53 protein-coding genes and 2 pseudogenes (2 of these 55 running past the window's edge) are annotated in these 56505 nt (G+C 60.3%); 32 read left to right on the forward strand and 23 right to left on the reverse strand.

Annotation, left to right across the window (positions count from 1 at the left end; all coding sequences use genetic code 11):
• The 4 genes in view from ACZ5VE_RS14230 to ACZ5VE_RS14245 are tightly spaced (at most 50 nt apart) and all read left to right on the forward strand, a layout consistent with a single transcriptional unit that may run on beyond the window.
• Positions 1–449 carry the 3' portion of a DedA family protein gene (locus ACZ5VE_RS14230; RefSeq protein WP_464455768.1) on the forward strand. It extends 184 nt beyond the left edge of the window, so 449 of the gene's 633 nt are visible here — the last part of the coding sequence; its start codon lies off the left edge, out of view; the stop codon is at positions 447–449.
• Between the two features lie 11 nt (positions 450–460).
• The gene (locus ACZ5VE_RS14235; protein WP_464455769.1) at positions 461–1354 is read left to right on the forward strand and encodes a DMT family transporter; all 894 of its coding nucleotides are present in this window, start codon (positions 461–463) and stop codon (positions 1352–1354) included.
• 14 nt (positions 1355–1368) lie between these two features.
• Positions 1369–1851: a glutathione peroxidase gene (locus ACZ5VE_RS14240; protein WP_464455770.1), complete on the forward strand. Its 483-nt coding sequence runs from the start codon at positions 1369–1371 to the stop codon at positions 1849–1851.
• Positions 1852–1901: 50 nt separating this feature from the next.
• Complete coding sequence (locus ACZ5VE_RS14245) at positions 1902–2819, forward strand: EamA family transporter (RefSeq protein ID WP_464457510.1); 918 nt, start codon at positions 1902–1904, stop codon at positions 2817–2819.
• 9 nt (positions 2820–2828) lie between these two features.
• Here the strand turns inward: ACZ5VE_RS14245 and glcF are convergent, their stop codons facing one another.
• From glcF to ACZ5VE_RS14260, 3 genes are all read right to left on the reverse strand, one after another.
• The gene (gene glcF / locus ACZ5VE_RS14250; RefSeq protein ID WP_464455771.1) at positions 2829–4070 is read right to left on the reverse strand and encodes a glycolate oxidase subunit GlcF; all 1242 of its coding nucleotides are present in this window, start codon (positions 4068–4070) and stop codon (positions 2829–2831) included.
• Positions 4071–4081: 11 nt separating this feature from the next.
• Positions 4082–5239, reverse strand: coding sequence for a glycolate oxidase subunit GlcE (gene glcE / locus ACZ5VE_RS14255; protein WP_464455772.1), 1158 nt, complete (start codon positions 5237–5239; stop codon positions 4082–4084).
• A gap of 129 nt (positions 5240–5368) precedes the next feature.
• Entirely contained in the window at positions 5369–6304 is a 936-nt protein-coding gene (locus ACZ5VE_RS14260; RefSeq protein WP_464455773.1) for an SMP-30/gluconolactonase/LRE family protein, read from the reverse strand.
• Positions 6305–6595: 291 nt separating this feature from the next.
• Here ACZ5VE_RS14260 and ACZ5VE_RS14265 point away from each other — a divergent pair, with 291 nt between their 5' ends.
• Genes ACZ5VE_RS14265 through ACZ5VE_RS14280 form a run of 4 tightly spaced genes read left to right on the forward strand, consistent with a single transcriptional unit; the run spans position 6596 to position 10827 of the window.
• Positions 6596–7060: a (2Fe-2S)-binding protein gene (locus ACZ5VE_RS14265; RefSeq protein ID WP_464455774.1), complete on the forward strand. Its 465-nt coding sequence runs from the start codon at positions 6596–6598 to the stop codon at positions 7058–7060.
• Positions 7061–7077: 17 nt separating this feature from the next.
• Positions 7078–9219: a xanthine dehydrogenase family protein molybdopterin-binding subunit gene (locus ACZ5VE_RS14270; protein WP_464455775.1), complete on the forward strand. Its 2142-nt coding sequence runs from the start codon at positions 7078–7080 to the stop codon at positions 9217–9219.
• Positions 9220–9235: 16 nt separating this feature from the next.
• Entirely contained in the window at positions 9236–10258 is a 1023-nt protein-coding gene (locus ACZ5VE_RS14275) for an XdhC family protein (protein ID WP_464455776.1), read from the forward strand.
• Positions 10259–10260: 2 nt separating this feature from the next.
• The gene (locus tag ACZ5VE_RS14280) at positions 10261–10827 is read left to right on the forward strand and encodes a nucleotidyltransferase family protein (protein WP_464455777.1); all 567 of its coding nucleotides are present in this window, start codon (positions 10261–10263) and stop codon (positions 10825–10827) included.
• Here the strand turns inward: ACZ5VE_RS14280 and ACZ5VE_RS14285 are convergent.
• From ACZ5VE_RS14285 to istA, 9 genes and pseudogenes are all read right to left on the reverse strand, one after another.
• A complete protein-coding gene (locus tag ACZ5VE_RS14285; RefSeq protein ID WP_464455778.1) occupies positions 10814–12700 on the reverse strand; it encodes a TRAP transporter large permease subunit in 1887 nt (628 codons plus the stop codon). The genes ACZ5VE_RS14280 and ACZ5VE_RS14285 overlap by 14 nt on opposite strands.
• Positions 12701–12744: 44 nt before the next feature.
• Positions 12745–13761 (reverse strand): TRAP transporter substrate-binding protein, encoded by a 1017-nt coding sequence (locus tag ACZ5VE_RS14290; protein ID WP_464455779.1) that lies wholly within the window; start codon positions 13759–13761, stop codon positions 12745–12747.
• 80 nt (positions 13762–13841) lie between these two features.
• On the reverse strand, positions 13842–15431 hold the full coding sequence (locus ACZ5VE_RS14295) for an acyl-CoA synthetase (protein WP_464455780.1): 1590 nt from the start codon (positions 15429–15431) through the stop codon (positions 13842–13844).
• Positions 15428–16597: an acetyl-CoA acetyltransferase gene (locus tag ACZ5VE_RS14300; RefSeq protein ID WP_464455781.1), complete on the reverse strand. Its 1170-nt coding sequence runs from the start codon at positions 16595–16597 to the stop codon at positions 15428–15430. Before ACZ5VE_RS14300 ends, ACZ5VE_RS14295 begins: the two co-directional genes overlap by 4 nt.
• The gene (locus tag ACZ5VE_RS14305) at positions 16594–17433 is read right to left on the reverse strand and encodes an SDR family NAD(P)-dependent oxidoreductase (protein ID WP_464455782.1); all 840 of its coding nucleotides are present in this window, start codon (positions 17431–17433) and stop codon (positions 16594–16596) included. The genes ACZ5VE_RS14300 and ACZ5VE_RS14305 overlap by 4 nt, the downstream gene beginning before the upstream one ends.
• Positions 17434–17459: 26 nt before the next feature.
• Positions 17460–17867, reverse strand: a complete 408-nt coding sequence (locus ACZ5VE_RS14310; protein ID WP_464455783.1) for a PPC domain-containing DNA-binding protein — start codon at positions 17865–17867, stop codon at positions 17460–17462.
• Positions 17864–18457 (reverse strand): PCC domain-containing protein, encoded by a 594-nt coding sequence (locus ACZ5VE_RS14315; RefSeq protein ID WP_464455784.1) that lies wholly within the window; start codon positions 18455–18457, stop codon positions 17864–17866. The genes ACZ5VE_RS14310 and ACZ5VE_RS14315 overlap by 4 nt, the downstream gene beginning before the upstream one ends.
• A 221-nt stretch (positions 18458–18678) precedes the next feature.
• Positions 18679–19503 (reverse strand): IS21-like element helper ATPase IstB, encoded by an 825-nt coding sequence (gene istB, locus ACZ5VE_RS14320; RefSeq protein WP_464455785.1) that lies wholly within the window; start codon positions 19501–19503, stop codon positions 18679–18681.
• Positions 19496–21006, reverse strand: a pseudogene (istA, locus tag ACZ5VE_RS14325) (IS21 family transposase). Before istA ends, istB begins: the two are co-directional and overlap by 8 nt.
• A 388-nt stretch (positions 21007–21394) precedes the next feature.
• On the opposite strand from istA, the gene ACZ5VE_RS14330 reads away from it, so the two are divergent.
• From ACZ5VE_RS14330 to ACZ5VE_RS14355, 6 genes are all read left to right on the forward strand, one after another.
• On the forward strand, positions 21395–22708 hold the full coding sequence (locus tag ACZ5VE_RS14330; protein WP_464455786.1) for a citrate synthase: 1314 nt from the start codon (positions 21395–21397) through the stop codon (positions 22706–22708).
• 90 nt (positions 22709–22798) lie between these two features.
• Positions 22799–23773, forward strand: coding sequence for a tripartite tricarboxylate transporter substrate binding protein (locus ACZ5VE_RS14335; protein ID WP_464455787.1), 975 nt, complete (start codon positions 22799–22801; stop codon positions 23771–23773).
• 14 nt (positions 23774–23787) lie between these two features.
• Positions 23788–25569, forward strand: a complete 1782-nt coding sequence (locus ACZ5VE_RS14340; RefSeq protein ID WP_464455788.1) for a thiamine pyrophosphate-binding protein — start codon at positions 23788–23790, stop codon at positions 25567–25569.
• A 22-nt stretch (positions 25570–25591) separates the two neighbouring features.
• Positions 25592–27064, forward strand: a complete 1473-nt coding sequence (locus tag ACZ5VE_RS14345; RefSeq protein WP_464455789.1) for an aldehyde dehydrogenase family protein — start codon at positions 25592–25594, stop codon at positions 27062–27064.
• Positions 27065–27265: 201 nt separating this feature from the next.
• Complete coding sequence (locus tag ACZ5VE_RS14350; RefSeq protein WP_464455790.1) at positions 27266–27991, forward strand: class II aldolase/adducin family protein; 726 nt, start codon at positions 27266–27268, stop codon at positions 27989–27991.
• A 42-nt stretch (positions 27992–28033) separates the two neighbouring features.
• A complete protein-coding gene (locus tag ACZ5VE_RS14355) occupies positions 28034–29008 on the forward strand; it encodes a Bug family tripartite tricarboxylate transporter substrate binding protein (RefSeq protein ID WP_464455791.1) in 975 nt (324 codons plus the stop codon).
• 237 nt (positions 29009–29245) lie between these two features.
• Here ACZ5VE_RS14355 and ACZ5VE_RS14360 read toward each other — a convergent pair whose 3' ends face one another.
• From ACZ5VE_RS14360 to ACZ5VE_RS14370, 3 genes are read right to left on the reverse strand one after another with little or no spacing between them, the layout of a single operon-like run.
• Positions 29246–29731 carry a bacteriohemerythrin gene (locus ACZ5VE_RS14360; protein ID WP_464455792.1) on the reverse strand — a complete coding sequence of 162 codons (486 nt, stop codon included), beginning with the start codon at positions 29729–29731 and terminating at the stop codon, positions 29246–29248.
• Between the two features lie 8 nt (positions 29732–29739).
• On the reverse strand, positions 29740–30492 hold the full coding sequence (locus tag ACZ5VE_RS14365; protein ID WP_464455793.1) for a sulfite exporter TauE/SafE family protein: 753 nt from the start codon (positions 30490–30492) through the stop codon (positions 29740–29742).
• A complete protein-coding gene (locus tag ACZ5VE_RS14370) occupies positions 30493–31458 on the reverse strand; it encodes a Bug family tripartite tricarboxylate transporter substrate binding protein (protein ID WP_464455794.1) in 966 nt (321 codons plus the stop codon).
• A 113-nt stretch (positions 31459–31571) separates the two neighbouring features.
• Here ACZ5VE_RS14370 and ACZ5VE_RS14375 point away from each other — a divergent pair, with 113 nt between their 5' ends.
• The 3 genes from ACZ5VE_RS14375 to ACZ5VE_RS14385 are packed head-to-tail and all read left to right on the forward strand — an operon-like array spanning position 31572 to position 34263.
• Positions 31572–32537 carry a PDR/VanB family oxidoreductase gene (locus ACZ5VE_RS14375; protein WP_464455795.1) on the forward strand — a complete coding sequence of 322 codons (966 nt, stop codon included), beginning with the start codon at positions 31572–31574 and terminating at the stop codon, positions 32535–32537.
• Entirely contained in the window at positions 32534–33724 is a 1191-nt protein-coding gene (locus ACZ5VE_RS14380) for a Gfo/Idh/MocA family protein (protein WP_464455796.1), read from the forward strand. The genes ACZ5VE_RS14375 and ACZ5VE_RS14380 overlap by 4 nt, the downstream gene beginning before the upstream one ends.
• A gap of 14 nt (positions 33725–33738) precedes the next feature.
• The gene (locus tag ACZ5VE_RS14385; protein ID WP_464455797.1) at positions 33739–34263 is read left to right on the forward strand and encodes a MarR family winged helix-turn-helix transcriptional regulator; all 525 of its coding nucleotides are present in this window, start codon (positions 33739–33741) and stop codon (positions 34261–34263) included.
• Between the two features lie 23 nt (positions 34264–34286).
• Here the strand turns inward: ACZ5VE_RS14385 and ACZ5VE_RS14390 are convergent, their stop codons facing one another.
• The 3 genes and pseudogenes from ACZ5VE_RS14390 to ACZ5VE_RS14400 all read right to left on the reverse strand — a co-directional run bounded on the left by ACZ5VE_RS14390 (position 34287) and on the right by ACZ5VE_RS14400 (position 38099).
• The gene (locus ACZ5VE_RS14390; protein WP_464455798.1) at positions 34287–35276 is read right to left on the reverse strand and encodes an ABC transporter substrate-binding protein; all 990 of its coding nucleotides are present in this window, start codon (positions 35274–35276) and stop codon (positions 34287–34289) included.
• Positions 35277–35280: 4 nt separating this feature from the next.
• Positions 35281–36600 (reverse strand): Rieske 2Fe-2S domain-containing protein, encoded by a 1320-nt coding sequence (locus ACZ5VE_RS14395; protein ID WP_464455799.1) that lies wholly within the window; start codon positions 36598–36600, stop codon positions 35281–35283.
• A gap of 270 nt (positions 36601–36870) precedes the next feature.
• A pseudogene (locus ACZ5VE_RS14400) lies at positions 36871–38099 on the reverse strand (IS3 family transposase).
• Positions 38100–39106: 1007 nt separating this feature from the next.
• Here ACZ5VE_RS14400 and ACZ5VE_RS14405 point away from each other — a divergent pair.
• Positions 39107–39628: a LysR family substrate-binding domain-containing protein gene (locus ACZ5VE_RS14405; RefSeq protein ID WP_464455800.1), complete on the forward strand. Its 522-nt coding sequence runs from the start codon at positions 39107–39109 to the stop codon at positions 39626–39628.
• Positions 39629–39738: 110 nt separating this feature from the next.
• Here ACZ5VE_RS14405 and ACZ5VE_RS14410 read toward each other — a convergent pair whose 3' ends face one another.
• The 3 genes from ACZ5VE_RS14410 to ACZ5VE_RS14420 are packed head-to-tail and all read right to left on the reverse strand — an operon-like array spanning position 39739 to position 42399.
• Positions 39739–41271, reverse strand: a complete 1533-nt coding sequence (locus ACZ5VE_RS14410; protein WP_464455801.1) for an ammonium transporter — start codon at positions 41269–41271, stop codon at positions 39739–39741.
• Between the two features lie 23 nt (positions 41272–41294).
• Positions 41295–41633 (reverse strand): P-II family nitrogen regulator, encoded by a 339-nt coding sequence (gene glnK, locus ACZ5VE_RS14415; RefSeq protein ID WP_100118295.1) that lies wholly within the window; start codon positions 41631–41633, stop codon positions 41295–41297.
• Positions 41634–41661: 28 nt separating this feature from the next.
• Positions 41662–42399 carry a TorF family putative porin gene (locus ACZ5VE_RS14420; RefSeq protein WP_464455802.1) on the reverse strand — a complete coding sequence of 246 codons (738 nt, stop codon included), beginning with the start codon at positions 42397–42399 and terminating at the stop codon, positions 41662–41664.
• Between the two features lie 198 nt (positions 42400–42597).
• Here ACZ5VE_RS14420 and ACZ5VE_RS14425 point away from each other — a divergent pair, with 198 nt between their 5' ends.
• Both ACZ5VE_RS14425 and ACZ5VE_RS14430 read left to right on the forward strand, forming a co-directional pair.
• Positions 42598–44130 carry a YifB family Mg chelatase-like AAA ATPase gene (locus ACZ5VE_RS14425; protein WP_464455803.1) on the forward strand — a complete coding sequence of 511 codons (1533 nt, stop codon included), beginning with the start codon at positions 42598–42600 and terminating at the stop codon, positions 44128–44130.
• 109 nt (positions 44131–44239) lie between these two features.
• Positions 44240–44596, forward strand: a complete 357-nt coding sequence (locus ACZ5VE_RS14430) for a hypothetical protein (protein ID WP_464455804.1) — start codon at positions 44240–44242, stop codon at positions 44594–44596.
• Positions 44597–44662: 66 nt separating this feature from the next.
• Here the strand turns inward: ACZ5VE_RS14430 and ACZ5VE_RS14435 are convergent, their stop codons facing one another.
• Together ACZ5VE_RS14435 and ACZ5VE_RS14440 are read right to left on the reverse strand one after the other, a co-directional pair.
• Positions 44663–45493, reverse strand: coding sequence for an amidohydrolase family protein (locus ACZ5VE_RS14435; protein ID WP_464455805.1), 831 nt, complete (start codon positions 45491–45493; stop codon positions 44663–44665).
• Positions 45490–46524, reverse strand: coding sequence for an aldo/keto reductase (locus ACZ5VE_RS14440; protein WP_464455806.1), 1035 nt, complete (start codon positions 46522–46524; stop codon positions 45490–45492). The genes ACZ5VE_RS14435 and ACZ5VE_RS14440 overlap by 4 nt, the downstream gene beginning before the upstream one ends.
• A 134-nt stretch (positions 46525–46658) precedes the next feature.
• On the opposite strand from ACZ5VE_RS14440, the gene ACZ5VE_RS14445 reads away from it, so the two are divergent.
• From ACZ5VE_RS14445 to senB, 12 genes are all read left to right on the forward strand, one after another.
• Entirely contained in the window at positions 46659–47099 is a 441-nt protein-coding gene (locus ACZ5VE_RS14445; protein WP_464455807.1) for an RbsD/FucU family protein, read from the forward strand.
• A gap of 9 nt (positions 47100–47108) precedes the next feature.
• Positions 47109–47837 carry a GntR family transcriptional regulator gene (locus tag ACZ5VE_RS14450; RefSeq protein ID WP_464455808.1) on the forward strand — a complete coding sequence of 243 codons (729 nt, stop codon included), beginning with the start codon at positions 47109–47111 and terminating at the stop codon, positions 47835–47837.
• Positions 47834–48766, forward strand: coding sequence for a dihydrodipicolinate synthase family protein (locus tag ACZ5VE_RS14455; protein WP_464455809.1), 933 nt, complete (start codon positions 47834–47836; stop codon positions 48764–48766). Before ACZ5VE_RS14450 ends, ACZ5VE_RS14455 begins: the two co-directional genes overlap by 4 nt.
• 45 nt (positions 48767–48811) lie before the next feature.
• Positions 48812–49831 (forward strand): sialic acid TRAP transporter substrate-binding protein SiaP, encoded by a 1020-nt coding sequence (locus ACZ5VE_RS14460; protein WP_464455810.1) that lies wholly within the window; start codon positions 48812–48814, stop codon positions 49829–49831.
• 2 nt (positions 49832–49833) lie between these two features.
• On the forward strand, positions 49834–50313 hold the full coding sequence (locus ACZ5VE_RS14465) for a TRAP transporter small permease (protein ID WP_464455811.1): 480 nt from the start codon (positions 49834–49836) through the stop codon (positions 50311–50313).
• Positions 50310–51617: a TRAP transporter large permease gene (locus tag ACZ5VE_RS14470; protein ID WP_464455812.1), complete on the forward strand. Its 1308-nt coding sequence runs from the start codon at positions 50310–50312 to the stop codon at positions 51615–51617. The genes ACZ5VE_RS14465 and ACZ5VE_RS14470 overlap by 4 nt, the downstream gene beginning before the upstream one ends.
• On the forward strand, positions 51617–52525 hold the full coding sequence (locus ACZ5VE_RS14475) for a ribokinase (RefSeq protein WP_464455813.1): 909 nt from the start codon (positions 51617–51619) through the stop codon (positions 52523–52525). The genes ACZ5VE_RS14470 and ACZ5VE_RS14475 overlap by 1 nt, the downstream gene beginning before the upstream one ends.
• A gap of 35 nt (positions 52526–52560) precedes the next feature.
• Positions 52561–53781, forward strand: a complete 1221-nt coding sequence (locus ACZ5VE_RS14480; protein WP_464455814.1) for an MFS transporter — start codon at positions 52561–52563, stop codon at positions 53779–53781.
• Between the two features lie 146 nt (positions 53782–53927).
• On the forward strand, positions 53928–54872 hold the full coding sequence (locus ACZ5VE_RS14485; RefSeq protein WP_464455815.1) for a sulfurtransferase: 945 nt from the start codon (positions 53928–53930) through the stop codon (positions 54870–54872).
• Between the two features lie 16 nt (positions 54873–54888).
• Positions 54889–55962: a YeeE/YedE thiosulfate transporter family protein gene (locus ACZ5VE_RS14490; RefSeq protein WP_464455816.1), complete on the forward strand. Its 1074-nt coding sequence runs from the start codon at positions 54889–54891 to the stop codon at positions 55960–55962.
• 10 nt (positions 55963–55972) lie between these two features.
• The gene (locus tag ACZ5VE_RS14495; protein WP_464455817.1) at positions 55973–56140 is read left to right on the forward strand and encodes a hypothetical protein; all 168 of its coding nucleotides are present in this window, start codon (positions 55973–55975) and stop codon (positions 56138–56140) included.
• 24 nt (positions 56141–56164) lie between these two features.
• On the forward strand, positions 56165–56505 hold the start of the coding sequence (gene senB, locus ACZ5VE_RS14500) for a selenoneine biosynthesis selenosugar synthase SenB (RefSeq protein WP_464455818.1). 649 nt of this gene lie beyond the right edge of the window; the window shows 341 of its 990 coding nt (coding positions 1–341); its start codon is at positions 56165–56167; the stop codon falls past the right edge of the window.

The following is a 56505-nucleotide window of genomic DNA, read 5'->3' on the forward strand; positions in this document are numbered from 1 at the left end:
GTGTGTTGATTGGCGATGGCCTGATGTTCACCCTGGGCCGCCTGTATGGCCAGCGCATCTCGCAGCTGCCCGGTTTCCGCAAGATCCTGACCCCTGAGCGCTTTGCCAGCGCACAAGACGCTTTCCACAAATACGGCAAATGGGTCATGTTCGTGGCCCGCTTTCTGCCCGGCCTGCGCACCCCGGTGTTCTTTTCGGCCGGCATGAGCCACCGCGTGACGTTCCCCACCTGGTTTTTGATGGACGGCTTTGCCGCCCTGATCAGCGTGCCGATCTGGGTGTACCTGGGTTACTTCGGCGCACAAAACTGGGACTGGATGTTTGGCGTGCTGCGCCAGTTCCAGCATGGCATCTTTGCCTTGCTGGGCCTGGGCGTGGCCTGGCTGGGCTGGCGCTGGTGGCGCAAGCGCAACAGCAATGCCAGCGACACCCCCAGCGATCCGTCCTGATACGCCCGCTCATGGGCCAAACCTCTCCCAAAAGTCTGGCGGTGGCCGGACTCCTGTTCAACGCCTTTGTCTGGGGCGTGTGCTGGTGGCCCTTCAAACAACTCGAAGCCCAAGGTCTGCACCCGTTGTGGGCCACTGCGCTGGTTTACGCCTTTGTGTTTGTGGCCATCGCCTTGTGGCTCTGGCAAACAGGTCGGCTGGTCAGTTGGGGCCAGCACCCCGGTCTGTGGATTTTGCTGCTGGCATCGGGCCTGACCAATGTGGGCTTCAACTGGGCCGTCACGGTGGGCGACGTGGTGCGCGTGGTGCTGCTGTTTTACCTGATGCCCGCCTGGTCGGTGCTGGTGGCCTGGTGGCTGCTGGGTGAAAAACCCAGCCGCATGGCGCTGCTGCGACTGGTGCTGGCCCTCACGGGTTTGTTCATAGTGCTCAAAACCCCCGAGACGCCCTGGCCCGTGCCTGAAAGTCTGGCCGATGTGCTGGCCCTGCTGAGTGGGCTGACCTTTGCCATCACCAACGCCCTGCTGCTCAAGCTGAAAGACACCCCCGGCTCTTCGCGCACGCTGGCCATGTTTGGTGGCGGTGCGGTCATGGCCACATTGGCGGCGTTGGTGGGTCTGGCCACGGGCGTGGTCGCCGTCGGCCAGGCACCGGCCTGGACCTGGTTGCCACTGGTGGCTTTGCTCGGCATCTCATTTTTGTTTGGCAACCTGGCGCTGCAATATGGCGCAGCCCGGCTGGCTGCCCACACCACGGCCCTGGTCATGCTGTCCGAGGTGCTGTTTGCCAGCGTGTCCTCCGTCATACTGGGCGCATCCCAATGGCAAGGCCATACGCTGATCGGCGGTTCGCTGATCTTGCTGGCAGCTTTGCTGTCGGTTGTCGGCCCCGCACAACACAACTGAACTGGAGCCACACCATGAGCCTTTATGACCTTGAAGCCCTGAGCATCGACAACCAGCCCGTGGCGTTGTCGCGTTTCAAGGGCCAGGTGATGCTGATCGTCAACACCGCCAGCGCCTGCGGCTTCACGCCCCAGTTCACCGGACTTGAAAAATTGCACCAAACCTATGGCGACAAAGGCTTGGCCGTGCTCGGCTTTCCATGCAACCAGTTCGCCAGCCAGGACCCGGGCGACGACGCGCAAATTGCCAGCTTTTGCCAGAAGAACTACGGCGTGAGCTTTCAGATGATGAGCAAGGTCAAAGTCAACGGCGAGGGCGCGCACCCGCTGTACCAATGGCTCACGGCCGAGGCTCCCGGCATCCTGGGCAGCAAGGCCATCAAATGGAACTTCACCAAGTTTCTGGTGGGCAAGGATGGGCGCGTGATCAAACGCTACGCGCCACAAGACGCACCGGAGAAAATCGCCAAGGACATTGAGGCGGCGTTGGCAGGCTGAAAGCAGCCGCCCCTCTTTCATTTGTCCACAACATGAACACCACACTGCCCATGCGCCCCAAAGACCTGGCGCTGGCCTTGCTGGTCATCGGGGTGTGGGGTGTCAACTTTGCCGTCATCAAAATCGGCATTGTCGGCGTGCCACCCATGTTGCTGGGCGCGCTGCGTTTCATGCTGGCGGCGTTTCCAGCGCTGCTGTTTTTCAAAGCACCCCGCGTGCCGCTGCGCTGGTATCTGGCTTATGGGTTGACGATTTCGGTGGGGCAATTTGCCTTTTTGTTCAGTGCCATCCATGTGGGCATGCCCTCGGGACTGGCCTCGCTGGTGCTGCAATCGCAATCGTTTTTCACGCTGCTGTTGGCCAGCTGGTGGCTGCACGAACGCTGGCACGCGCACCAGATGGCGGGGCTCTTGCTGGCGCTCGCCGGCCTGGTCCTGATCGGTGTGGCGCATGGTTCCTTGGCATCCGGGGCCAGCTTGCCCTTGTTGGGTTTCGGGCTCACGCTGCTCGCCGCGTTGTCATGGGCTTGCGGCAACATCGTCACGCGGTTGGTCAGCCAATATGGCCCCATGAACCAGTTGGCGTTTGTAGTGTGGGCCAGCCTGGTACCGCCTCTGCCATTTTTGGGTTTGTCGCTGTGGATGGAAGGGCCTGAAGCCATCGCCCAGTCACTCACCCATTTGACGGTGGGCACGCTGGCGGCGGTGGCCTATCTGGCCTGGATGGCAACGCTGCTGGGCTATGGGCTGTGGACGTATCTGATGAGCCGCTATCCCACCAACCGCGTGGCCCCGTTCACGCTGCTGGTGCCGCTGGTAGGCCTGACCACCGGCTGGCTGGTCTTTGGCGAAACGCTGGGGCCACTGCACTGGGCTGGTGGCGCGTTGCTGATGCTGGGCTTGCTGATGAGCGTGTTTGGGCAACCGTTGCTCCAGCCTTTGTTGAACCGCTGGGCAAGCCAACCCTGACACGCTCGATCAGCCCTTGCTGATCGCCTCATCCAGCAACTCCACCCAATGCAGCACCGGCAGGCCGCTGCCACTTTGCAGGTGGGTGATGCAGCCGATGTTGGCGCTGATCACGCCTTGCGGTTCCAGCGCGTTCAGGTGGCCCAGCTTGCGGTCGCGCAGCTGCTTGGACAGCTCGGGGTTGAGCACGCTGTAGGTGCCGGCTGAGCCGCAGCACAGGTGCGACTCGTTGGCGGTGACCTGGATCCGGAAGCCCAGATCGCCCAGATGCTTTTCGACGCCGCCTTTGAGTTGCTGGCCGTGTTGCAGCGTGCAAGGCGGGTGGTAGGCCTGCAGGCCTGCGGCTTGCAGGGCTTCGGGCTTGAGTTTGTTTTTGAGCAAGGGCACCAGCTCGGGCAGCAGCTCGCTCAGGTCTTTCGTCAAGGCACCGATGCGGGCGGCTTTGTCGGCATAGACCGGGTCGTCTTTGAGCACATGGCCATAGTCCTTGACCATGACACCGCAGCCCGAGGCGTTCATCACGATGGCTTCGACTTCGCCCGACTCAACCAGCGGCCACCAGGCGTCGATGTTGGCGCGCATGTGGTCCTTGCCGCCGTCGTGGTCGTTGAGGTGGAACTTGACTGCGCCACAGCAACCGGCTTTGGGAGCGGTCACGGTCTGGATGCCTGCAGCGTCGAGCACGCGGGCGGTGGCGGTGTTGATGTTGGGGCTCATGCTCGGCTGCACACAGCCTGCGAGCATCAACACCTTGCGGGCATGTTGTGCCGTGGGCCAGGCACCCGCGTTTTGCGGCGCGGGCACTTTGGCTTTCAGGCTATCGGGCAGCAGGCCGCGCACCATCTGGCCCATCTTCATGGCAGGCGCAAACAGCGGTGAAGGCAGCCCCTCTTTGAGCGCCCAGCGCACGATTTTTTCTCCAACCGGACGTTCGACTTTGGCATCCACCAGCTTGCGACCAATGTCCACCAAGTGGCCGTATTGCACCCCGCTGGGGCAAGTGCTTTCGCAGTTGCGGCAGGTGAGGCACCGGTCTAGGTGCATCTGGGTTTTGCGGGTTGGCGTCTCGCCTTCCAGCACCTGTTTCATCAGGTAGATGCGGCCACGCGGGCCATCCAGCTCGTCGCCCAGCAGTTGGTAGGTGGGGCAAGTGGCGGTGCAAAAGCCGCAGTGCACGCACTTGCGCAAAATGGCTTCGGCCTCCAGGCCTTCAGGGGTGTTTTGGTATTCGGGGGCGAGGTTGGTTTGCATGAAGATTCGCCTCAGAGTGGATGCATGCGACCGGTGGCAAACACGCCTTTCGGGTCGAACTGCTTTTGCAGTTGCTGCTGGATGCGTTGCTGCACAGCGTCCAGCGGGGTGTTCACCCCGGCGACTTTGTCCACTTCGGCGTGGGCTGTGCTGGCGCGGAACAAGGTGGCGTGGCCACCGAGCGATTGCGCCAGTTCACGCAAGGCCACCGCCGCCGAGGCGGGCGCCCACAGCCAACGCTGCGCACCTTGCCATTCGATGTATTGGGAAGGATGGTTCAAACCAGGCAAATCCAGCACCGGCGCAGTTTGCGGCAACGACAGACGCCACAGGCAGGCGTCGGGGCTGGGCGCATCAAAGAACTGCAGGGTTTGCTCGCCGCTGGCGCGCCAGTCTTGCGCAGCTTCTGCGTTGTCCATGGCTTGCACCTGGGCACCCAAGGCCACCGCATCGGCACTCATCTTGCCAATGGCCGATTGCACGGCCGCCACCGCGCCGCGCAGGCGCACAAACAAATAGTCGGCCACAGGCTGGGCGGTTATGTCACGCACCCAGGCGCTGGCGTTCAGCGGCAGCGGCTGACCGCCCCAGCGGTGCAACAAATCCAGCGCAGGGCCTTGGGCCAGACCCGCGATCATCAAAGTCGCTTCGGCTGGGGCCACAGGCAAAACCTTCAAACTGACTTCGGTGATCAAGCCCAACGTGCCCCAGCTGCCCGCCATCAAACGGCTCACGTCGTAACCGGCCACGTTTTTCATGACCTGGCCACCAAAAGTGAGGTGCTCGCCCAGGCCGTTGATGAAGCGCGCGCCCAAGACATAGTCGCGCACAGCGCCAGCAGTGGCGCGGGCGGGGCCGTTCAGACCTGCGGCCACCATGCCGCCAACGGTGGCACCGGATCCGAAATGCGGCGGCTCAAACGCCAGGCACTGGCCTTGTTCGGCCAGAACAGCTTCCAGCTCGGCCAGCGGCGTGCCACATCGCACCGTGACCACCAGTTCGCTGGGCTCGTAGCTGACAATGCCGGCATAGGCCCGGGTGTCCAGCACGTCGCCCGTGAGGCTTTGCCCCCAAAAGTCTTTGGTCCCACCGCCTCGCAAGCGCAATGTGTGGCTTTGTGCGGCGGCATTGCGCACGGCGTCGATGAGGGAATTGAGTTCAGCTTCCATGGGAAACGATGGTACCTGCTGGCCATTAGGGGCTGCGTGAATTTTTTGAATCAAAGGCTTGCTGGAAATTCGCAGCCTGAGGCAGTCCAAACACCCATCCCGGCTCTGGGGCCGGGATCACGCCCGCCATCAACGGTAAAAATTCACGAGGAGTCCGCCCACATCCACCCGCATCGCAAAAATACAGCCCGATTGCGGGTACAGCGCCAACTCGGCAGCACTGCGACCCTGACGTGAACTGGTGATGAACAGGGTTTTGAGGTCGTCCCCACCCAGGCAGGGCATGGTCGGGCACTGTACGGGCGTCTCGAGCACGGCCAACACCGTGCCAGTGGGTGACAACCGTACCAGGCGTTTGCCTTCGTATTGGGCAGACCAGTAGGCGCCTTCGGCATCGACCGTGGCACCGTCTGGCCGACCACCATAGGCAGCTGCAGCAGGATCACCCCACACCCAGCCCGTGGGCTTGATCGCGAACTGATGAAACAGGCGTTCATTCGACAAAATGCCCGCCGCCGGATCGAAGTCCCAAGCACGCACACGGTGCGAGGCGGTGTCAGACCAATACAGCGTCCGGCCATCCGGTGACCAAGCCAAGCCATTGGCCGTGGTGGCGCCAAAAGCCTCGGCCGTCAGCCCTGCGCCGCGCAGCGCGTACAGAACGCCCAGGGCCTGATCACGCGGCTCGTACATGCTGCCCACCCAGAGCCGACCTTGCGGGTCGCACTTACCGTCGTTGAAGCGCAGCTTGCCCGTGTCATAAGGGGCTGCGGCCAGCAGTTGCAAGGGCCCGCCCCATTCACGCGCCAGATAAATACCATCGCGCAAGGCCATGACCAAGCCCCCACTTTGCACGGGGGCGATACAGCCGGGCTCTTGAGTCAAGGGCCAGTATTCGACAGGCCCTTGGGCTTGCACGCCCTGCACGGCCACACGGCCAATGCGCTGACCGGGAATGTCCACCCAATACAGCCTCTGCTCTTGCGGATGCCAAAAAGGGGACTCACTCAAACCATCGGGCTCGGTGGTGATGGCAGTCCAATGCGGCGCAAGCGTGAGGGTCATAAGTGGGTGGTCTCAACAGTCTCAGAAGTCCGACGATTTTGCATGCACCCAAGCCAAAAAGTTCCCAAGCGCCAACGATGTAACCCAAAAGAACCCTCAGCAGCCTCTGCGCCTTTTGTCGGTATGCAAACGCATTCATAGGAATAGAAACAGACACAAGGTGTCTCATTTTGCAAATATAAGCAGAAAACCACGGGCGATCAGGGTTTGCGTGGGGGACATACCAGACACATTTAAGGGATCGTATAGGCTGTCTATGGTTCATAACAACCGATTCCCGAGGAGACCTTGATGAGCGTGAATTTCCAAGTCAATGGCAAGCCTGCCCAGGCCAACGCCGAAACCGACACCCCGCTGTTGTGGGTGCTGCGCGATGAGCTGGGCATGACCGGCACCAAATTTGGTTGCGGTGCTGCTTTGTGTGGTGCTTGCACGGTCCATGTGAACGGACAGGCTGTGCGCTCTTGCCAAACCCCTTTGAGCACTGTCGCTGGAAAGAAAGTCGCCACCGTCGAAGGCCTGTCCAAGAACAACACCCACCCCTTGCAAGTGGCCTGGATCAAGCACGACGTGCCCCAGTGCGGTTACTGCCAGTCGGGTCAGCTCATGAGCGCGGCCGCCTTGCTGGCCAAAAACAAGAACCCGAGCGACACCGACATCGACAACGCGATGAGCGGCAACATCTGCCGTTGCGGCACTTACCCCCGCATCCGTGCGGCCATCAAAGATGCCGCTGCCACGATGCGCAAAGCCTGATAAGCCGGAGACCTCACATGATCGATACACAAACTTCCCGCCGTTCGTTCCTGAAAGCCGGTGCCGCTGCTTCTGGCGGCTTGTTGATGGCCCTGCACTTGCCCGGCACACTCGGCCAGGCCATGGCCGCTGGCACCGTGAGCACGCCCAACGCCTGGGTGCACATCGCTGACGACAACACCATCACCATCCTGAGCGCGCACTCCGAAATGGGTCAGGGCGTACACACATCCATGCCCATGCTGGTGGCCGAAGAGTTGAATGTGGACCTCAGCCAGATCAAGGTCACCGACGCGCCACCCGGTGCCGCCTATGTGAACGCCTTGCTGGGCGCACAGATCACCGGCGGCTCGACCTCGGTGCGTGGCAGCTGGGAAAAGCTGCGCGTGGCCGGCGCCCAGGTGCGCGAGATGCTGATTTCTGCCGCTGCTGCCGAATGGAACGTGGACCGCAGCCAGCTCAAGGCCGACAAAGGCTTGGTGCATGGTCCCAATGGCAAAACAGCCACATACGGCTCTCTGGCGGCTGCGGCCTCCAAGCTCCCGGTGCCAGAAAAACCACCCATCAAAGACCCGAAAGACTTCCGCCTGGTGGGCAAGCGCACCCAGCGCCTGGACACCCCGGCCAAGACCAACGGCACCGCCGAATTCGGCATCGACGTCAAGCTGCCCGGCATGGTTTACGCCACCGTGCAACAGTGCCCGGTGATTGGTGGCAAGGTCAAGAGCTTTGACGCCACCCAGGCCAAGGGCATGCCCGGCGTGCAGGCCGTGGTCCAGATCAGCGATGGTGTGGCCGTGGTGGCCGACTCGTGGTGGCGTGCCAAGAAAGCCATGGAAACCGTCAAGGTGCAGTGGGACGAAGGTGCGGGTGCGGCATTGAGCGATGCATCCGTCATCGAGGGCACACGCCAGGCCGCCAAGTCCGGCAAAGTCATCGCCATCACCAAGCCCCAAGGCGATGTGGCCGCGGCACTCAAAGGTGCTGCCAAAGTCATCGAAGCCGAATACGTCTCGCCCATGCAGTCGCATTCACCACTGGAGCCGATGAACTTCACGGCGCATGTGCAAGGCGACAAGATCTTGTTGATTGGCCCTACTCAGTTCCAGCAAGGTGCACAAGGCGCTGTGGCCGCTGCACTGAAAGCCAAGCCCGAAGACATCACCCTGAAAACCACCTTCTTGGGCGGTGGCTTCGGTCGCCGACTGGAGCTGGACTTCATCGTGCAAGCAGCCGAAATTTCCAAAGCCGTGGGCAAGCCGGTCAAGCTGCTGTGGACACGCGAAGAAGACATGACGCACGACTACTACCGTCCTGCCGGTGTCAACCAGCTCAAGGCCGGTCTGGACGCCAACGGCATGCCAGTGGCGATGCACTTCAAGGTGGCTTCGCAGTCGGTCACACAACGCGCCTTCGGCCTGCCCAAAGAGACGCTGGACCCTTTCATGGCCGAAGCCGCCGTGACCGGCTACAACATCCCCAACACCCAGCACGACCTGGTGATCCACGACACCGGTGTGCGTGTGGGTTACTGGCGCGCCGTGAGCCACAGCATGAACGCTTTCGCCAACGAGAGCTTCATCGACGAAATGGCCAAGGCGGCAGGACAAGACCCTTATGCCTACCGCATGAAGATGCTGGCGGGCAAACCGCGTTTTGCCAACGTGCTGAAACTCGCCGCCGAAAAAGCCGGTTGGGGCAAGGCATTGCCCAAGGGCCGCGCACGCGGCATCGCCTTGATGGAAGGCTATGACAGCTACCTGGCCGAGGTTGCCGAAGTCAGCCTGAACCAGGATGGCAGCGTGCGCGTGCACAAGGTCACCGTGGCCGCCGACGTGGGCCACATGGTCAACCCCGACACAGTGGAAGCCCAGTTGCAATCCAGCATCGTCTTCGGCGTGGGGGCTGTGCTCAAGCACCAGATCACCATGGCGAATGGCCGCGTGCAAGAGACCAACTACAACAGCTACGAGCCAGTGCGCATGTACGAGTCACCCCAGATCGACATCGTGCTGGTCAAGAGCACCGAAAAGCCGGGTGGCATTGGCGAGCCCGGCACGGCCGTGGCAGCCCCTGCCATTGCCAACGCGGTGGCCGCCTTGACGGGCAAGCGCGTTCGCCGCCTGCCGATCACGGCCAGCGCACTGCGCAGCGCCTGAGCGCGCGGGGCTTCAGATGGAAAGTCTGGATCTTCGTGTCCTGTCCGACGTGCTGGCCTGGAAACAGGCCGGTCACGCCGTGACCCTGGTCACCGTGGTGGAAACCTGGGGCAGTGCCCCCAGGCCACCCGGGGCCTTGTTGGCCGTGCGGGACGATGGCGGCGTCAGCGGCTCGGTCTCGGGTGGCTGCGTGGAAGACGATTTGATTGCACGCATCCGTGCCGGTGAATACGCCGATTTGAAGCACCCCTCCATGGTGGCTTATGGCGTGACCAAAGAAGAAGCCACGCGCTTCGGTTTGCCCTGCGGTGGCACTTTGCGCCTGGTGCAAGAGCCTGTTCTTGACACCGACTGGATAGAGCAGGTTTTGCAACGCACCAGCGCACACCAACTGGTGGCGCGCACGCTGACGCTGCGCGACGGCAGCGTTCAGTTGCGCGATGCCCAACGCAGCGAAGCCTTGTCTTTTGACGGCAGCACGCTGACCACCTTGTTTGGCCCACGCTGGCGGCTGCTGTTGATCGGTGCTGGACAACTGAGTCAATCGGTGGCGCAGATGGCCCAGATGCTCGACTTTGACGTGCTGGTGTGCGAGCCCCGCAAGGAATACACCGCAGGCTGGAGCCTGCCCGGCGTGACACACCTGAGCGGCATGCCCGACGACGAAGTGCTGGCCATTCAGCCCGATGCGCACACCGCCATCGTGGCGCTGACCCACGACCCCAAACTGGACGACATGGCGCTGTTGACCGCGCTCAACTCCAGCGCGTTTTATGTCGGCGCATTGGGTTCTCGGCGCAACCAGCAAGCGCGCAAGCAACGCCTGGCAGAACACTTTGACCTGAACAAGCCAGCACTGGCCCGCTTGCACGGCCCTGTGGGCTTGCGTCTTGAGGCCCAAACGCCCGCAGAAATTGCGGTATCGATCATTGCCGAAATCGTGCAGGTCAAGAACAAGGGCACGTCTGACGCCATGCTCACCTTTTCAGCCGAGGCCAATGCCAACACCGATTGGCGCAGCCCTGTTTGTGCGGTTTGAGTTTGACGAACGCCCCTGTTGTCATTGTTCTGGCCGTCGGTCTGGGCGAGCGCTTTCGCGCGGCCGGCGGCCTGCAGCACAAGCTTGATGCCCCGCTGGGCGAGCAGACCGTGAGGCAACATGTCATGGCTGCTGTGCAAGCATGTGGCCTGCCTTGGCATGTTGTAGAGCCCGAGCACACAGCGCACTTGGATGAACCGGGCATGGGCAGCAGCATTGCCATCGGCGTAGCGGCCACGGCCAACGCCCATGGCTGGCTGATCTTGCCGACAGACCTGCCCTTGGTCCAGGCCGACACACTGCGGTGCATTGCACAAGCCTTGCAGACTCATGCAGTGGTCGTTCCGTTTGTCAAGGGTCAGCGCGGCCACCCGGTCGGCTTTGGTGCCGTCTGCCGTGACGAGCTGCTGGCTTTGTCAGGTGATCAAGGCGCCAAAAGTGTCATCCAGCGCCATGCTGCGCAGGCACTCGAACTGGACGATGTGGGTTGCATTCTCGATGTGGACACGCCAGAGACCTTGGCCGAGGCCGAGCGAATCTGGCGGGCAAGCAGCATCACAAGGCGATAGTCGAGATCGCTGGCACAGCGGCCACCACCACCACGCCCACCAGCAGCGCTATCAGGTAGGGCCAGATTGCGCCCATCACCTCGTCGGGCTTGGCATCGCCAATGCGGCATGCCACATAAAAGCCCACCCCGATGGGCGGCATCATCAGGCCCACGTTCATGGCGCACACGATCACCATCGAATAATGGATGTCATTGATGCCCAGTTTCTTGGCAATCGGGAACATGATGGGGGCCAACAGCAACACGGCGGGCAAGCCCTCCAGCAGGCAACCCAGCACCAGGAATACCAGAATCGTTACCGCCATGAAAGCGGCAGCACCACCGGGCAGCGAGGTCATGAAGATCGACAACTGCTGCACCACACCGCTTTGCGTGATGGTCCAGGCCATGGCCGAGGCCGCGCCCAGAATCAGCAAGATCGCGCCCGACAGCGCAGCAGTCTCCACCAGCATGTCATAGAACTTGCGCAGACCAATGCCGCCGTACATGACCTGGCCAATCACCAGCGCATACAGCACCGCGATGGTCGACACCTCGGTGGCCGTGGCCACACCGCCGCCTACCGCGCTGCGGATCAAGAACGGCAAGACCAACGCAGGTGCCGCGACCAACAGGACACGACCGATCACCTTGAGCGATGGGCGCTGGGCCCCCTCAACATCCTCATGACGCGCCTTCCAGCGGGCCAAGGCCAGCAAAGACAGCAGCAACACCATGGCCACCACAAACCCGCTCTGGAACAAACCGGCAATCGACACACCCGCCACCGAGCCCAGCACGATCAACACAATGCTCGGCGGCACCGTGTCGGCCATGGCTGCGCCCGTGGCCAGCAAGGCCACCATCTCCTTGGGCTTGTTGCCGCGCCGCTTCATCTCAGGAAACAGCGCCGGGGCCACCGTGGCCATGTCCGACACCTTGGAGCCCGAAATACCCGACACGATGAACAGCGAGCCCAGCAGCACGTAGGACATGCCCGCCTTGACGTGGCCGATCAGCGAAGCCAGAAAATCCACAATCGCCTTGCCCATGCCGGTGGCATCGAGCACGCAGCCCAGCAACACGAAGATCGGCACCGACACCAGAATCAGGCTGGACATGCCTTCGTCCATGCGGCCCACCACGATCAACAGCGGCACCTGGGTGGTGAACGCCAGGTAACTGAGCGCACCCAAACCAAAACAAAACGCGATCGGCACACCCGCCATCAGGCACACCGCCACCACGCCCACCAGAAAAATCAGCATGTTCCAGCTGCCCAAAGCGGGCAGCGAAGCGCTGAACAGATGGCAAAGTGCCGCAGCGGCCCCCACCAAAGTGACCGCACCGGCCAGCGCCTTGAGCGGCACCGTGCGCGCCGCATAACCCAAGACGATCAACAGCATCAGGCCCAGACCAAACGGAATGGACGCCACCCGGTAGGTGTTGGGCAAGTCCAGCGCGGGCGATTTGATGAACCACTCTTCCTGGGCGTATTCCACCGCCGAAGGCAGCAAGCCCAGCAGAAAAGCCGCCACCGCCGTGAGCGCAAACGCGTTCACGTAAGGCTGCACGCGCGCAGGCAGCTTGTCGACCATCAGCGACAAGCGCAGATGCTCGTTACGGTGCATGGCCAAAGCCGCACCGATCATGGTCACCCAGATGAACGAGATCGACACGACCTCGTCGATCCAGACGATCGAGTTGGCAAACACGTAGCGCGACAAGACAGCCGCGAGAAGCAGGCCGATGATGCCCAGGGTCAAAACGGCCGAGACCGCCTCCAGGGGCACCATCCATCGTGACGTTGTGCGGCCGACGCCCGGGCCGCTGGCCTCGGGCTCGGAATAATGCTCGCCGCCAAGCAGCGGCTGGTTCTGAACGTCCGACATAAGTTTCCTGCTTCTCGTTTTTGTGGGGTCTGCGCTGCGGCCGATCAGCCGAGCTTGCCGCTGTAGCGTTCCAGCAGCGACCAGGCCTCGTCACCGAACTTGGCTTTCCACTCGGTGTAGAAGCCGGCCTGACGCAGGCGGTTGCGGAACGAATCGGCCTTGGCGTTGTTGAACACCATGCCTTTTTCGGTCAAGGACTTTTGCAGCGTGGCGTTCATGGCCGCCACATCGGTGCGCTGCTTCAGACCAGCGGCGTTGATGTGCTTGGCCACGATGGTGCGCAAGTCGGCAGGCAAACGGTCCCAGGCCTTGCGGTTGGCCAGGAACCAGAAGCCGTCCCACATGTGGTTGGTGACCGAGCAGTACTTTTGCACTTCGTTGAGTTTGGCCGTGTCGATGATGGCCAGCGGGTTTTCCTGACCGTCCACCACCTTGGTTTGCAGGGCCGAATAGACCTCGGCAAAGTTGATCGATGCCGGGGCCGAGTCAAAGGCCTTGAACATCGAGGTCCACATGGGCGACACGGGCACGCGGATCTTGAAGCCCTTAAGGTCGTCGGCCGACTGGATCGGCTTGGTGGACGAAGTGATCTGGCGGAAACCGTTGTCCCAGATGTTGTCCATGGCCACCAGACCGGACTTGCCGATTTCCTTGCGCACATGGGCGCCCAGATCGCCGTCGAGTGCTTTCCAGACGGTGTCGTAATCAGGGAAGGCAAAGCCCAAACCGGTGATGGCCGCGCCAGGCACCAGGGTGGACAGGATCAGACCCGACAGGGTGAAGAACTCGATGCCACCGGCACGCAGCTGGCTCAGCATGTCGGTGTCGTTGCCCAACTGGCTGGCCGGGAAAATCTGGATGTCCACACGGCCTTTGGTCTCGGCCAGGATAGCAGCGGCCATTTCCTTGGCGCGCAGGTTCATCGGGTGGGTCACCGGCAAGTTGTTGGCGTATTTGTAAGTGAATTCGGCCTTGGGCTGGGCCAGCACCTGGCTGATGGGCAAAGCAGCCACTGATGCAGCGGCAGCGGTGCGCAAAACGGAACGGCGGGAAAGGGTCATGTCTGTCTCCTTGGGGTTGGTCATCGGTCAAATTCGGGGCCGGGTGGCCCCATTTCTCTTCACTCTCTTCTTCTCTCTTCTCAAGTCACGGCCTGCACAAGCAGGTCGCCTCGTTCTTCCAGCATCTGGCGGATGTCTTTTTTCGTGATTTTCCCGTAACCCGACTTGGGCAAGGCATCCCAGAAAAAAACATGGCGCGGCCAGCGGTACTTGGCACAACGTCCCTCCAGATGCTGCAACAGGGCTTGTCCGGTCAGAGCGGGATCGCGGCTGACCACCACGGCCACCCCCACCTCGCCCCATTTGACATCGGGCACCCCCAGCACGGCCACTTCGGCCACGGCGGGGTGCGTCAGCAAAATCTCCTCCACTTCACGCGGGTAGACATTGGAGCCCCCCGAAATGTACATGTCGGATTCACGCCCTGTAATGTAGAGCAAGCCCCGCGCATCGAGCCGCCCCAAGTCGCCGGTGTGGAACCAGCCCCCGCGCAGCGCCTTGATGGTGGCGTCTTCGTTGTTGAAGTAACCGGCGAACACGGCCGGGCCCCGGCAGCAGATTTCGCCCACCGTGCCCGTGGGCACCGGGTTCATCTGCGCATCGAGAATGGCCACCTCCATGCCGGTGCGTGGCCGCCCGCAAGAGCCGATGTTCGCATTCGGATCAGCATCTTCGATGGCGTGCATCGCAGGCGGCAGCACCGTGATGCAGCCGGTCACTTCACCCAGGCCAAAGTACTGCACCAACACTGGACCGAGCTTTTGCAAGGCCAGCTTCTGGTCGGCCCGGTACATCGGGGCACCGGCGTAAATCACATAACGCAGGCTGCTGTGGTCAAACTGGTCCACCGCCGGGTCTTCCACCAGCAGCTTGACGATGGTGGGCACAGTGAACAGGTTGGTCACACGGTGCTTTTCCACCAAACGCCAGACCTCGGCCGGTTCCATGCGCTCAGACGGCAGCAGCACCGTGGCCGCGCCCCGCGCCACATTCAGCAAGGCATGGATGCCCGCGCCGTGCGACAAGGGGGCCACCGCGATCGAGCAGTCGGACTCAGAGGTGCCCGGAATCAAGTCGGCCAGGTGGTTGGTCACCACAAAGGCCAGTTGCCCATGCGTCAGCATGCCCGCCTTGGGTCGGCCGGTGGTGCCCGAGGTGTAGAAGTACCACAGCACCTGGTCGGGCGTGACGGGTGCCATGGCGGTGGGCGCACCCGCGTGGCGGGTCAGCAGGTCTTCATAAGCCGTCTCGCCCGCGCGCGGCGTGCCGATGGTGATGACGTGTTGCAGGCGGTCGCTGGCTTCGCGCACAGCGTCCACATGCCCGGCAAACACATCTTCGGCCAGCATGAAACTCGCCTGACTGGAACTGCCCAGGTACGCCACTTCGGGTGGCGTCAGCCGGAAGTTGGTCGGCACCCAGACCACACCCAGCCGAAAGGCGGCCCAGCAACTCTCGAACAGGGCCAGGTTGTTGCGCGACTGCACCAGCAGCTTGTCACCGGGCTTCATGCCCAACTCGCGCAGGCCCTGCACCAAAGCGTCCACCCGGGCGTTGATCTCGCGCCAGGTCCACTGGCGTTCACCCTGGATCAGGCCGGGACGGTCCGGGAACAGCGCGGCTGTCTGCGCCAGCAGGGCCGACAGGTTCATGGCCCGTGCGTCGTTCATGCGGCACGCTCCAGCACGCTCAGGTAATTGGCCACGGCTGCGCCGCCCATGTTGAACACCGCGCCCAAACGGGCATTGGGCAATTGCATGTCACCCGCCTCGCCCGTCAGTTGCATGGCGGCCATGACGTGCTGCGACACCCCGGTGGCCCCGATCGGGTGGCCGCGTGACTTGAGGCCGCCCGAGGGGTTGACCGGCAGTGCCCCGTCGATGCGGGTCACGCCATCCAGAATGACGCGTGCGCCCTGCCCGTGGGGAGCCAGGCCCATGGCTTCGTATTCGAGCAACTCGGCCACCGTGAAGCAGTCGTGCGTTTCGACAAACGACAGATCCGTGAGCGACACCCCGGCGGCATCGAGCCCCTTGTGCCAGGCCATGGCCGCGCCTTCAAAACGGGTCGGGTCGCGGCGCGACAGGGGCAAATACTCGTTGACCTGCGTGCGCGACTTCCAGCGCACGGCGGACACGCGGGCACCGGCCACGGGCGCTTTGGAGATCACCAGCGCAGCGGCCCCGTCGGACACCAGTGAGCAATCCGAACGCTTGAGCGGGCCCGCCACAAAGGGGTTTTTGTCGGACGGGTGGCGGCAAAAGTCAAAACCCAGATCGCGGCGCATGTGGGCCAAGGGGTTCTTCACCCCGTTGGCGTGGTTCTTGGCCGCGATCGCGGCCAGCGCGTCGCTCTGGTCGCCAAAGCGTTCAAAATAGGTGGCCGCGATGGTGCCAAACACGCCCGCAAAACCAGCCGGATTGGCCGCTTCTTCTTTCACATAAGAGCAGCGCAGCAAGGTCTCGGCAATCTTGGCACCGGGCACGGCGTTCATGATCTCGAAGCCCACCACCAGCGCGTGGCGCACACGGCCGGATTCGACCGCATCCATCGCGGCCCAGATCGCGGCCGAACCGGTGGCGCAGGCATTTTCAAGACGCACGGCAGGCACGTGGCGCAGGCCCGGCACGGCCATGGCAACCAGCGCGCCAGTGAAGTCCTGCGGCATGAAGCCGCCGTTGTAATGGCCGACAAACACACCGTCGATGTCTTGCGCCTGCAAGCCTGCGCCGTCCAGCGCAGGCTGCACCGCATCGCGGATCAGTTGCTCGGCATCGGCCCCATCGAGCTTGCCAAACGGGGTGTGGCCCCAGCCAATGATGCAGCTGCCGCTCATGATGCGGCTCCCACGTCCTGGAGTGCGGGGGTGTTACGGCGCAAGGTGGGCAAGCCAACGCCCGAGGCGTCAAAACCACCGTCCACCGCCAGGTATTGGCCGTTGATGAAACTGGCCTCTTTGCTGCACAAAAAGCCCACGGTGTTGGCCATCTCTTCGGTGCTGCCATAGCGGCCCAGTGGGATGGTGTCGTAATAGTCTGAGCGGATGGCCACGCTGTGCACCAGCTTGGCCATTTCGGTCTCGACCGGGCCGGGGCAAATCACGTTGGTGCGCACACCATAGTTGCCCAGCTCCACCGCGAATTGTTTGGTCAGGTGGATCAGTGCAGCCTTGCTGGTGCCATAGGCCACGCGCAGCGTGCTGGCCCGCAGGCCAGAGATGGAAGCGATGTTGACGATCGCGCCGCTGCGCTGGCCGACCATGATTGCGCCAAAGGCATGCGAGCACAAAAACGCGCCATCCAGGTTGGTGCCGAGCACCTGACGCCATTCAGCAAACGTGGTCTCCAAAATGGGCTTGAACACCGCCACACCGGCGTTGTTGACCAAGGCATCGACCCGGCCAAAACGGGCCAACACCGCCGCTGCCGCCGCATCCACCTGCTCGGGCTGCGACACATCGCAGTGCACCGCCAGCACGTCGTCCGGACGGGCCAGTTGGCGTTCGGTGGCGGTCAGTGTGGGTTGGTCGATGTCGAGCAAGGCGACTTTGTAGCCGTGCGCCAGAAACCACTGGCCGATGGCCAAGCCAATGCCACGGGCACCGCCCGTGATGACGGCCACAGGTGCGGTGACGGGTGTGGTGACAGAAGAAGTGGGATTGGAAGTTGTCATGTGGAGAGATCCGTGGGTCAAGAAAATCAAACAGCGCCGGACTCGGCTGAGGGCAACCACTCTTCCAGAGTGACTTCAAAGGTGGCAAAGACCGGGTTGTGGCCGGGCACAAAGAGGCCACTGTGCACCTGGCCTGCGGCATTGACGACCACGCCGCACAGTTCGGCGGTGCAGTCACCATCAGCGTCGGTGCGCAGCTCGCCAAACAGGCTCAGCACCTCCACGGCAGGGCCTTCGACAAAGAGGTCTCGGCCCGACGGGGTTTGCAAACGGGCATCGACCAGACTGCCCAAGCCCACACGCACCAGCGCATGGCGCACGCCCTGGGCGCGGCAAATGGCCTGCAGGCCCTGCACCAGGTCTTCGTTGGGGGCCATGCGGCCATAGACCATGCGACCTGTGCGACCTTCTTCGGTATATGTGTTGGGTGTCATGGTGTGGCACCTGCCAGGATTGTCTGGGCACTCGTCTGAGCACTGGGGCGCAGCATGTTCAAACGGGTCTCAGGATCAAAGCCCAAACGCAGCGTGACGCCACCGAGCACCGACACCAGCACCGTCACCGGCCGCTCGCCCACCACGGTTTTTGGTGTCAGCACATGCCCGCCGCGGACAGCGCCATCGGCATCACAAAAGCTGGCATGGCAATGGATCACGGGCTGACCCTGGGCATCTTGACCCAGCGTGGCACTGCCGCGTAACAGGTTGGCATTGTGCAGCACATGGGGCTCACCGTAAGTGGCAATGACCTGGCCTTCAGGGTCAGGAATCGGCAGGCAGTACGCCACTTGCTGGAGGTCGCCACCGATCAGGGCCATGGCCGCGGCCTGCACGCCCTTGGCCGCCAGTGCACGGGTCAGGCCATCGTGCAGGCAAGTGCCCTGCGTCAGGGAAAGCCGCAGCTGCCGCCCACCCTGCGCGGCCACATGCTCCAGGCGCACATCGGCGCGGGGCCCGGGGTGGACCATGGTGCGGACGCGCTTCAAGGATGGCCCCGGGGTGGAACCCGGCGCAAAAACTGCCATGTCTTGTCTCCTGGCCCATGCGGGCCATCTGTTCTTTTATCGGCCTCGTGGGCCTGCTTTGAGCTGCTATTTTGAGACCAATTGAGGGATCTGCTTTGTTTTTGGTAAATTTACTTTCCAGATTGTTGACGCCGATCCAATATTGACCACCTGTGCCGATTGAATTTTGACCAGGGGCTTGAGCCAGCTTTTATGTCGGCTGGCTGTGGATAACTATAAATTCAATTGTCGTCCTGCAGCTCCTTTCTCTCCGTTTTTCTTGCCTGCTCTCTTGCTTTAATTCGGCCTCTGGCCTCATTCGAGCTGTGCCTGAACCGGTAGGATTCATTGCCCGTCTCCACAATGTGGCAGTGGTGCGTCAACCGGTCCAGCAGCGCCGTCGTCATCTTGGCATCCCCAAACACGCTCGACCATTCGGCAAACGTCAGGTTTGTCGTGATCAGCACACTGACCCGTTCATACAGCTTGGACAGCAAGTGAAACAGCAGTGCCCCTCCGGCCTGGCTGAACGGCAAATACCCCAACTCATCAAGCACCACCAAGTCCATGCGCGACAAACTCAGCGCAAGCCGACCCGCCTTGCCTTGCACCTTCTCTTGCTCCAGCGCATTGACCAAGTCCACCGTCGAGTAGAACCTGACCTTTTTGCCGTGTTGCGTCAGCCCCGAGATGCCCAGCGCCGTGGCCAGGTGCGTTTTGCCCGTCCCCGGCCCCCCAATGAGCACCACGTTTTGCGCATCTTGCGTGAACGACAGATCGGCCAGTTTGTGAATCAATGCCCTGTCCACTTGTGACGCTTCAAAGTTGAAGCCCGCCAAATCCCGGTGAACCGGGAACCGAGCGGCCTTGGTTTGATGCGCAATCGATCTCATGTGGCGGTTGACTGCTTCGGCTTGCAGCAAGTGCTCGATCAGCCAGCGAGATGCGTGCAGCTCGGCATTGCCACCTTGCTCCACCAGATCCGCCCATGCCAGGGCCATGCCGCTGAGCCTGAGACTTTTGAGTTCGGCTTGGATGTCCCTCTGCGTTGGCTTGTGCTCAGTCATAGCTCACCTCCACGCCAGAGCGCAGGCCGTCATAACGCGCCGTGTTGGCCATCGGCACCTGACTCAGCTGCAGCGATGTCTCGGCTTGCTGCGGCATCGGTGGACTGCTCAAGCGCGCCAACACGTTGCGCACATGCTCCACGCTGATGCCACCGTTGGGTGTGGCACCTTCCAGCAAGACTTCCACCGCCACCAATACAGCGTCCAGCCCCGATTGCGGCACCACGGCCAGCACCTGGGCCATCACCCGGTCACCTCCAACATGGCGCATCAGCGATTGCCGCAGCCTCAGCAGCGCAGGCGGCAGGTCCATAAACGGCGTGCCATTCCTCAGCGCCCCCGGCTTGCGTTGCACCAGATCGATGTAATGCTGCCAGTCATAGCTGATTTGCGCCCGGTTGGTCAGCCTTGCGTGACTGGCCACGATGGCGTCTTGGGCCACCACATCGACTCGGCCCGGATACAGCCTTGTACTGACCATCTGCCCAGCCCACTCGCACGGCACCGAATACTTGTTGCGCGCCATATTGACCAAACAGGTGCTACTCACCCGGGCCGGATTCTCCACATACCCATCAAACGGCTCGGGCATGCTCATCAAGTGCTCACGCTCCAAATCCAGCATCTCAGCCAGCGTGAACTGCTTGTGCTCCGGGTGCGGTGTTTCGGCCCAGATTGAGCGACAGCGCTCAGCCAACCAGGCATTGAGCTCCACAAATGAGCCAAACCGCTTTGTTCCCGCCTCAATCCAGATGCGCCTGCGGCTGTCCTGCACGTTCTTCTCCACCACCCCTTTCTCCCAGCCCGAGGCCACGTTGCAAAAGTCCGGCTCAAACAGGTAGTGGCTGCACAGCGCATTGAAGCGGGCGTTGACGATGCGACCTTTGCCTTTCTTGACCTTGTCCACCGCCGTCTTCATGTTGTCGTAAATGCCCCGGCGCGCCACACCGCCCAGCGCCGCAAAACTGCGGGTGTGCGCATCAAACAACATCTCGTGCCCTTGGCTGGGGTAAGCCACCACCCAGAACGCCCGGCTGGCGCACAGCTTGAGATGTGAGACCTGCATGTGGTGGTACACCCCGCCAATGAGCAACCCTTCCTCGCTCCAGTCAAACTGAAACGCCTCGCCCAGCTCAAAACTCAAAGGCACATAGGCCTTGGATGCCGCCTTGCCCTCTTGCTCGCGCCAACCCCGAATGAAATCCGTCAATCGGCTGTAGCCGCCCCGATAGCCCTGTGCCTGCAACTGCGCCAACAACGCCCGCGCACTGCGCCGGGCATGTTTGGGACGGTGTGAGTCGGCCTTGAGTGCCTGCACCAACGTCGCCTCAAAAGCGCTGAGTTTGGTGAATCCGCTTTGCCTTTTGTATTTGGGAGCCTGGTCGCCCGGGGCTTTGAGCCATTTTTGACCGTGTTGCGCGACAGCCCCGTGCGCTTGGCGATCTCGCTGTTGGAGAGTTGCTCGCGCAACTTCATGCGCCTGACCTTGCCTATCATTTCCATGGTGATCACCTTCTTGCTCTCCTGCTGAATATTTCAGCAGGCCAGTTGAACACCCTGGTCAATTTTGAGTCGGCACTCCTAGGTTTAGATGGTCAGTTTTCGGTCGGCGGCAACATCCCACTGGTCAAGTTCGCCGAGTTGCCTTGCCCGCATACTGGCGATGCAAATCAAACGTCAACTAACGCGCAAATCGATTAACCTTGCAAACAGGACTTCGAGCTTAAGGTTGCTACCTCGGTATAAGACAGATCTTTTTCACTGATGTTGTGCTTTTCTCGTTGGCACACAGTCCCGTTGAAAGGCATTGATTTGTGGAAAGGTTTGTTACGCAAACTCTTGGCGTTCCATTTTTTTTGTCGCGACTAAGATTGATTTTCCTTGCACACAAATGGCACTATCTTCATCCCTTTCAACGCGCACTGATTACGCCACTGCTGCCGAAGCCATGGCCCTGCTCAAGGTGCAACCGCAAACCCTCTACGCCTATGTGAGCCGTGGCTGGATACGCAGCGTGACACAAAAAGGACAGAAAGAAAAGCTCTATTCGCGTGAAGACCTGGCCCGTGTCAGCAGCCGCTCGCTAGCACGCTCCGGCCACGGGCCGGTGGCTGCATCGGCAATGAACTGGGGCGAGCCCATCTTTTCAACATCCATCACGGAAATTACCGACCAGGGCCCGCACTACCGGGGCTATCCCGCCATCGAACTGGTACAACGCGGGCTGACGTTTGAGCAGGTGGCAGAACTATTGTGGGCAGGCAAACTGATGCCCGCGACCACCCAGTCAATCACATGGACCGTTGGCAAATCAGCACCGGAACTCACGGAGCTTTTGCACACGCTGGCGGCACTGGATGCCGGCAATAACCTGCTGGAAGTGTTCTCCATGGTGGTGCTGATGCTGGGCATGCGGCGGGGCACATCCGCACAACACATGGATACAACCAACACTTTGGTAGTGGCGAGGGAGATCATACAGACACTGGTGGGTTGCTTCGGCTTTCTCAGTCCAGAGCGCACCTACAGCCCCTTGCGAAAAGGACAAAACCTGGTGGACGGATTGGTGCACTCACTGAAGATGGAAGACAGCGCAGCCAACCGCGATGCCTTGCGCTGCATCCTGATTCTGCTGGCTGACCATGAGTTGCCACCGGGCACGCTGAGTGCGCGGGTAGTGGCCTCCAGCGGCGGCACTTTGTACAACTGCATTGCATCTGCCTTGTGCGCCACCGCCGGCGTGGATGTGGGTCGTATGTATGGCCGGGTTGAAGATTTTCTGGGCCATCCTAAAACCAAGCCCATGCTTGAAAAACGAGCAAACCAACTGCACGCAGACGGGCAAAAGGTGCCGGGCTTTGATCACCCGCTGTACCCCAAAGGCGACCCACGTGCAGAGCTGCTGCTAGAACTGGCGCGTGCCCGCAGCAGCGGCAATCGTGAACTACAGATCATCTTCGGCTTTATTGATGACATGCGCACGCACAAGGGTCTGCTAGCGCGGCAGGAACTGGCTCTGGTGGTGCTGTGCCGCGCCTTGGGGCTGCCAAGGCAGGCTGCAGCGGCCCTGTTTGCAGTTGGCCGCAGCACGGGCTGGGTGGCCCATGTGCTGGAGCAACGCAGCGGCGGAACCCTGCTGCGACCGCGTGCCCGTTTTGTGCGGGAAAGCCGCGGATTACAGAATGAAAAACACCAGGATTCGTGAATTTTCACATTGATTGAATATTCAAGCTTGAATCAATGTCAGATTGTTCTTAGTATTCGTTAGGCATCTTATAAAACCTAGGAGACACGCATGAAATTCACATTCAGCTTGCGGGCTGTTTTTACCTGCATTTTCTTAGTCCTGTGCGCGCAAGTTGCTCTTGCGCAGGATTTCCCGAGCAAGCCCATCCGTATCATTGTTCCCTTACCGCCGGGTGGCTCAAACGACGTACTGGCGCGACTGCTCGCCCAGAAAATGTCGGAGAGCTTCGGCCAGCCTGTGGTGGTGGAGAACAAGCCGGGGGCGGCTGGCAACATCGCTACCGAGTACATCGCCAAGTCGCCAGCCGATGGCTACACCCTGGGTATTGCGCCCAACCAGACAGTTGCAGTCAACCCAGTGCTCTACCCCAAGTTACCCTATGACGTGATCAAAGACTTGGAAGGCATCTCCATGCTCGGACGCGTGCCCATGGTACTGGTGGTGTCATCCAAGGTCACTGCCAAGTCGGTTGCGGAGCTGATCACACAAGTCAAAGCTGCCCCCGATAAATTCACCTACGCTTCCGCAGGCTCTGGTAGCCCGCAACACATGGCAGCGGAAGTGTTCAAGTCCATGACCGGGACACGCCTGACCCAAATTCCCTACAAAGGCTCGGCCCCGGCGCTCATCGATGTACTGGGTGGTAGTGTAGACGTGATGTTCTGCCCTATCAACTCGGCGCTGGCCCACATTCGCAGCGGCAAATTGCGTGCGCTGGGCACCACCGGCCCCACCCGCCTAGCATTGCTCAATGGAGTGCCAACTATTGCTGAAACGGTGCCAGGTTTCGAGAGTGACATCTGGATCGGCATGGTCACCCCGGCCAAAACGCCAGCGGCAGTCATTGCAAAAATCAACACCGAACTGCGCCGCGTACTGGCATTGCCGGACGTAAAAGAAAAGCTGGCCGACCAGGGCATTGATGCCGAGTCCAGCACTGCCGCTAATTTCACCAAACTGATTGCAAGCGACCAAAAGCGCTGGGCTGCGGTCATCAAAGCCGCAGACATAAAACCGGAATGACACAAGGAACTTTCATGACCGACCACAACACTGCGCAGGTGCGCCGCGATATTCCCATCCCCTCCACGCCAAACAGCACGGTGTGGTGTAGCGATGCCATTGCCGACATGCTTCGCGCGCTCGACATTCCCTATGTGTTACTTAACCCGGGCGCGAGCTTTCGCGGCCTGCATGACAGCATCGTAAACCACCTGGGCAATGAGAACCCGCAAATGATCGTGGTGCTGCATGAAGAGCACGCGGTTGCCATTGCCCACGGCTATACCAAGGTGACGGGCAAGCCGCTGGCGGCCATATTGCATAGTAATGTGGGGCTGATGCACGGCTCTATGGCGATCTTCGACGCCTGGGTTGACCGGGTGCCGGTGATCGTGCTGGGTGCCACAGGCCCAGTTGATGCCGCCAAACGCCGCCCCTGGATTGACTGGATTCACACCGCACAAGACCAAGCGGCTCTGGTCAGACACTTCATTAAATGGGATAGCCAACCCGCATCGATAGGCGCTGCACAAGAGGCACTGCTGCGTGCAAAGCAAATCGCCACCACGGCACCGCAGGGTCCGGTGTATGTGTGCTTTGATGCAGCACTGCAGGAGTCCAAACTCAGTGAAGCTCCGCCGCGCCCAGACCCCAGGCGCTACCTAGCTCCACCACCTGCACAACCGGCGGATAAACAGGTGCGCCTTGCGGCAGAGTTGCTCTCCAAGGCGCGCCGGCCTGTCATTTTAGCCGGACGGGTCAATCGCGACACCGTCGCCTGGAAGCAACGCATAGAACTTGCAGAAAAGTTAAACGCCGAAGTGCTGACCGACATGAAGATTGGGTGTGCTTTTCCCACCGCTCACCCGCTGCATGCTGCACCTAGCGGCCACTTTCTAAATCCGTCTTCGCGCGCAGTGCTGCGCAGTGCCGATGTGGTGCTCAGTCTGGACTGGCTGGACCTGGCCGGCACCTTGAAACAAGCCTGGGAGGATGAGCCGGTGGGCAGCCAAGTGATACAGGTGTCGGTAGACCACTACAACCACAACGGCTGGAGTATGGATCACCAGGGCCTACCGCCGGTGGATGTTTTTCTGGCCAGCGAGCCGGAACCTGCAGTGGCTTTGCTGCTGCAACAAGTTAGCCCACGCACAACACCGGCTCCCGCGCGTGCGCCGCTGTCCCCGGCAGCAGTCAGCGCTCCCGGTGCAATGACAGTGCCTACCCTGGCAGCGTCATTACGCCGTGCAGTGGGCGATCAAAAAGTCTGCCTCATGCGCCTTCCTCTGAGCTGGAGTGGCGACTTGTGGGACTTTGATCATCCGCTTGACTTTCTAGGTTACGACGGCGGTGGCGGTATCGGCTCCGGGCCGGGCATGGCCATCGGTTCGGCACTGGCCTTGAAAGGCACCGACCGCCTGCCGGTGGCAGTGATCGGCGACGGAGACTACATGATGGGAGTCAATGCCTTGTGGACTGCTGCCAACGCCAAGATCCCAATGTTGCTGGTGGTGAGTAACAACCGTTCGTTCTTCAATGACGAGCTGCATCAGGAGCGGATGGCACGCCAGCGCAACCGGCCTGTAGAAAACCGATGGATTGGTCAGCGCATTGACAACCCCGAGCCAGACCTGGCCATGATGGCGCGTGCACAAGGCCTGACAAGCTTCGGTCCGATCGAAGATGCTGCCGAGTTCGAGCGCGTTGCCCGCGAAGCCATTGCACTGGTGAAAGGCGGTGCCACCGTGGTGATTGATGCCATAGTGAAAACTGGATACAGCCCCTCAATGACAGCCGGCCTGACACGGGCCGACTGAAACCGTATTCAAAGAGACAACTATGCGAGCAAAAGACATTCCTCAGGGTGTACTGCCAGTCCAGCGTGGGCTTTACTACGGCGGTGCCTGGCATGCACCCAAAGCTGGTGCATCGGCACCCACCATCAACCCGACTTACAACGAAGTTATCACAACCGCGCCACTGGCCGATGCTGCTGATGTAGATGCAGCAGTGCAGGCTGCCCACGCGGCCTTTCCCGCCTGGGCGTCCACCACACCGGTGGAACGCGGGCGGTACCTGCGCCGTGCTGCCGCTGTGTTGCGCGAGCATGCGCAGCCTCTGGCGCTGCTGGATGCACTCAATAACGGTAACCCCATTTCTGCACTGGCCATGGATGCGGGCTTTGCCGCCGACTGCTTGGACTATTTCGCCGGACTGGCCACCGAGGTCAAGGGCGAAACCATTCCCATGGGCGATGGCAACTTCAACTACACCGTGCAAGAGCCGCTGGGCGTGGTGGCCCGCATAGTGGCTTACAACCACCCGTTCATGTTTGCGGCAGCCAAGATGGCGGCACCGCTGGCTGCGGGCAACACGGTGGTGATGAAAGCACCGGATCAGGCCCCGCTGTCTACCCTTCGCTTGGCCGAACTGGTGGGCGATATCTTCCCTCCAGGAGTAGTCAACTTTCTGTGCGGCGGGCGCGACTGCGGCGATGCCATGACCCGCCATCCGCTGGTGCGCAAAATTACCCTGATCGGCGGCGTGCCGACAGGCAAAGCGGTCATGAGATCTGCGTCTGACAACCTCAAGCCGGTGCTGCTTGAGCTGGGGGGCAAGAACGCATTGGTGGCTTACCCCGATGCCGATATTGACAAGCTGGTCAACGGCATCATTGCCGGCATGAACTTCACTTGGTCCGGCCAGAGTTGCGGCTCCACTAGCCGAGTGTTCCTACATGCGTCCATCCATGACCAGGTGCTGGAAAAAGTGGTGTCCCTGCTGCCACAGCGGCACAAACCGGGTATCCCCACAGACCCGAAAACCACCATGGGCTCACTGGTGAGCCAAGCCCAACTCGACAAGGTCATAGGCTATGTGGCCAAGGGTATTGAAGATGGTGGACGCCTGGTCTGTGGCGGCAAACGGCCTGACGATCCTGCCCTGAAAGACGGCTTTTTTTACGAAGCCACGGTTTTTGCCGACATGCAGCCGCACATGCGTCTGGCACAGGAAGAGGTTTTCGGGCCGGTGCTGTCGGTCTTCAAGTGGTCAGATGAAGAAGCCCTATGGAACCAGGTCAATGGTGTCGACTTTGGATTAACAGGCTCTATCTGGACCCAAAACGTGAACACTGCGCACCGCGCAGCGCGGCGTATTCAGACCGGCTATGTCTGGATGAACAATGCAAGCCAACACTTTATGGGTGCGCCGTTTGGGGGCGTCAAGCAATCCGGCATTGGGCGCGAAGAATGTTTCTCCGAACTTTTGGAGTTCACATACACGAAGAACGTGAACTTGAAATTCGCGTGATATTACAGCCGCATCATCGCACTGTAATTCAGCATCAGAATTTACCAATTATTCACTTACACACTTGCAAATACATAGGTAACGACCAAAAATCGGAATAATTCGCAGCTGCTGAGCTGATTCCGATGCCCTTCAATCAAGTCCCACTACCGAATAAGAATATCCCATTTTTCGTTCAAAACTAAATCAGGATTCAAGTCCATGGCTATCAAACCGCCCGCAGCAGACCTCGTTGACCGCCTTGTGTATGCCAACCGCATCCTTTATGACCAGAACATTGTTGACGGTCTAGGTCATGTCAGTGTCCGCCATGACAGCGTGCCTGGTGCCTTTCTCCTCTCCTGCAACCGCGCTCCAGGCATGGTGCGTCGCAGAGATATCACTACCTACGACTACGACGGAAACGCTTTATCCGATCAGGCGGAGCGTCCCTATTTGGAGCGCTTTATCCACGGAGAAATTTACCGAGCTCGCCCTGATGTTGTGGCAGTGGTGCACAGTCATTCACAGAACGTAATCCCTTTCGCCATCACCAGAAACATGCTTAAACCGGTGTTTCATATGTCTGGTTTTCTAGGCGAAGGATCTGCTCATTTTGAGATTCGTGAGGCTGGCGGCAATACCGACATGCTTATCCGCAGTGCGTACCTTGGTGAAGCTTTGGCGAAGTCGCTTGGTTCAAAGAGTTGCGTGTTGATGCGAGGTCATGGCTCTACTGTGGTCGGCACATCCTTGGAACAAGCCGTATACCGCGCCATTTATGCTGAGGTCAATGCCAAGCTCCAACTCGCTGGAGCGGGATTGGGAGAAATCACCTTCCTGAACGAGGAGGAGGCGCAACTGTCGTCCGACATGAACGACGGACAAATTCCACGGTCCTGGAGTCTCTGGATCAGACGGCTCGGCGTTGTGGACCTAGACCAGTAAGACACGGCACCGCTTCAAACAATTAACAACCTGGAGACAACAATGCGCATCAATTTTCACTTCAGCAGTATCTGTGCGGCTGCAGTTCTTATGATGGGACCTTCAGCACAGGCCGATACCTATCCATCCAAATCCGTGAAGATCGTCGTGCCCTATGGCACCGGTGGTGGCTCGGATATTCTTGCGCGTCAAATTGGCGCAGGCTTGCAGCAGCTCTGGGGCCAAGGTGTGGTTGTGGACAACAGGGCGGGTGCGTCTGGCAACATTGGAACCTCTGAAGTTGTGCGTGCTCCATCCGATGGCTACACACTGCTGCTTCAGAACAGCACCATGGTCACTAACCTCGGATTAACGGGAAAACTACCCTACGACCCGGAAAAGGATCTGACACCTATTATGTTGCTCGGTGTTACGCCAATCGCGCTGGCTGCCCACCCCTCGGCTAATGTGAGCAATGCGAAAGAACTCATTGCTGCCGCAAAGGCCAAACCAGATGCGCTGAGTTATGGGTCTTGCGGTATCGGTACGCCGCAGCATTTTGTAATGGAGCTTGTGAAACAACAGTCCGGTATGGAAGCAGCGCATGCGGGCTACAAAGGCTGCGCGCCAGCTCTGACAGACCTACTTGGCGGTCAAATCCCCTTGGCAATTGTGAGTGCCAACTTAGTTGCACCTTACGCCAAAAATGGGCGACTGAAAGCCATTGGTGTTTCAACCGCATCCCGATATAGCTCGATGCCTGAGACTCCTACTTTTGAAGAGCAAGGCTTGAAGCCGTTTGACTTCTCAATCTGGTTTGCGTTGATGGGCCCCAAAAATCTGCCGCCAGCGGTAGTTTCCAAATTGGCGGCCGACGTATCAACTGTTCTGGCACAACCATCGGTGATTTCGAATCTGTCCAATGCAGGTGTGGAGCGACTCAAAGGCACGGGTGAAGATCTCACCAAATTGATCCGTCTCGACACCAAGCGTTACACCGACTTGGCAAAAAGCGCCAACATCAAGGCCGAAAAGTAACGGGTATGCGCATAGAGAAAGTTGTAAAGTCAATCTCACTTTAATGGCTCTCGGCCTGATAATTCAGACGTCCTGGATACATCCGTCAACCTGCACAACGAACGGGAGGTTTCCCGGAAAAGTAGACCTCTTTATCTTAGGCCGAGGGCCGGGAAGTTTGACACTGGCCGGTGCAATTGGCAGGGTTCCCCGATATCCGTAACTGTATCGTGGACCAGAAGGAGGGACTCCTGCAATTCAGGTTTGATGATGGTGTGTGCTGAACTGGATGGTCAAGTCGCGACGGATGACCACTGGTTTTCCACCCAAGCGTTGCTGGCACATCCAATGTGCCAGCGCTGAGTCAAGGTAGTCGGCATGGCCGGGGAACCAGTTGGCGAGTTCCTGTGCTAGGCGTCGGCAGACGCCGGTATCGCCAAGTGCCAAGAGTTCCTGCACCTCCCGCACAGATTTCAGCACCGCGGCATGCTCGTTCATGTGGCATTCACGCGCTGGAAAAGAGGTCTGCTCCATCCAGTTGTCCTCTTCCCTGAAGTGGCGCACGCAGTGCTCGGCCAGTGAATCAAGAATGGGCGGAAGGCGATCATCACTGGCTTGGTTCAGAGCACTGACACAGGCTACGAACTCCTCGTGAATACCATCCATGGGCGCATACCCAAGCAAAAGTCCGTCATGCCATTGCATAGGCATATTTGGAGAGTCAGAGGGTAACAGTATCCGCATAGGGTCCCTTACTTGAACATCAAAAGAATAGCAAGTAGCGTGAGGAACGCAAACAAAGCGTTACGAAAACCCTGCTCGTCCAATCGGCTACGCAGCATAGCGCCCAGGCGTAACCCAAGGTACATCGGCGCAATGGCCAGACATGACCAGGCGACGGCATCCCAACCGAATCGGCCCCAGGCCAACATCGCCGCGTACATAGGAATAGATCCGAGCAGGTAGATAATGCTGATGCTCCCCACAAACTCGTCTCGCGGCAGGCGTAGGGACATCAGGTACGTAATGAGGATAGGCCCGGTCAGCGACGATGCTCCACCGACAGCCCCGGCAATGGCCCCCACTAATGGCCCGGCCCAGCGCTGCTGGCGCGGCGAAAGTTCGCCTTTGGGCTGCAAAATCATCATGACCACTGCACCAATCACAGTAGCTGCCATCACCGCATTCATCGCCTTGGCAGAAAGTTGCGCGCTCCAGTGGTTCGCGAAGAGCGTGGCCATTAGCTGCGCAAGAATCAGGGGGGCGAAACGGTGCAAGGTGTATCCCACACGGCCACCAGCGAATGCCTGCAAGGCGTTTGACAGAAGCACTGGCATAACGAGCAGACCCATAGCCTGGGAAATTGGCAGAATCAAAGACAGCAGCGGCACTACCACCAATGGCAAACCAACCCCCAGCGTACCCTTTACCACACCACCGACCGTGAACATCACAGCACTGGCGACAAGAAAGACAGTCTGTGATTCCACCCAAACTACGCTCACTTACTCTGCCTTCAGATCGGCCTGCCTACCTGCCTTGGCCATAGCCTGATTCTCACGATCGATTTCTTTGCGATAGACCTCTGGGCCTCCTCCAATGCCGGCGATGCTCACACCGTTGAACTTCTCAGCCACATCAGGCTGCTTGACCGCCCAAGCTATATCTTCAGCCAAGCGCTTGATGGCTTCCGGGGATGTCCCGGACCGAGCCAGCGCACCGATAGCTACCGAGAAATCTAACCCCGGGATCACTTCCGAAATAGCCGGAACATCCGGCGCTTGAGGTGAACGCCTTGATTCGTTTGTACCGATCAGTGACACCTGTCCATTCTTCACAAAACCCACCATGGAAGGTAATGCCGAGAACAAGAAATCTACCTGTCCCCCGAGCAGAGCTGGAACAGACTGGCCCGACCCCCGGAACGGCACATGGCGAATATCAAGATTGAGTTCAGCCTTAATGGCCTCCATGGTCAGGTGATGAGTGCTGCCGATGCCCGACGATCCATAGGTGTACTGGCCGGGGTTGGCCTTGGCCTTTTCGACGAACTCCTTGAGTGTCTTGACACCAGTCTTAGCGTGCGTCACCAGGAAAAGCGGCGATCGTGCGATCAGCGACACAGGTAATAAGTCTTTACCCACCACGTAAGTGGCAGACTTGTTCAACAGCGGCGTTATTGACAACATGGAACCATCAGAAACGATGAAGCTGTGGCTGTCATTAACCCCACCAATCAGGTTCTGGTATGCCACCATGCCATTGCCCCCTGGTTTGTTGTCTACGACTACCGACTGCCCCATACGTTCGGTCAGCTTCTGCGCCACTATGCGCGCCACAGAATCGGGAAGTCCGCCAGCCGCATAAGGAACAATCAGTTTTACGGGTTTGGTAGGCCAGGACTGCGCCATGGCGACCCAAGGCGTCATTGCCAAGGCCAATCCAAGGGCGGTGAGGTGTCTGCGATGCATTTTTGTCTCCGGGTTTATAAGGATTGAGATATTCTTAGTCAACTAAGATAATAACATTCTTCCATGTACTTGACGTTTGTCAACCAAGCCAAACCCTAACACCGCACTATCCCATGACTATCAGCTCCTCCCTTCGTCCCCTACGCGTGGATGCCAAGCGCGAAATCGCTCGCGATATCCACCTGTTCGAGCTGCGCGATCCCAATGGCGCCAAACTTCCAGCCTTCACTGCCGGTGCCCACCTTCCCGTTCGCGTGCCCAGTGGTGTGATGCGCCAGTACTCCCTGTGCAGCGACCCGCAGGAAAGCAATTTTTACCAACTTGCGGTCAAACTCGACGCAGCCGGGCGCGGCGGCTCCATTAGCCTAGTCAAAGAAGTGGCCGAGGGTGACATGCTCATGGTTGGCGAGCCTGAGAACTTGTTCGCTTTGAGCGAAAAGGCCCGCAGCTTCATCCTAGTGGGTGGTGGCATCGGCATCACACCTATCATGGCCATGGTGCGCCAGCTGGAGGCAGAGAAACTGCGGCCGTTCAAGCTTTATTACTTCACCCGCGATCCCGAAGGCAGCGCGTTCCTGGACGAGCTGCGTGCGCCGGATCTTGCAGGGCAGGTAGTCATCCACCATGACCACGGCGATCCTGCGCGTTCATTCGATCTCTGGAAAATATTTGAAAAGGTGGCTAACGGTACCCATATATATTGCTGCGGTCCCAAGGGGCTGATGGACACGGTGAAGGACATGACAGGCCACTGGCCTGACAACTGCATCCATTTCGAGAGCTTCGGCGCCGACACCCGTTCTCATGCAGATGACCATGCCTTTGACGTGATGCTGCATCGCAGTGGCAAGCGCATCACGGTGGGCACCAATCAAAGCATACTAGATGCCCTGCGGGGACAAGGCATCAACGTTCCCAGTTCCTGTGAAAGCGGTACCTGTGGTTCTTGCAAGGTCAGACTACTGGAGGGCCAGGCCGATCACCGGGACTTGGTCCTGTTACCCGAGGAAAAGATCAGCCATGTCATGGTCTGCGTCTCGCGCTGCCAGAACGGTGACAGCCTGGTGCTGGACTTATGAGTGGCGAACCTGTTCGCCTAGGTGTACTGGGAATGGGCCGCGCATTCACACTAATGCTGCCCACGTTCGCACGTGACCGTCGAGTGCGGCTGGTGGCTGCGTTCGACCCAAACGAGACCGCAACAGCCGCCTTTGTACGTGACTTCGGCGGCAGCGCGCATACGTCCCCCGAGTCCCTTTGCGCCGACCCTCAGGTGGAATGGATTTACGTCGCCACCCCCCACCAGATGCACGTGGATCACGTCGAGCTTGCGGCCGCCCACGGCAAGCACGTCCTGGTGGAAAAGCCCATGGCTCTGAGCCTAGCTGAGTGTACTCAAATGATCGATGCCTGCGAGCGTGCAGGCACCCGGTTGATCGTCGGACACAGCCACAGCTTCAATACGCCCGTCCGCCTAGCACGCAGCCTAATCTCCAGCGGGCGTTTCGGTGCGGTGCGCCTGATTCAGGCGATGAATTTCACAGACTTCCTCTACCGCCCTCGCCGGCCCGAGGAGCTTGATACGGCACGGGGCGGCGGCGTGGTGTTCAGCCAGGCTGTGCACCAAGTGGATGTCGTGCGCTTGCTCGCGGGCGGGATGGCCACATCCGTCTATGCCCGTGCGGGCGTATGGGACCCCGCCAGGCCAACTGAAGGCGCGTACACAGCGCTGGTGGATTTCGCCGGCGGTACAGTAGCTAACCTCACGTACAACGGCTACGGTTTCTATGATAGCGACGCCTGGATGGACGGCATCGGCGAAATGGGCCGTCCTAAGGCGCTGGGTGCCCACCAGGCCACCCGACAGAAGCTCATGGCCGCCACTGACGAAGCTGCTGAGGCGGCCCTGAAGGCTCATCGGAACTACGGCGGCACCGCATATGCGCCCGAATCCAGTGAGCTACCGCACGCTTTCCAGCACTTTGGCCCGGTGATTGTTTGCTGCGAACGCGGTGACCTGCGCCTCACGCCCTCAGGGGTCGAGGTGCATGACGCCCAGGGGGTACACCTCGAGTCCGTGCCTGTACCCACTGTGCCACGCAGCGAAGTGATCGATGAACTATGGACCGTCGCACGCGAGGGCAGCGCCCCTTTACATAGCGGCGCCTGGTCTCGCGCCACCCTTGAGGTCTGCTTGGCGATCCTGGCGTCTCATCAGGCACGAGCCGCTATCATGCTAGGCAAACAGGTTGCCCTACCCATCTGATTGCCTCATATCAAATGACTGCCCAGCGCCCCTCCAGCCCGGATACCCAACGCCTACTCAAGCATTGGCGCGAGTCTGTACCCAACGATCGTCTCGCCCACTTGGTACGCGACGTTGCTCGGGCCCAGATGCGTGCGCTACAGCAACGCATTGCGCCGTTTGGCGTATCGTTCGGACATTGGACCTTTCTTCGCATCCTCTGGATTCGAGATGGGCTGACTCAGAAGGAGTTAAGCGATCTGGCTGGCGTCATGGAGCCAACCACCTTCAGCGCTGTGAAAGCAATGGAGCAGATGGGTCTGATCGAGCGCCGCCAGCTCGAAGGAAACCGGAAGAACATGCACGTTTTCCTAACCACCGCCGGGCAGGCACTGGAAAACCAACTGGTTCCGCTAGCCGAGGAAGTGAACCATATGAGCGTGCATGGTATCCCGGACAAAACGGTCTCAGTCGTGCGCAATGCACTGCTGTCGATCATCGAGAACCTTGCCGCCGACGAGGCGGACAAGGAAGAAGGAGGCGACCGGGCTCGTCCCTGATCGTCCCTCATCATCCTTGGTCCTCAAATGCTGTAGGTTTCGTAGGTTGAGGAGTCGAAAAGTTCATCAATCTCGACCTTGCGTGCCGACAGCCCCTGCGAGAAGTGGTGACGCGTGAAGGCCTCCAGCGTCTCGCGGTTCGATGCCACACCATAGGACCAAAAATCATCGCCCAGCGTCTCGCGCGCCGCCTTGAGCTGCTCTTCTACGAAGGGCAACGTGACCTTGGTGGCCGAAGTGTCGGCTAACAACTCCAGCGCTCGGGCCTTGGACTCACTGAATGCCTTGAAGACTGCGGCCGGAAGCCATCGGTGCTGTTGCGCTAGTTCCTTACGGATACCCACCACGTGCATGATGGGAAAGATGCCCGTACGACGGTAATAGTCCTTGGCTTCGGCAATGGTATCGTCGAAGAGCCAACCCACATCCGGGTTTTTCATAGCAGCACCGCTGGGTGGGCGTGGAGCAATAAAACCGTCGATCGCACCTTCATGTAACAGATCAGAAATGGTTTTATCCTCAGGTGCACTTTCGATTTTCACACCCGCAGGAAGTTCCAGCTTGATTTTTTCTGGCCGACCAGGCGTGTCAATACCGCCGCGCACCCAGGTCACGTCTTCGGGAGAAATGCCATAGTCCTCCTGCAGGATCGCACGGGCCCAAACAATCGCGGTGAGCTGGTACTCTGGAATGCCGATGCGTTTTCCCCTGAGATCTTGCGGCTTCCTGATTCGGTCTTTGCGCACATAAATCGAAGTGTGACGGAAAGCGCGAGATAGAAACACCGGCACAGCGATGTAGGGAGATTCGCCACGTGAATGCTTGACCAGATAACTGGAAAAAGACAGCTCAGTAATGTCAAAATCCCGGCTGCGCATTGCCCGAAAAAACATCTCTTCCGGATTGAGCAGCATATACGTTGGATCGCAGCCGTCGATCTGCACGTGGCCGTCGAACAACGCGCGGTTTCGGTCATAGTCGCCCATGGCAACAGACAATTGCAGCTTGGCCATCGTGTCAAACTTTCACAGCGTAGTTGTTGTCAGACTCGGCTTGGGCTTCAGTACCTTTCCATACGTACCGGCCCTCATAGTCGCGCCAGTCTGTGGATTTGGGGATGACGCTTTGAAAGGCACACACCGTGTCAGAAATTGCTTGATCACCGGTACCAATCGCTTTGGCACCCTGCTCATAAGCACGCACAGCATCCACCATCTGCTTACGGAATTCCACCACCGCCAAGTCGCTCGCACCCAGACGGTCCCTGGTTCGGTCTGCGATAGGACCCATGGTGACCCACATGGCGACGTCCTGATTCGGAAAGCCGGTGATACCGGTGAAGTTGCCCGCCTTCATCGCCTGGCGGTTCTGCCAGAAGCGGTTTTCATGGTTACGAAGCGGGCGATACCGCTCATCCAGATCCACACCAACGGTCTGGTGTAGGAACTTGCGCCAGGTTTCAGTCTCGGGCGTCTGAGAAACATGACCCCAGGCAATGAAGTAAAAGTTCGTCGTAGTGTCGTCTGCAGGCACATTGACGTTGGCCACGTTGTACAAGTTGTTGGGAGGAATCAGCACCGTCCAAGGGGCCACGAACACGGTGCTACGAACGTATTCGTGTGTCTGTGCATTGAAGATCGGGCGGCGGATCGCAGCGTAGCGAAAGCCATAGCCAGTGTGCTGCACCTGCATACGCGGCACCTTGTCGGTAGACGGGCGCAGCCAGTTTGAGGATGTTGCCTCCGCCCCCTGTACACGTGCAGGCACCATGTCCGAGCTGTGCAAGCTGGAGCTGTGAGCTGAATCAATGGCACCCTCGAGCACCTGAGCCCAATTAACCGGAAGCACAACCTTAGCAATGGACACACGGGTGTCAGCAGTAGGCGCCCATCGCGGCGGCATGAATTCGGGCATAGTCTCCTTGGCGCCCATCCAAGCCCACACCATCCCACCCCATTCCTTAACAGGGTATGCCTTGTGTTTGACCTTGTCTACCAAGCCGCTGACCGCAGGCTCGGACACCATCTCGACCACGTTGCCATGCACGTCCATCTTCCAGCCGTGATACAAGCAGCGCAAGCCACCCTCCTCATTGCGACCGTAGACCAGCGAAGGGCCGCGGTGCGGGCAAGCTTCATCCATAACGCCAACGTTGCCATCTGTGTCCCTGAATACCACCAAGTTTTCGCCAAGAATGCGGGCTGCCACCGGATCGCAGTCAGGCTCAGCAACCTCCTCGCTAAGGCATATGGGGACCCAATGCTGGCGCATCAGGCGCCCCATCGGCGCTTCATTCTCGACGCGGCACAGCAATTCGTTTTCTTCACGAGTAATCATGGCAATTTAATGGTAGGGTTGAATGAACTTGGATCAATACAAGAGTCGAATAATACTTCGATATCTAAGAATAAAAATAAGGGTAATCCCTTGACGGTTACACAGCCTAACTTGGCTCCTTCACCACGTAGCTACTCTTTTAAACAAGTTTTAAAATATACCGAGCTTCCCAGATCGATAAGTGCCTAGTTTTTAGCGCATTTGCACACTGGAACATGCTGTCCACAACGGCCGTGGTCTTGACCCCGTAACCCAGTACCGCCGGTATGTTTAATTTACCGCTCGTTTTGCCCTGAACAGCTTGGCGGGCACGTAGCCCAAAGCGCTGTGCGGGTGGTAAGAATTGTAGTCATCGAACCATTTGGGCAGCTGCGCCATCACCGTTTGCGAGTCCGGCCGTTCGGCCAACTTGGCGTAGTCCCGCTTCAATGTTTTCACGAAGCTCTCGGCCATGCCGTTGCTTTGTGGGCTTGTCACGGGCGTGGTCACTGGCTTTAGCCCCAATTGCTTGGCAAAGCTCTTGGTCTCGGCCGCCGTGTAGCAGCTGCCATTGTCGGTTAACCATTCAATCGGCTTGGGCGGCTTGCCATCCGGGCCAAACCTGTTCTCCACCGCCTGCATCATCAAATCGCCCACCAAGGCTGCATCGATGCCTTTGGTGGTGGCCACCCAGCTCATGACTTCCCTGTCGCAGCAGTCCAGCGCAAACGCCACTCGGACTTTCTCGCCGTTGTCACACTACAGCTCCAGGCCGTCCGAACACCAGCGCACATCACTGTCCTTGACGGCCACTTTGCCGTCGTGCTTTCTTGTGTCGACGGGCTTTTTTCCGTGGCGGTACAGAAGCCAACCTTCGTCACGCATCACCCGGTAAACCCGCTTGTGGTTGACCCGGTCATGCCCTTCCAGCCGCAAGCGTGCCCAGACACGGCGGTAGCCGTAGGTGGCGCGGTGATTGACCACGTTGGCAATGGCTTGCTTGATGACGACGTCATCGCTGCGCGGTGGAGACTTTCTCAAGTCTGTCCATTCGGATGGGCGATCTCGCCTGGCCAACACATGGCTACGAGACACGCTAAGGGCAACGCAGACGGCCCTCACTGCTCGCCCCCGGGCAATACTGGCGAGCGCGCAATCCACTTTTTTGCTTTGGCAAAGTCCACAGCCTCCTTGAGAATCTCGTTCTCCAAAGTCTTGCGGCCCAGTGCGCCTTCGAGTTGTTTGATGCGGCGCATAGCCTCTTGCAGTTCAGACGCTGGCACCACGGTTTCGTTGGCACCAACCGCCATCAGTGAGCCTTGCAGGTAGGCCTTTCGCCATTGAAAGAGTTGCGCTGCAGTGATGCCGAATTGCCGGGCCACCATCGAGACAGAGCTGCCAGGTTCGTTGGTCTGTTTGACGATTTCAAGCTTTTGCTCTGGGGTCCAACGCCTGCGGCGCTGAACGCTGGTCACCACTTCCACCCGAACGGGCGTTGCTGAAGACATAGTCATATCCATGGTCGTATTCCTGTTTCTTAGTTTAAGGAATACCGACGGGACTGTGTTTCAGGGGGCTAACTCAGGCCGAGCTGAACGCGCAGAGTCAGGATTTAACCGCGAATCGAAAGTATTCGTAGTCAGCGGGCATTAAATCGGCAGGTAGATGATCAGTATCTAGGACTTAATCGAGCTCCGATCTGATAGCACCCCATAACCCAGGCCACAAGTAGTCGTGCCCCGGCGCCAGTTCAAGCTGTCCTTTGAGCTGTGACTGCTGTGGGCTGTAGACCGGTCACTGGATGCACTGCATAGCGAACGACCATCATGGCAGGCACAAAACATCAGTCTCAGCCTCGGGATGTCCGCCGCCTCGACCAGACATTCCTATAACGGCTGCGCATCGCTGTGCACGTTTGCAATTTGATCATTGCGCAAGCTGGATAGAGAGCATTTGGATGCCAAATTGCTCCAGCACTCCTGTAAAAAAATGGAATTGTGACAACACTCGTAAGTCCTTGATTTACAAGGAGCCGTGCGTGTGGATGTTGCCCTCTCTCATCCAATGACTTCGGAGAGTAGAGAGCCAATACAGGGCGTGATGGGCCCAAAAGGCGGGTTTTCCGGGACCCAAAATCCACACGCAAAACGCGAAACCCCGCCAGGACTGGGCCTTAGCGGGGTGTTCGGTTTTCCATAGAGGGCATCCATGGAAATGAAAATGGTGGAGTAGAACGGATTTGAACTCAACTCCAACCACCACATGTTGCCGGTTTATTAATTCTCAGCCGCAAACCAAACCAACCCACCGTCAACGCTTGATGAAGCGCTGAGACAGGCGCAATCTACAAAGTTCAATAGGCCAAACTACAAAGATCAGTGGGTGGGCTTCAGCAGTCATTCAAATAGACTCAACTTCAGCGTGACAGCAACACACCGCAAATCTGTAGGAATCTGACAATAACTTCTGAAAAATACTGACATAACTTTTCATGTTTTGACACTAACTTCTGAACCCTACACCCCGTGTGAAGGTGTCCCTGCTCGAAGGCAACACCGACCAGCTGATCCACGACGTGGAGAGCGGGCGCATCGACATGGGCCTGGTGTTCCAGACCTCGGACCTGCCCGCCACACTGGACGCGCAACTGGTCATGCACGAGCCGCTGGTGGTGGCCTTGCCAGAACACCACCCGGCGGCGGCTCTGGCCAGCGTACCTTTGGGCAAGCTGGCACAAGAACAGTTTTTGGGCTTTGAGCGGCACAACGGCCCAATGATGTTCGACGCCATCGTGGCCACCTGCATGAAACACGGCTTCAGCCCGCAAATCTTCACCGCCCGCCAGATGCACACCATCGTCAGCATGGTCAGCGGGGGTCTGGGCGTGGCACTGGTGCCCGCCTGCCTGAAAGCCCTGCAACGCGAGGGCGTGGTGTACCGCCCCCTGCGCGGCGACAAACCGCTGGTGGCCACCGAAGCGGTCTGGCGCAAGGCCGACCAGTCGCCGGTGATGCAGGCTTTTCGGCTGATGCTGCCCGAGGTGAAGTGAAGTACGGCGGCAACGGGCCGTGTCTGTGCCCCCGCCGCCCAAGAAAAAGCCCGCAGGGCGCAAGCGCTGCGGGCTTTTGAGAGGCCGGTGGCTGGACGCCACCCGACGCATCAACCGTGGTAAGCCGACTCGCCGTGCGAGGAGATGTCCAGACCTTCGCGCTCTTCTTCTTCCGAGACACGCAGACCGATGGTCAGGTCCACGATCTTGAAGGCGACCACCGAGACCACACCCGACCAGACGATGGTCAGCATGACAGCTTTGGCCTGAATCCACACTTGTGCAGCGATGGAATAGGCATCGGGCGTAACCATGGCCACGGTGACCCAGTCGCCCACGGCGCTCGGGCCACCCAAAACGGGCGAGTTGAAGACACCGGTCAGCAAGGCACCTACGATGCCGCCGACACCGTGCACACCGAACACGTCAAGCGAGTCGTCAGCACCCAGCATTTTCTTCAGACCGTTCACACCCCACAGGCAGGCAAAGCCGCCGATGAAGCCAATGATCAGCGCACCGCCGATGCCGACGTTGCCTGCGGCTGGCGTGATGGCGACCAAGCCGGCCACCGCACCCGAAGCCGCACCCAGCATGGAGGCTTTGCCGCGCATCAGGGCTTCACCCACGCACCAGGCCAACACGGCACCCGCTGTGGCGATCAAGGTGTTGATGAAGGCCAGTGCTGCGAAACCGTTGGCCTCCAGAGCCGAGCCCGCGTTGAAGCCGAACCAACCCACCCACAGCAAGGACGCACCCACCATGGTCAAGGTCAGGCTATGAGGGGCCATGGCTTCACGGCCATAACCCACGCGCTTGCCCACCATGAAGGCACCCACCAAGCCAGCCACAGCGGCGTTGATGTGCACCACGGTACCGCCAGCGAAGTCCAGCGCGCCCCACTGCCACAGCAGACCGGCTTTGGATGTCATTTCGTCCACGACTTCTTTGGAAGCGTAAGCGTCAGGACCCATCCAGAACCAGACCATGTGCGCCACAGGCAAGTAGCTGAAGGTGAACCACAGCACCATGAAGGCCAGCACCGCAGAGAACTTGATGCGTTCGGCAAAGGCGCCCACGATCAGCGCACAGGTGATGCCTGCAAACGTGGCCTGGAATGCGGCAAACGAGATTTCAGGGATGTAGACACCCTTGCTGAAGGTGGCCGCGTTGGCAAAGGTACCTGCGACGTTGTCCCAGATGCCTTTCATGAACAGGCGATCCAAGCCGCCAATGAACGCATTGCCTTCGGTGAACGCCAGGCTGTAGCCGTAAACGAACCACAGCACGGTGATCATCGAGAAGGTGACCACGACCTGCATCAGCACCGACAGCATGTTTTTGCTGCGCACCAAACCGCCGTAGAACAAGGCTAGGCCGGGAATGACCATCAGGATCACCAAAATGGTGGACAGCATCATCCAGCCGGTGTCGGCCTTGTTGGGCACGGGGACTGGGGCGGCTTCGGCTGCAGCGGGGGCTGCGGCCGCTGGCGCGGCAGGCGCAGGTGCCGCATCGGCCTTGGCTTCGGCAGCAGGTGCCGTCACGGCGGCAGGCGCGGTCTGTGCAGTGGCGACAGAAGCCGCACCGAACACACCCAAACCCAAACTCAGGCCCAAGGCCAGGGTTGCGAGCAGTTTTTTCATTTGTTGACTCTCTTTCTTGTCTGTCAAAGGGCTTCGCCGCCGGTCTCACCGGTGCGGATGCGAACCACTTGTTCGAGGTCATAAACGAAGATCTTGCCGTCGCCGATCTTGCCGGTGCGGGCACCGGCTTCGATGGCTTCGATCACGCGCTCGACCAGTTCGTCAGAGACAGCGGCTTCGATCTTCACTTTGGGCAAAAAGTCCACAACGTATTCAGCGCCACGGTACAGCTCGGTGTGGCCCTTTTGGCGACCAAAGCCTTTGACTTCGGTCACGGTGATACCCTGCACGCCGATGCCCGAAAGCGCTTCACGCACTTCGTCCAGCTTGAAGGGTTTGATGATGGCGGTCACCAGTTTCATGATGGCTCCTTGTTGGAATTGAGGGAGATCAGAAGGCGTATTTCAGGCCGACGACCAGGCCGGTCTTGCCGGTGAACTTGCCAGCGGGCGTGACGTACAAAGCCTTGTCCGCGTCTGTGCCCACCACAGCCGCTGAAGCGGACAAACCATTGCCCAAGTCTTTACCCAAGGTCAACGAATAGTCTGTGTACGAATAAGTGGCGTTGTTTTTGACGGATTGGTAGCCCACGTGCGGCACCAGGCTGAAGCCGCTGCCCAGATCGAACGTTCCGCTCAAGTCCACGTAATAGCTGTTCTTGCTGCTTGCGAAGCCGAACAGGTTGGACACGGCATGCGAGTACTTCAGTGTGGCGGGGCCAAACGTGGCTGCACCGTAGAGTTCGTTGGTGTTGGCACTCACCGCCAGTTTGTTGCTGGGGTACTCATAGCGCAAGAAACCCACGTCATAAGCGACATCGCCCACAGCACCTTTGTAGCCACCGTACAAGTCGACCTCGACATTGGCGTCACCGCCTGCATCCTTGATCCACTTGATGCTGGAACCCCAGGCACCCACATAGAAACCGCTCTTGTCCGCGTAATCCACGCCACCTTGCAAAGCAGGCTTCAGACGTGACTGGGAAATGCCACGGTAACGGTAATCAGTGGTGGCACCGACGTTGAAGGACAGGCTGCTCTCAGGTGCTGCCACTGCTTGGGCTTGAGCCAAACCGCTTACAGAACCCAAAGCCAGGGCGATCAAAGAAGGAACGAGGATTTTTTTCATGAGGAACTCCAATGAAGTGAAGAGAAGACAAGCACCTCATGCAGATAGCGTGCCAACCTGCCTTGACTGCACGTTCCAAGGGCATTTACCAGTGCGCGCTCACTCTGTGCATGGTTGAATGGCATTCAAACAAGTCCGGTGCGTGAGGTCTGCGTGCACGGACACACACCATGCACCAGCGTGGGGCAGGGAGAAAATATGAGTCTCAGTTTGGTGCGTAGCCGTGCATTGATCGGCTTGCAAGCGCCAGCAGTCACCGTTGAGGTGCATCTGGCCAATGGCTTGCCCAGCTTCACCTTGGTGGGCTTGGCCGATGTCGAGGTCAAGGAAGCGCGTGAACGCGTGCGCTCCGCCTTGCAAAACAGCGGGCTTGAGTTTCCGCACAACAAACGCATCACCGTCAACCTGGCCCCTGCCGATTTGCCCAAAGACTCCGGGCGGTTGGACTTGCCCATTGCATTGGGCATTCTGGCGGCCAGCGGCCAGATTGACGCCAACCAACTGGCCGATTACGAGTTTGCGGGCGAGTTGTCTTTGTCGGGCGAGTTGCGGCCGGTGCGTGGCGCGCTGGCCATGAGCCTGGTGCTGCGCCAGCAACAGGTGCGCACCCGCTTGGTGTTGCCACCGGGCAGCGCCGAAGAAGCAGCCTTGGTGCCCGATGCCACCGTCTTTAGGGCGCGCCACTTGCTCGATGTGGTGCAACAGTTTTTACCGCCCTCGAACGAGCCCCCACCCGAGCCCGGCGATGGCTGGGCTCGGGTGGCACCCACCACGCCCTCGGTACCTCCACTGTATGCCGACCTGGCCGATGTCAAAGGCCAGGCGGGCGTGAAACGGGTGCTGGAGATCGCTGCTGCCGGAGGACATTCCTTGCTCATGGTCGGCCCGCCCGGTTCGGGCAAGTCGATGCTGGCGCAGCGCTTTGCAGGTTTGCTGCCGCCCATGGGCACCGAAGACGCACTGGAGTCGGCAGCGATTGCCAGCCTGGCGGGACGCTTTGACCTGGCCCGCTGGGCGCAGCGCCCCACAGGCCAGCCGCACCATTCGGCCAGCGCGGTGGCGCTGGTGGGTGGCGGCTCGCCGCCCCGCCCGGGTGAGATTTCGTTGGCGCACCATGGTGTGCTCTTTCTCGATGAGCTGCCCGAGTTTCCAAGAGCCGCTTTGGAAGCCCTGCGCGAGCCCCTGGAAACAGGCACCATCACCATCGCACGGGCCGCACGGCGGGCCGAGTTTCCGGCACGGTTTCAATTGATTGCCGCCATGAACCCCTGCCCTTGCGGCTACTTGGGCAGCGCCACGCGGGCTTGCCGCTGCTCGCCCGACCAGGTCAGTCGTTACCAAGGCAAGCTCAGCGGCCCATTGCTGGACCGGATTGATTTGCACATTGAGGTGCCCAGCCTGCCGGCAAAGGATTTGCTGAGTTCACCCCCCGGCGAAAACACCCAGACCATTGCCGCACGCAGTCTGGCCGCCCGCGAACGTGCCCTGGCCCGTCAAGGCTGTGCCAACGCCGACCTGCAAGGCCAGGCCATCGACACCCAAGCCCGCATGAGTGACAGCGCCAGCGCCTTGCTGCAAAAAGCGGCGGCCAAACTGGGCTGGAGCGGGCGCAGCGTCCACCGCAGCCTGAAAGTGGCACGCACCATCGCCGATCTGGCAGGCAGCGACACCATTGAAGCCGCGCATGTGGCCGAAGCGGTGCAATACCGGCGTGTCCTCAAAGAGCATTGACCGCCCCCGTCACAGCTGCTTACAACTGAGCGAAGCCCATCACCCAAGGCTGTCAACGTCTTGCAGGCCATCACGTTATGGGTGAACACGGTCTACCCTGAGGCTCCCCATGAAGAAAATTCTCGGCACTTTGGTCATTGCACTCTCCGCTGCTGCCCTCAGCACCCCTGCATTGGCAGATGGCCCACGCGGCTACCAGCAGCGCCAATACACGGGCCACCAACACCGCTCTTCGGACTGGCTGGGTCCACTGATCGTCTTGGGCATTGCAGGCGCAGCCATCAGCGCAGCGGCCAACCAGCCCAGCTACGCACCACCACAGGTGACTTACGTAACGCCTGCCGTCACGTACATGCCGCCGCCTCAGCCCGCTGGCAGCAGCTACTTTTGCAGCTCAGTCGGACAGTTTTATCCGAACACGTCTTACTGCCCTGAAGGCTGGCAACTGGTTTACCCGGCACGTTGAGGCCGCCGGTCCAACCCACAAACCCCATCAACAGCGCGTGCCCCTGATGCCCGATATTTCGCCCGATCAAAGGCTGTAAATTCGCCGGGCGTTGTCGCCCAGCACCGCATTTTGTTTTTGCGCTGGCAATCTGGCCAGCACATCCAGAGACAGTTCACGCCATTCGGCATACGATCCAGCCAACTCCAGCACGGGCCAATCACTGCCCCACAGCAAGCGCTCAGGACCCCAGATGTTCAGCAGGGCCTCGCACCAGGGGCGAGCCACATCCACAGGTTGACCCGCCGGGGCCTCGGTCCACAAACCCGACAATTTGCACACCACTTTGGCCGGATCTGTCTGGCGGGCCAGTTGCGTCATCGCCTCGCGCCAGGGGCCCATGGCCGTTGCGTGGATGACGGGTTTGGCCCCATGGTCCACCACCACGGTCAAATCGGGGTGGGCCTGGGTGAGCGCCAGGATGCGCGGCAGGTGCACCGGTGTGATCAGGGCATCGAACACCAGAGCGCTGCGGGCCATGGCCGACAGCACGGGCTGGATGGCGGGCTGCAAGATCCAGTCAGGGTAACCCAGGTCTTGCAGCATGGGCCGCAGGCCTTTGAGCAAGGGCTGCTCGGCGCAACGCGCCACCTGCTGCACGGCGTCCGGGGCCAGCATGTCGATCCAGCCGACCACGCCCAGCACGGCGGGGTTGTCCTGCGCTTGCTGCAACAAAAATTGTGTCTCCTGCTTCGTAGGTGCCGCTTGCACCAGCAGGCCACCGGTCACGCCCCGGGCCCGGGCTTGGCGCTGCCAGTCGGCCACGGACACATCGCGGTAAATGGGGGCCAGCTCGGGCGTGAGCCAGCCATAGTCGGCCCGCGCCAGTTGCCAGCAGTGGAAATGGGCGTCGATCATGCCAGTGCTCCCGTTGTTGGTGCTTCTCCTGGTGTTGGCGCTTCGGCAGGCATCCAGCCTTCGTGGCGCAGCTGCTGCCAGAAATCGGCCGGAATCACTTCACGCTGGGCTTGCCGGGCCGCTTGCCACTGGTCGGCACTGCGCACGCCCAGCATGACGATCTGCGTGGCCGGGTGGGCCAGGGCGAACTGCAAGGCGGCAGCGGGCAGGCTCACGCCGTGCTGGTCGCACACCGCCTGCATGCCCAGAGCTTTGTCCACCCAGGCCTGTGCGGCCGGGGCGTAGTTGAAGCTCAGCGGGCGATCTGCCGCCACGCGCGTGGCCAGGATGCCGGAGTTGAACACCCCGCCCAGCGCCAGCGCCACGCGCCGCCTGAGCAACTGCGGCATGAGCGTGGGCAAGGCGGATTGATCGAGCAAGGTGTAGCGGCCCGCCAGCATGAGCACATCCAGATCGGCGTGGCGCAGCACCTGCTCGACGATCTGGTGGTCGTTCACGCCGAGGCCAATGTGGCTGAGCAGGCCTTGGGCTTTGAGCCGTGCCAGCTCGGGCAAGGTCTCTTCCAGCACCTGACGCAACACGGCGTCGGCCTGGGCGCCGTGCGTGCCAGCGTCGATGTCGTGGATGTAGACCGCATCAAGCTGGGCCAGACCCAGGCGCTGCAGGCTGTCTTCCACACTGCGGCGCACGCCGCTGGCCGACAGGTTCCAGTGCTGCACAAAAGGCAAGGTGTTCACATAGCTGTGCTGTTCATGCGGCACCTGGGCCTGCGGGGTGAGCAAACGCCCCACTTTGCTCGACAGCCGCAAGCTGCTGCGCGGGTGACCGCGCAAGGCGTCGCCCAGACGCCGCTCGGACAGACCATGGCCGTAGTGCGGCGCAGTGTCAAAGCTGCGGCAGCCGTCAGCCCAGGCAGCATCGACCACGGCACGGGCCTGCGCATCGTCCATGGCCTCAAACAGATTGCCCAGCGGCGCGCCGCCCAATCCCAAACGGGAACCGTCGGTGCATGGCAAAAAAGCAGGGATCATAAAAATTTCCAGCAAGACATGCCTTGCATGTTACGGAGCGCAGCACCCCGTGACCAGTGCTGTCGCAAATGCCGCACAACAAGGGTAATCACCGGTATGAATCGAGCGAATCATAACTAACATGTTAGTCAGTCATGTTGAAAAATATTTCCCCGATCCTGACGCCACAATTGCTTTTTGGCTTGGCCAAACTGGGCCATGGCGACGAAGTGGCCTTGGTCGATGCCAACTTTCCGGCCGACCGAGTGGCGCAACAAGCGGGTGCCATGCTGGTGCATTTACCCGGCCTCAACACCACCGAGGTGCTGCAAGCCGTACTGAGCGTGTTGCCACTGGACACCTTTAACAGTGCCTGCGCTTGGACCATGGAAGTCGTGGGCGATACACAGACAGTGCCGGTGCCGGTAACCGAGTTCAGGCAAATGCTGAAGGCACAAGGTGAAGCCGAACCTGACACCTTGGAACGGTTTGCTTTTTACACGCAAGCCAGCACAGCCAGACTGGTGGTGCAAACCGGCGATTTGCGCAAATACGCCAACCTCTTGCTGCGCAAGGGTGTCATCTCCACCGACTGAGCAGCGAACATGAACGCCACCAATTCCAGCCAGTCGCTGCGTGCTCGCGCCTACGAAAATTTTCGCCAACAAATCCTGCGGGCCAATGTGCGCCCCGGGCAATTCGTCTCGCAACGGGAATTGATGCAGCTGCTGGACATGCCGCTGGGTGCGGTGCGCGAGCTGATCCCACGTCTGGAGGCCGAAGGCCTGCTGCGCACCGTACCGCAACGCGGCCTGCAGATTGCGCATGTGGACCTCAAGCTGATCCACAACGCCTTTCAGCTGCGCGCCATGCTGGAGCGCGAAGCGGCGCTGCATTTCGTGCAGGCGGTCAGCGATGCCGATTTGGCCAACATTGAGCAAGCCCACTTGGACATCGTGCAACGCGCCGAGCAAGGCCCGATCACCGACGAGCTGCTGACCGAAGCCACTTCGGTGGACTGGGGGCTGCATGACCTGATGATCGACACCCTGGGCAATGAGCTGATCTCCCAGACCTACCGCATCAACAGCTTGCGGGTGCGTCTGATTCACTTGGAGCGCTCCACGTTGTCGGCCGAAGTCTTGCTGCCCGCCATGCAGGAACACCTGAACCTGATTACGGCCCTGAAAGCCCGCGATGTGCAAGCCGTGGCGGAGCACGTGGCCTTTCACATTCACAGTGCACACCAAAGGGTGTTGGGCCAAGACCGCCGGGTTCTAAGTACACCCGTCTCCATCGACATTTCATCCACAACACTCACGGAGCTCACTTGACCCCCTCGCTCACCAACAGCCGCAACGGCTTTCAAGGCATCTGGCCGGCCATGCTCACGCCGCTCGATGCCCAGCTGAACATAGACCACCCCAAACTGGCGGCACATGCCTTGTCACTGATCCAAGCGGGTTGCGGCGGCGTCACCATCTTTGGAACGACAGGCGAAGGCCCCTCATTCTCCTTGCAAGAACGCAAACAAGCTGTCGAGAAACTGATCGCCAACGGCATACCCGCTGAGCGCATCATGGTTTCCACCAGTTGTGCTGCCATCACGGAAACGCTGGAGCTGACCCGCCATGCCGTCGATCTGGGCGTACATGGCTGTCTGGTGCTGCCACCGTTCTTTTTCAAAGGCGTCAGCGACGAGGGCATCCTGAACGGCTATGTCCAGATCATTGAGGGCGTGAACTGCAAAGATTGGCGTTTGTACCTGTACCACATCCCGCAAGTGATCGGGGTGAACCTGTCACACGGCGTGATCGCTGAATTGCTCAAGCGCTACCCCGACATCATCGCGGGCATCAAGGACAGCAGCTGCGACCAGGCCCATTCGGTGGCACTGGCCAAAGCCTTCATGCCGCCGCTGACGGTGTATGTGGGTTTTGAACCCGATCTGCCCACCATGGGGCCGCTGGGCAGTACAGGCGCCATCAGCGGCCTGGCCAACTTCATACCGCGCATCGTGCACCGCATGGTGCTGGAATCCACCGCCCACGGCACGGCCCGTGATGCGCAGCGTGTGCAAACCATGCTGGACTTGCTCAAACCCCATTCGCTGATGCCTGCCCTCAAAAGCGTGATGGCCACACTGCACAATGACCCCAGCTGGTTGCGCGTGCGCGCCCCGCTGGTGGCCATGACACCCGAAGCCCATGCGGCCTTTGCCCAACAGGTGCAGCAGTTCAGCATTGACACCACGCGCGAATAAAGCGTTTCATCACATTCCTTTCACCCACCACTTCAGGAGACAAGCATGAAAAACACATCCACCCTGCGTCGCGGCCTGTTGGCCGCCAGCGTTTCGGCGCTGGCCATTGGCAGCATGCTCGGCGTGAGCACGCAGGCCTTGGCCCAAACAAAAATCCCGATGCGTATCTCGACCCCGGCCGTGCCCGACGACTGGCACGCCAAGATGTGGACGGTGTTCAAGGACGCGCTCGACAAATCCTCGCCCAACCAGTTTGACACCCAGATCAACCTGAACGCCGCGTTGTTCAAGCAAGGCACCGAGCCCGCCGCCATGGCCCGTGGCAACCTGGAGCTGTCGGCGATTTCGGCCTTTGACATGGCCAAACTGGTGCCCGAGTTCTCGATCTTCACTGCCGGTTATGTGGTGCGCGATCCGGCCCACCAGCAAAAAGTGTTCAACGGCCCCATCGGCGAAGCCCTGTTCAAGTCCGTGTCTGAAAAAATGGATGTGACGGTACTCTCCACCGCTTACCTGGGCACCCGTCAGGTCAACCTGCGCGAAGCACGCCCCGTGAAGACGCCTGCCGACCTCAAAGGCATCAAGCTGCGCATGCCCGGCACCAAAGAGTGGTTGTTCCTAGGTGAAGCCCTGGGTGCCACGGCCACACCGCTGGCTTTTGGCGAGGTCTATCTGGGCCTGAAAACCGGCACCATCGACGGCCAGGACAACCCGCTGCCCACCGTGCGCGCGGCCAAGTTTTATGAAGTGACCAAGCAACTGGTGCTGACCAACCACCTGGTGGACGGCATCTTCATTGCCATCTCGAACAAGACCTGGAACGCCCTGACGCCTGCGCAAAAGCAAAACGTCAAGGCCGCAGCGCAAGCCGCCGCCCAGTACAACAACGAGAACCGCATCAAGGAGGAGGGCCAGATCGTGGACTTCTTCAAGCAGCAAGGCCTGCAGGTGACCACGCCCGATCTGGACGCCTTCCGCAAGTCGGTGCAGGACACCTATGCCAAGTCGGACTACGCCAAGGTCTGGCCCGCCGGCATGCTTGAGCGCATCAACAACACCCGCTGAACATGCGCTGGCTCAAAAAAACCGCCGACACGCTCGGCGGCGTCATCTTCCTCTGCCTGTTCCTGACTTTTCTGGTGCAGATCACGGCCCGTTTCGGCTTCAACAAACCCATGGCCTGGACCGACGAGCTGGCCGTGATCCTGTACCTCTGGGCCATCTTGTGGGCTGCGGCCTTCATGGTGCCCGAGCGCGAACAGGTGGTGTTTGACCTGCTGTGGAACAGCGTGGGCACCGGCACACGCCGCGTCCTGCGCATCGTGGGCAACCTGATGATCGGCGGCCTGGCCCTGGTGGCCATTCCGGCCAGCTGGGACTATGTGCACTTCATGGCGCGTGAATCGTCGCCGGTGCTGGACATCTCGTTCCAGTGGGTGTTTTTACCGTTTGTGCTGCTGCTGGTGGCGTTGGTGGTGCGCAGTGCCTGGGGCATCTGGCAAGCCATCAAAGGACAGGGCCTTGAAGCCCAGGGACTTCCAACATGACTTTGGCTTTGTGGGCCCTGGTGGGCGTGGTGGTGATCGGCATGTTGTTGCGCATGCCGATCGGTTTTTCAATGCTCATGGCCGGTGTGGCTTATTTGCTGGTCAAAGGACAAGACCTGGGGCTGGTGGCCGAGCAGGTGAGCAACGGCCTGTACAACAGCTATGTGCTGCTGGCGGTGCCGCTGTTTGTGTTCGCGGCCAACATCATGAACGCGGGCACGGTGAGTGAACGCATTTTTGACTTTTGCCGCATCCTGGTGGGTCGCATGCGCGGCGGCCTGGCGCAGGTGGACATTCTGGTGAGCGTGATCTTCTCGGGCATGAGCGGCAGCGCCATTGCCGATGCCGCAGGACCTGGCCTGGTCACCATCAAGCAAATGCTCAAAAAACCCGAGTACACCCCCGGTTTTGCCGGTGCAGTGGTGGTGGCCAGCGCCACGCTGGGGCCGATCATTCCGCCGTCGATCCCGATGGTGATTTATGCGTTGGTCTCGGGCGCTTCTGTGGGGGCACTGTTTTTGGGCGGTGTCATGCCCGGTGTGTGCATGACCATCCTCATGATGGGCGTGGTGCACTACATCGCGCGCAAACGCAATATGCCGCGTGAAGACCCCATCCCACTCAAGGAATGGCCAGCCATCATGTTCCGTGGCGCTTTGCCTCTGTCAATGCCCATCGTTTTGCTGGGTGGCATTTATTCGGGGGCTTTCACCCCGACCGAAGCGGCTGCTGTGGCGGCCTTGCATGCGCTCATTCTGGCGGCCTTCGTGTTCCGCGCCCTGAGCTGGAAGGCTTTTTGGGGCGTGGTGCTCGAATCGACCCGCTCGAGTGCGGTGATCACCATCATCCTGGCGGGTTCGTTCATGCTGAACTACGCCTTTACGGCTGAAGGCGTGCCGCAGGCCATGGCGGCCTGGGTGGACAACCTGCACCTGAGCCGCCTGCAGTTTCTGTTCATGGTCAATGCCTTGTTTTTGATTTTGGGCTGCTTTTTGGATGTGTCGGTGCTGCTGCTGGTGTTCGTGCCCATGCTGCTGCCTGCGGCCAAGCTGCTGGGCGTGGACCTGGTGCACTTTGGTGTGCTGGTGGTGCTGAACATGATGATCGGCCTGATCCACCCGCCTTTTGGCATGCTGCTGTTCGTGACCAAGGCGCTCACCGGCATCCCGATTGGCGACATGATGCGCGAGGGCTGGCTGTTTTTGGTCATGCTGCTGGGCCTGCTGGTGGCCATGACCATCTTCCCTGAAATCGTGTTGTGGCTGCCGCAAACCATGGGTTACGGCACCCCGGGAGCGAGCTGATGACCGCCGATGTGGTCTGTGTGGCCAGCTGGAATGTGGACCTGATTGCCCACATCCCCCAGCCGCTTGAACGTGGCCAGACCCAGATGGCGCAGGGTTTTGAGCGCCTGCCCGGTGGCAAAGGCAGCAACGCCGCCATTGCCGCTGCACGCCAGGGCGCGCAGGTCGGCCTGATCGCTCGCATTGGCGGTGACGATTTCGGGCAGATGGGCCTGGACCTGTGGGCCCGCGAAGGCATTGACAGCCAGCATGTGGTGCGCGGCAAAGGCGAGTCGAACGGCACGGCGCTGATCCTGGTGTATGCAGACGGGGACAACTCGATTGCTGTGTACCCTGGCGCCGGGGCAGGCCTGAACGCCTCGCATGTGCAAGCGGCCTCGGACCTGCTGGCCCATGCGCGTGTGGTGATGGCCTCGTGTGAAGTGCCTGTGGCGGCCACCCAAACCGCCTTTGAAACCGCCCGCGCCCACGGCGTGTTGACGCTGTTGAACCCGGCACCCGCCATGCCCTTGCCCGATGCCCTGTGGCCTTTGGTGGATGTGCTCACGCCCAACGAAGGCGAGTTGCTGATGCTGGCCGATGCGACAGACATCGACACGGCCGCCCACCAGCTCTTGCAGCGCGGCGTAGGCGCCGTGGTGGTGACGCTGGGTGAACGCGGTTGTGCTTTGTTTTTGCCGGACACCGCCCCCTTGCGCGTGCCCGGTCACGCCATGCAAGTGGTGGACACCATCGGCGCCGGAGACACCTTCACCGGCACACTGGCCGCCGCCCTGGCCCGGCAAACCCCCTGGCCCGAAGCCCTGCGCTGGGCCAACGCCGCAGCAGCCCTGTCCACCCAGGCACACGGCGCCGTGACGGCCATGCCCACGCGCGAACAAGTTCAGTCCAGACTTCTGGTTGAATGAATACGCGGGGCGCGCTGGTGTCACGATAATGGGGAATGCGTTTTTTTCGCCACCCCACACTGGCCTTAGGACATTTCAGTTTCTGGCTCTCCTTGCCCCAGCTCATCACCTGGGGCAGCGTTTTTTACACCTTCTCATTGCTCATGACCCCGCTCGAAGCCGAGCTGGGCATGACCCGTGCTGAATCCTCGCTGGCGTTCAGCCTGGCTTTGCTCGCCGAGGGCCTGATGGCCTATTTGGTGGGGCGCTGGATCGACGCCGGGCACGAACGCATGGTGATGACACTGGGTTCGGTCTGGATCGGCATGGGCTTGCTGGCCCACAGCTTTGTGAACTCGGTCATCGGTTTTTATGCTGTCTGGATTTGGCTCGGTTTGGGCTTGGCGGCCACGCTCTACACCCCGGCCTTTGCGGTGGTCACGCGCCGCTTTCCGCAAGACTTTCGCCGCGCCATCATCACCCTCACCTTTTTGGGCGGGCTGGCCAGCACGGTGTTCATTCCCCTGTTCGCCTGGTGGATGGACCTGTGGGGTTGGCGCCATGCGCTTTGGGCGCTAGCGGCTTTGCAGCTGCTGGTGTGCGCCCCCTTGCACGGCTGGCTGCTGTACGGTGCGCCACGCAGCCCAAGCCATGCCGCACAGCCGACAGGTGAGCCCAAACGCCACCTTTTGTCGGTGCGCGAACACCTCCGCCAAGCACCGTTTTGGTTGCTGGCCCTGTTCATGGTGCTCATGATGTCGGTCACTTCTGCGCTGCCCGCGCACATGATTGCGCTTTTGCAGGAGTCGGGCCTCTCGCCTGTCTGGGTCATCGCCATCCCGGCCGCGATTGGCGTGATCCAGGTGGTGGGCCGACTGCTGCTGTTTGTGTTCGAGCGGTATTGGGATGTGCACGCCGCCAACCGCTGGATTCCGACCTTGATCCCGGTGGGGGTGCTGGTGTTGCTGGTCGGCGGTTTGAACCCCGTCGCCTCGCTGGTGTTTGTGGTGCTTTATGGTTTGGGCAATGGCATGAACACCATCGTCAAAGGCACGGCCATGGCGCAATACGTCAGCCGCACCCATGTGGGGCAGCTCAATGGCTTGCTGGGCGTGCCGATTGCGCTGGCCCGGGCTGCAGCGCCCCTCACGCTTGGCCTGCTCTGGTCACCCCAGCATGGCTACACCCTGGCACTGTGGTGGTTGCTGGCGGCCAGCGTGCTGGGCACCGCGGCGCTGTGGCGAGCCCAGAGTCAGGCGCTGAAAACCCGCCATTGACCCGCCGCCTTGGCAGAGCCAGTGCGTGTTCGGCCCAGTCACGCTTATGCCCGTACCGCATATCAAAACAATTAAATAATCGTTAACATGTCTGAGACGATTGGTCACAATCGATCCATCTTGAAATGCCCACACGGGAACACCCCATGAAAAAACTCTCCACCTTGATTTTGGGCCTAGCCCTCACCGCTGCCGCCTCGGCCGCACAACCCTTGCTAAACCCTGCTGAGCTGCAAGCCAAACTGAACAACCCTCAGGTGCGCGTGATCGACATCCGCGACGCCAAAGCCTATGCCACGGGCCACATTGCCGGTGCGGTCAATGCCCCTTACGGCAGCTGGCGCGGCCCCGCGCACAACCCGGGCGAACTGCCTGAGTTGCCCAAACTGACGGCGCTGGTGCAAAGCCTGGGCCTGACGCCCGCCACCCACGCGGTGGTGGTGTCGAGCGGCGCTGACGCCACCGACTTCGGTGCCACTGCCCGTGTGTACTGGACGCTCAAGGTGTTGGGCCTGAAAGAATTGTCCGTGCTCAACGGCGGCCTGAAAGCCTGGAGCGAGGCCGGTCTGACGCAAAACACCGACGCCGTCAAAGTCGCCGCCAGCAACTTCCAGCCCAAGCTGGACAACAGCCAGGTCGCCACCAAAGAAGAGCTGATCCAGCGCGTCAAGACCGGCGATGCCACCCTGATCGACGCCCGCCCCGCCGCCTTCTTCAACGGCGAAACCAAAGCCCCCGCCGCCAAAGTGGCCGGCACCATGGACGGTGCCGTGAACCTGCAACACGACAAATGGTTTGCACCCGGCAGCTCGACCTTTGTGCCCGCAGACCAAGCCAAGAAAATCGCTGCCGCCAGCCCGATCGATCCGGCCAAGGAAACCGTGTCGTTCTGCAACACCGGCCATTGGGCGGCCACCAACTGGTTTGCCATGTCCGAAGTGCTGGGCCAGAAAAACGTGAAGCTCTACGCGGGCTCCATGGTCGAATGGTCGCAAGACCCGAACGGTCTGCCCATGGCCAACGTGCCTGGCCGCACCACCCAGCTGCTGCAAGACGCCAAGGCCTGGGGTGCCAAAACCTTCAGCAAATGATGGTCCAATAAGGCTTATGAAACGACTCCCTTTAGCGGCCATCCTGGCCGCTTTTTTCATCTTCCTGATCCTCGAAGTCTCGGTACGCCAATCGGTGTTGCTGCTGGTGGGCGTGGGCATGGGCGCGGCTTTGGCCGGTGCCCGCTTTGGTTTCACCACCGGCTGGCGACAGCTCATCGAACAGCGCAACCCGCAAGGCGTGACCGGCCAGGTGCTGCTGCTGGCCTTGGCCAGCCTGGCGGCGCTGCCGCTGCTGGGCCAGTTTTCTGAACTGCACGCCGCCTTGGGCCCGCCCAGCGTGAGCCTGTTGGTGGGTGCTTTCGTGTTTGGGCTGACCATGCAAATTGCCGACGGCTGCGGCTCGGGCACGCTGTACAAAGCGGGGCTGGGCGTGCCGCTCAACATGGGCATCCTGCCGCTGTTTGCGTTGGGCAGTTTTCTGGGCTCGGTGCATCTTGACAGCTGGTTGTCACTGGGCCAGATGGAGCCCGTGAGCCTGAGTGAGCAACTGGGCACCTCCGGGGCCTTGGGCCTGACGCTGGCGCTGCTGGCCGCCGTGCTGGTGGCTGTGCGCCTGTGGGTGGGCGCGGGCCAAACCTGGTTCAACAAGCGCTGGATCGTGGGCGCCGTGGTGCTGGCCGTGCTGGCCACGATCAACCTGCTGCTGGCCGGACAGCCCTGGGGCGTGGTCTATGGCTTTGGCCTATGGGCCGCCAAAGGCGCGGTGGCGCTGGGCTGGTTTGACCCGACGGGCAACGGCTTCTGGGGCCAGGCGGGCAACGCGCAGCGCCTGACGCAAACCGTGCTGATGGACGTGACCACCATCACCAACATCGGCATCCTGGGCGGCGCGCTGTGGGTGTCGGCCAAAGCACCTGCCGACAGCAAGCCCCTGAACACGCAGCAATGGGTGATCGGCCTGGTGGCCGGTTTCGTCATGGGTTACAGCTCGCGCCTGGCCTTTGGCTGCAACATCGGCGCCATGCTCAGCGGCATCTCCACCGGCAGTCTGCACGGCTGGATCTGGGTGCCATTGGCTTTTGCGGGCACGCTGATCGGTGTGCGCGTGCGCCGCCATTACCAGTTCTGAAGGAGGCCGCATGAACCACACACACAAAATGCAAGCGGTCTTCTGGCTGAGCTTGGCGGTCTTTCTGGTCTGGGACTTCAAGTCGTCCAATCCGGTGGATTTGCGCAACGAACCGCCGCTGATTGCGGCCGGCTCGGGTCAGGCCACGAGTGGCGGGCATTGTTCGATGGCGAAGTAAGTCCCCAACACCGACACCCCGCCCATGCAAAAACGCCGTGTGGTCATCCTCAGCCCCGCCTTGGCCGACGCCAACAACGGCAACTGGCAAACGGCACGCCGCTGGCAACACTTGCTGGCCTCACACAACGTGCGCATCGTGCGGCAATGGCCCGATGAAGACGCCCATGCTCTGGCCAGACAAGACGAGGTGATGCTGGCCCTGCACGCCCGGCGCTCGGCCGATTCTGTGCAAGCCTGGCACGCGCAGCATGGCCAGCGCGGACTCGGGCTGGCGCTGACCGGCACCGATTTGTACCGCGACATTGCACACGACCCGCAAGCCCAAGGGTCTTTGGCGCTGGCCAAGTCACTGGTGGTGCTGCA

This window comes from Limnohabitans sp. INBF003 (assembly GCF_055396645.1).

Excerpts from the sequence above, each read along its gene's own strand:
- ACZ5VE_RS14435 (WP_464455805.1), bottom strand. The coding sequence starts at position 45,493 with ATGATCGACGCCCATTTCCACTGCTGGCAACTGGCGCGGGCCGACTAT.
- ACZ5VE_RS14305 (WP_464455782.1), bottom strand. The coding sequence starts at position 17,433 with ATGACAACTTCCAATCCCACTTCTTCTGTCACCACACCCGTCACCGCA.
- ACZ5VE_RS14480 (WP_464455814.1), top strand. The coding sequence starts at position 52,561 with ATGCGTTTTTTTCGCCACCCCACACTGGCCTTAGGACATTTCAGTTTC.
- ACZ5VE_RS14390 (WP_464455798.1), bottom strand. The coding sequence starts at position 35,276 with ATGGCCAAGCTGCAATTGTCTGTTGCCATGGGCGACTATGACCGAAAC.
- ACZ5VE_RS14470 (WP_464455812.1), top strand. The coding sequence starts at position 50,310 with ATGACTTTGGCTTTGTGGGCCCTGGTGGGCGTGGTGGTGATCGGCATG.
- ACZ5VE_RS14350 (WP_464455790.1), top strand. The coding sequence starts at position 27,266 with ATGGCTATCAAACCGCCCGCAGCAGACCTCGTTGACCGCCTTGTGTAT.
- glnK (WP_100118295.1), bottom strand. The coding sequence starts at position 41,633 with ATGAAACTGGTGACCGCCATCATCAAACCCTTCAAGCTGGACGAAGTG.
- ACZ5VE_RS14370 (WP_464455794.1), bottom strand. The coding sequence starts at position 31,458 with ATGCATCGCAGACACCTCACCGCCCTTGGATTGGCCTTGGCAATGACG.
- ACZ5VE_RS14315 (WP_464455784.1), bottom strand. The coding sequence starts at position 18,457 with ATGGCAGTTTTTGCGCCGGGTTCCACCCCGGGGCCATCCTTGAAGCGC.
- ACZ5VE_RS14260 (WP_464455773.1), bottom strand. The coding sequence starts at position 6,304 with ATGACCCTCACGCTTGCGCCGCATTGGACTGCCATCACCACCGAGCCC.
- ACZ5VE_RS14335 (WP_464455787.1), top strand. The coding sequence starts at position 22,799 with ATGAAATTCACATTCAGCTTGCGGGCTGTTTTTACCTGCATTTTCTTA.
- ACZ5VE_RS14395 (WP_464455799.1), bottom strand. The coding sequence starts at position 36,600 with ATGATTACTCGTGAAGAAAACGAATTGCTGTGCCGCGTCGAGAATGAA.
- ACZ5VE_RS14495 (WP_464455817.1), top strand. The coding sequence starts at position 55,973 with ATGAACCACACACACAAAATGCAAGCGGTCTTCTGGCTGAGCTTGGCG.
- ACZ5VE_RS14485 (WP_464455815.1), top strand. The coding sequence starts at position 53,928 with ATGAAAAAACTCTCCACCTTGATTTTGGGCCTAGCCCTCACCGCTGCC.
- ACZ5VE_RS14440 (WP_464455806.1), bottom strand. The coding sequence starts at position 46,524 with ATGATCCCTGCTTTTTTGCCATGCACCGACGGTTCCCGTTTGGGATTG.
- ACZ5VE_RS14430 (WP_464455804.1), top strand. The coding sequence starts at position 44,240 with ATGAAGAAAATTCTCGGCACTTTGGTCATTGCACTCTCCGCTGCTGCC.
- ACZ5VE_RS14300 (WP_464455781.1), bottom strand. The coding sequence starts at position 16,597 with ATGAGCGGCAGCTGCATCATTGGCTGGGGCCACACCCCGTTTGGCAAG.
- ACZ5VE_RS14380 (WP_464455796.1), top strand. The coding sequence starts at position 32,534 with ATGAGTGGCGAACCTGTTCGCCTAGGTGTACTGGGAATGGGCCGCGCA.
- ACZ5VE_RS14450 (WP_464455808.1), top strand. The coding sequence starts at position 47,109 with ATGAACGCCACCAATTCCAGCCAGTCGCTGCGTGCTCGCGCCTACGAA.
- ACZ5VE_RS14355 (WP_464455791.1), top strand. The coding sequence starts at position 28,034 with ATGCGCATCAATTTTCACTTCAGCAGTATCTGTGCGGCTGCAGTTCTT.
- ACZ5VE_RS14330 (WP_464455786.1), top strand. The coding sequence starts at position 21,395 with ATGGCACTATCTTCATCCCTTTCAACGCGCACTGATTACGCCACTGCT.
- ACZ5VE_RS14425 (WP_464455803.1), top strand. The coding sequence starts at position 42,598 with ATGAGTCTCAGTTTGGTGCGTAGCCGTGCATTGATCGGCTTGCAAGCG.
- istB (WP_464455785.1), bottom strand. The coding sequence starts at position 19,503 with ATGACTGAGCACAAGCCAACGCAGAGGGACATCCAAGCCGAACTCAAA.
- ACZ5VE_RS14465 (WP_464455811.1), top strand. The coding sequence starts at position 49,834 with ATGCGCTGGCTCAAAAAAACCGCCGACACGCTCGGCGGCGTCATCTTC.
- ACZ5VE_RS14345 (WP_464455789.1), top strand. The coding sequence starts at position 25,592 with ATGCGAGCAAAAGACATTCCTCAGGGTGTACTGCCAGTCCAGCGTGGG.
- ACZ5VE_RS14285 (WP_464455778.1), bottom strand. The coding sequence starts at position 12,700 with ATGTCGGACGTTCAGAACCAGCCGCTGCTTGGCGGCGAGCATTATTCC.
- ACZ5VE_RS14340 (WP_464455788.1), top strand. The coding sequence starts at position 23,788 with ATGACCGACCACAACACTGCGCAGGTGCGCCGCGATATTCCCATCCCC.
- ACZ5VE_RS14245 (WP_464457510.1), top strand. The coding sequence starts at position 1,902 with ATGCGCCCCAAAGACCTGGCGCTGGCCTTGCTGGTCATCGGGGTGTGG.
- glcF (WP_464455771.1), bottom strand. The coding sequence starts at position 4,070 with ATGCAAACCAACCTCGCCCCCGAATACCAAAACACCCCTGAAGGCCTG.
- ACZ5VE_RS14310 (WP_464455783.1), bottom strand. The coding sequence starts at position 17,867 with ATGACACCCAACACATATACCGAAGAAGGTCGCACAGGTCGCATGGTC.
- ACZ5VE_RS14375 (WP_464455795.1), top strand. The coding sequence starts at position 31,572 with ATGACTATCAGCTCCTCCCTTCGTCCCCTACGCGTGGATGCCAAGCGC.
- ACZ5VE_RS14235 (WP_464455769.1), top strand. The coding sequence starts at position 461 with ATGGGCCAAACCTCTCCCAAAAGTCTGGCGGTGGCCGGACTCCTGTTC.
- ACZ5VE_RS14295 (WP_464455780.1), bottom strand. The coding sequence starts at position 15,431 with ATGAACGACGCACGGGCCATGAACCTGTCGGCCCTGCTGGCGCAGACA.
- ACZ5VE_RS14360 (WP_464455792.1), bottom strand. The coding sequence starts at position 29,731 with ATGCGGATACTGTTACCCTCTGACTCTCCAAATATGCCTATGCAATGG.
- ACZ5VE_RS14275 (WP_464455776.1), top strand. The coding sequence starts at position 9,236 with ATGGAAAGTCTGGATCTTCGTGTCCTGTCCGACGTGCTGGCCTGGAAA.
- ACZ5VE_RS14475 (WP_464455813.1), top strand. The coding sequence starts at position 51,617 with ATGACCGCCGATGTGGTCTGTGTGGCCAGCTGGAATGTGGACCTGATT.
- ACZ5VE_RS14265 (WP_464455774.1), top strand. The coding sequence starts at position 6,596 with ATGAGCGTGAATTTCCAAGTCAATGGCAAGCCTGCCCAGGCCAACGCC.
- ACZ5VE_RS14270 (WP_464455775.1), top strand. The coding sequence starts at position 7,078 with ATGATCGATACACAAACTTCCCGCCGTTCGTTCCTGAAAGCCGGTGCC.
- ACZ5VE_RS14460 (WP_464455810.1), top strand. The coding sequence starts at position 48,812 with ATGAAAAACACATCCACCCTGCGTCGCGGCCTGTTGGCCGCCAGCGTT.
- ACZ5VE_RS14385 (WP_464455797.1), top strand. The coding sequence starts at position 33,739 with ATGACTGCCCAGCGCCCCTCCAGCCCGGATACCCAACGCCTACTCAAG.
- glcE (WP_464455772.1), bottom strand. The coding sequence starts at position 5,239 with ATGGAAGCTGAACTCAATTCCCTCATCGACGCCGTGCGCAATGCCGCC.
- ACZ5VE_RS14290 (WP_464455779.1), bottom strand. The coding sequence starts at position 13,761 with ATGACCCTTTCCCGCCGTTCCGTTTTGCGCACCGCTGCCGCTGCATCA.
- ACZ5VE_RS14410 (WP_464455801.1), bottom strand. The coding sequence starts at position 41,271 with ATGAAAAAACTGCTCGCAACCCTGGCCTTGGGCCTGAGTTTGGGTTTG.
- ACZ5VE_RS14445 (WP_464455807.1), top strand. The coding sequence starts at position 46,659 with ATGTTGAAAAATATTTCCCCGATCCTGACGCCACAATTGCTTTTTGGC.
- ACZ5VE_RS14240 (WP_464455770.1), top strand. The coding sequence starts at position 1,369 with ATGAGCCTTTATGACCTTGAAGCCCTGAGCATCGACAACCAGCCCGTG.
- ACZ5VE_RS14490 (WP_464455816.1), top strand. The coding sequence starts at position 54,889 with ATGAAACGACTCCCTTTAGCGGCCATCCTGGCCGCTTTTTTCATCTTC.
- ACZ5VE_RS14420 (WP_464455802.1), bottom strand. The coding sequence starts at position 42,399 with ATGAAAAAAATCCTCGTTCCTTCTTTGATCGCCCTGGCTTTGGGTTCT.